This window comes from Microbulbifer mixtoriginis (SeqCode) (genome assembly GCF_052468275.1).
Window position 1 is genome coordinate 2,130,343 of the sequence record NZ_CP174341.1, and the last position, 56,854, is coordinate 2,187,196.

The 56,854-nt window shown below is 52.9% G+C and carries 57 protein-coding genes (2 of these 57 running past the window's edge); 41 read left to right on the forward strand and 16 right to left on the reverse strand.

Annotated elements, in window-relative coordinates:
- Both ACJJIC_RS09320 and ACJJIC_RS09325 read right to left on the reverse strand, forming a co-directional pair.
- Positions 1-602: the 5' portion of a TIGR04219 family outer membrane beta-barrel protein gene (locus ACJJIC_RS09320; RefSeq protein WP_444885614.1), read on the reverse strand. 136 nt of this gene lie to the left of the window's left edge; the window shows 602 of its 738 coding nt (coding positions 1-602); its start codon is at positions 600-602; the stop codon falls past the left edge of the window.
- A 210-nt stretch (positions 603-812) separates the two neighbouring features.
- Positions 813-1,685, reverse strand: a complete 873-nt coding sequence (locus ACJJIC_RS09325) for a LysR family transcriptional regulator (protein WP_252085156.1) — start codon at positions 1,683-1,685, stop codon at positions 813-815.
- Positions 1,686-1,839: 154 nt separating this feature from the next.
- Here ACJJIC_RS09325 and leuC point away from each other — a divergent pair, with 154 nt between their 5' ends.
- The 21 genes from leuC (at position 1,840) to ACJJIC_RS09430 (ending at position 27,717) form a co-directional block, all read left to right on the forward strand.
- Positions 1,840-3,288, forward strand: a complete 1,449-nt coding sequence (gene leuC, locus ACJJIC_RS09330) for a 3-isopropylmalate dehydratase large subunit (RefSeq protein WP_444885613.1) — start codon at positions 1,840-1,842, stop codon at positions 3,286-3,288.
- The gene (gene leuD, locus ACJJIC_RS09335; RefSeq protein WP_445356807.1) at positions 3,288-3,935 is read left to right on the forward strand and encodes a 3-isopropylmalate dehydratase small subunit; all 648 of its coding nucleotides are present in this window, start codon (positions 3,288-3,290) and stop codon (positions 3,933-3,935) included. The genes leuC and leuD overlap by 1 nt, the downstream gene beginning before the upstream one ends.
- A 30-nt stretch (positions 3,936-3,965) precedes the next feature.
- Entirely contained in the window at positions 3,966-5,024 is a 1,059-nt protein-coding gene (gene leuB, locus ACJJIC_RS09340; protein WP_444888918.1) for a 3-isopropylmalate dehydrogenase, read from the forward strand.
- Between the two features lie 87 nt (positions 5,025-5,111).
- Positions 5,112-6,227, forward strand: coding sequence for an aspartate-semialdehyde dehydrogenase (asd, locus tag ACJJIC_RS09345; protein ID WP_445356808.1), 1,116 nt, complete (start codon positions 5,112-5,114; stop codon positions 6,225-6,227).
- 190 nt (positions 6,228-6,417) lie between these two features.
- Positions 6,418-7,413, forward strand: coding sequence for an Asd/ArgC dimerization domain-containing protein (locus ACJJIC_RS09350; RefSeq protein ID WP_444910151.1), 996 nt, complete (start codon positions 6,418-6,420; stop codon positions 7,411-7,413).
- Between the two features lie 197 nt (positions 7,414-7,610).
- Positions 7,611-11,039 carry a motility hub landmark protein FimV gene (locus tag ACJJIC_RS09355; RefSeq protein ID WP_445356809.1) on the forward strand — a complete coding sequence of 1,143 codons (3,429 nt, stop codon included), beginning with the start codon at positions 7,611-7,613 and terminating at the stop codon, positions 11,037-11,039.
- Between the two features lie 163 nt (positions 11,040-11,202).
- Positions 11,203-12,096 carry a tRNA pseudouridine(38-40) synthase TruA gene (gene truA, locus ACJJIC_RS09360; RefSeq protein WP_444910149.1) on the forward strand — a complete coding sequence of 298 codons (894 nt, stop codon included), beginning with the start codon at positions 11,203-11,205 and terminating at the stop codon, positions 12,094-12,096.
- Positions 12,097-12,234: 138 nt separating this feature from the next.
- The gene (locus tag ACJJIC_RS09365; RefSeq protein ID WP_445356810.1) at positions 12,235-12,846 is read left to right on the forward strand and encodes a phosphoribosylanthranilate isomerase; all 612 of its coding nucleotides are present in this window, start codon (positions 12,235-12,237) and stop codon (positions 12,844-12,846) included.
- Between the two features lie 322 nt (positions 12,847-13,168).
- Positions 13,169-14,392, forward strand: a complete 1,224-nt coding sequence (gene trpB / locus ACJJIC_RS09370) for a tryptophan synthase subunit beta (protein WP_252085165.1) — start codon at positions 13,169-13,171, stop codon at positions 14,390-14,392.
- 92 nt (positions 14,393-14,484) lie between these two features.
- Positions 14,485-15,294, forward strand: a complete 810-nt coding sequence (gene trpA / locus ACJJIC_RS09375; protein ID WP_445356811.1) for a tryptophan synthase subunit alpha — start codon at positions 14,485-14,487, stop codon at positions 15,292-15,294.
- Positions 15,295-15,454: 160 nt separating this feature from the next.
- Positions 15,455-16,309 (forward strand): acetyl-CoA carboxylase, carboxyltransferase subunit beta, encoded by an 855-nt coding sequence (accD, locus tag ACJJIC_RS09380; protein ID WP_252085167.1) that lies wholly within the window; start codon positions 15,455-15,457, stop codon positions 16,307-16,309.
- Between the two features lie 83 nt (positions 16,310-16,392).
- Complete coding sequence (gene folC / locus ACJJIC_RS09385; protein ID WP_445356812.1) at positions 16,393-17,664, forward strand: bifunctional tetrahydrofolate synthase/dihydrofolate synthase; 1,272 nt, start codon at positions 16,393-16,395, stop codon at positions 17,662-17,664.
- On the forward strand, positions 17,645-18,304 hold the full coding sequence (locus ACJJIC_RS09390; protein ID WP_444910145.1) for an SPOR domain-containing protein: 660 nt from the start codon (positions 17,645-17,647) through the stop codon (positions 18,302-18,304). Before folC ends, ACJJIC_RS09390 begins: the two co-directional genes overlap by 20 nt.
- 373 nt (positions 18,305-18,677) lie before the next feature.
- A complete protein-coding gene (locus ACJJIC_RS09395) occupies positions 18,678-19,172 on the forward strand; it encodes a CvpA family protein (RefSeq protein ID WP_252085170.1) in 495 nt (164 codons plus the stop codon).
- A 42-nt stretch (positions 19,173-19,214) separates the two neighbouring features.
- On the forward strand, positions 19,215-20,702 hold the full coding sequence (purF, locus tag ACJJIC_RS09400; RefSeq protein ID WP_444885603.1) for an amidophosphoribosyltransferase: 1,488 nt from the start codon (positions 19,215-19,217) through the stop codon (positions 20,700-20,702).
- 102 nt (positions 20,703-20,804) lie between these two features.
- Positions 20,805-21,986, forward strand: a complete 1,182-nt coding sequence (locus tag ACJJIC_RS09405; protein WP_444885602.1) for an O-succinylhomoserine sulfhydrylase — start codon at positions 20,805-20,807, stop codon at positions 21,984-21,986.
- 178 nt (positions 21,987-22,164) lie between these two features.
- Positions 22,165-23,076, forward strand: a complete 912-nt coding sequence (locus ACJJIC_RS09410; protein WP_252085979.1) for an AAA family ATPase — start codon at positions 22,165-22,167, stop codon at positions 23,074-23,076.
- A gap of 4 nt (positions 23,077-23,080) precedes the next feature.
- The gene (locus tag ACJJIC_RS09415) at positions 23,081-24,082 is read left to right on the forward strand and encodes a DUF58 domain-containing protein (RefSeq protein ID WP_444910144.1); all 1,002 of its coding nucleotides are present in this window, start codon (positions 23,081-23,083) and stop codon (positions 24,080-24,082) included.
- The gene (locus tag ACJJIC_RS09420; RefSeq protein WP_444910143.1) at positions 24,082-26,106 is read left to right on the forward strand and encodes a transglutaminase TgpA family protein; all 2,025 of its coding nucleotides are present in this window, start codon (positions 24,082-24,084) and stop codon (positions 26,104-26,106) included. Before ACJJIC_RS09415 ends, ACJJIC_RS09420 begins: the two co-directional genes overlap by 1 nt.
- 24 nt (positions 26,107-26,130) lie before the next feature.
- The gene (locus tag ACJJIC_RS09425) at positions 26,131-27,351 is read left to right on the forward strand and encodes an MFS transporter (protein WP_445356813.1); all 1,221 of its coding nucleotides are present in this window, start codon (positions 26,131-26,133) and stop codon (positions 27,349-27,351) included.
- A gap of 72 nt (positions 27,352-27,423) precedes the next feature.
- Positions 27,424-27,717 carry a DUF3175 domain-containing protein gene (locus ACJJIC_RS09430; RefSeq protein WP_444910141.1) on the forward strand — a complete coding sequence of 98 codons (294 nt, stop codon included), beginning with the start codon at positions 27,424-27,426 and terminating at the stop codon, positions 27,715-27,717.
- Between the two features lie 35 nt (positions 27,718-27,752).
- Here ACJJIC_RS09430 and sppA read toward each other — a convergent pair whose 3' ends face one another.
- From sppA to arsC, 4 genes are all read right to left on the reverse strand, one after another.
- Positions 27,753-29,621, reverse strand: coding sequence for a signal peptide peptidase SppA (gene sppA / locus ACJJIC_RS09435; RefSeq protein ID WP_444910140.1), 1,869 nt, complete (start codon positions 29,619-29,621; stop codon positions 27,753-27,755).
- 83 nt (positions 29,622-29,704) lie between these two features.
- Entirely contained in the window at positions 29,705-30,052 is a 348-nt protein-coding gene (locus tag ACJJIC_RS09440) for a DUF2069 domain-containing protein (protein WP_445356814.1), read from the reverse strand.
- Between the two features lie 10 nt (positions 30,053-30,062).
- Positions 30,063-30,677 carry an NAD(P)H:quinone oxidoreductase gene (wrbA, locus tag ACJJIC_RS09445; RefSeq protein WP_444888452.1) on the reverse strand — a complete coding sequence of 205 codons (615 nt, stop codon included), beginning with the start codon at positions 30,675-30,677 and terminating at the stop codon, positions 30,063-30,065.
- Positions 30,678-31,022, reverse strand: a complete 345-nt coding sequence (gene arsC, locus ACJJIC_RS09450) for an arsenate reductase (glutaredoxin) (RefSeq protein ID WP_252085180.1) — start codon at positions 31,020-31,022, stop codon at positions 30,678-30,680.
- 108 nt (positions 31,023-31,130) lie between these two features.
- Here arsC and ACJJIC_RS09455 point away from each other — a divergent pair, with 108 nt between their 5' ends.
- The 12 genes from ACJJIC_RS09455 to ACJJIC_RS09510 all read left to right on the forward strand — a co-directional run bounded on the left by ACJJIC_RS09455 (position 31,131) and on the right by ACJJIC_RS09510 (position 39,910).
- Complete coding sequence (locus ACJJIC_RS09455; protein ID WP_444910139.1) at positions 31,131-32,522, forward strand: YihY family inner membrane protein; 1,392 nt, start codon at positions 31,131-31,133, stop codon at positions 32,520-32,522.
- Positions 32,523-32,544: 22 nt separating this feature from the next.
- Positions 32,545-32,898, forward strand: a complete 354-nt coding sequence (locus ACJJIC_RS09460; RefSeq protein WP_444885594.1) for a TlpA family protein disulfide reductase — start codon at positions 32,545-32,547, stop codon at positions 32,896-32,898.
- A 145-nt stretch (positions 32,899-33,043) separates the two neighbouring features.
- A complete protein-coding gene (locus tag ACJJIC_RS09465; RefSeq protein WP_444885593.1) occupies positions 33,044-34,408 on the forward strand; it encodes an L-cystine transporter in 1,365 nt (454 codons plus the stop codon).
- Between the two features lie 132 nt (positions 34,409-34,540).
- Entirely contained in the window at positions 34,541-34,987 is a 447-nt protein-coding gene (locus tag ACJJIC_RS09470; protein WP_444910137.1) for a hypothetical protein, read from the forward strand.
- Positions 34,988-35,107: 120 nt separating this feature from the next.
- Positions 35,108-35,647: an RNA polymerase sigma factor gene (locus tag ACJJIC_RS09475; RefSeq protein WP_252085185.1), complete on the forward strand. Its 540-nt coding sequence runs from the start codon at positions 35,108-35,110 to the stop codon at positions 35,645-35,647.
- Positions 35,644-36,009 (forward strand): hypothetical protein, encoded by a 366-nt coding sequence (locus tag ACJJIC_RS09480; protein ID WP_444885591.1) that lies wholly within the window; start codon positions 35,644-35,646, stop codon positions 36,007-36,009. Before ACJJIC_RS09475 ends, ACJJIC_RS09480 begins: the two co-directional genes overlap by 4 nt.
- Complete coding sequence (locus tag ACJJIC_RS09485) at positions 35,993-36,277, forward strand: hypothetical protein (RefSeq protein ID WP_444910135.1); 285 nt, start codon at positions 35,993-35,995, stop codon at positions 36,275-36,277. Before ACJJIC_RS09480 ends, ACJJIC_RS09485 begins: the two co-directional genes overlap by 17 nt.
- Positions 36,270-36,788 carry a DUF3106 domain-containing protein gene (locus ACJJIC_RS09490; RefSeq protein ID WP_444910134.1) on the forward strand — a complete coding sequence of 173 codons (519 nt, stop codon included), beginning with the start codon at positions 36,270-36,272 and terminating at the stop codon, positions 36,786-36,788. The genes ACJJIC_RS09485 and ACJJIC_RS09490 overlap by 8 nt, the downstream gene beginning before the upstream one ends.
- A gap of 89 nt (positions 36,789-36,877) precedes the next feature.
- A complete protein-coding gene (locus tag ACJJIC_RS09495) occupies positions 36,878-37,450 on the forward strand; it encodes a glycine zipper 2TM domain-containing protein (RefSeq protein ID WP_444888455.1) in 573 nt (190 codons plus the stop codon).
- Between the two features lie 63 nt (positions 37,451-37,513).
- Positions 37,514-37,831 (forward strand): PepSY domain-containing protein, encoded by a 318-nt coding sequence (locus ACJJIC_RS09500; protein ID WP_252085190.1) that lies wholly within the window; start codon positions 37,514-37,516, stop codon positions 37,829-37,831.
- Positions 37,832-37,870: 39 nt separating this feature from the next.
- The gene (locus ACJJIC_RS09505) at positions 37,871-38,545 is read left to right on the forward strand and encodes a response regulator transcription factor (protein ID WP_252085191.1); all 675 of its coding nucleotides are present in this window, start codon (positions 37,871-37,873) and stop codon (positions 38,543-38,545) included.
- Positions 38,546-38,557: 12 nt separating this feature from the next.
- On the forward strand, positions 38,558-39,910 hold the full coding sequence (locus ACJJIC_RS09510) for an ATP-binding protein (protein ID WP_444910133.1): 1,353 nt from the start codon (positions 38,558-38,560) through the stop codon (positions 39,908-39,910).
- 31 nt (positions 39,911-39,941) lie between these two features.
- Here the strand turns inward: ACJJIC_RS09510 and ACJJIC_RS09515 are convergent, their stop codons facing one another.
- The 6 genes from ACJJIC_RS09515 to ACJJIC_RS09540 all read right to left on the reverse strand — a co-directional run bounded on the left by ACJJIC_RS09515 (position 39,942) and on the right by ACJJIC_RS09540 (position 45,686).
- A complete protein-coding gene (locus ACJJIC_RS09515; RefSeq protein WP_444924560.1) occupies positions 39,942-41,744 on the reverse strand; it encodes an acyl-CoA dehydrogenase in 1,803 nt (600 codons plus the stop codon).
- Positions 41,745-42,043: 299 nt separating this feature from the next.
- Complete coding sequence (locus ACJJIC_RS09520) at positions 42,044-43,117, reverse strand: MJ1255/VC2487 family glycosyltransferase (protein ID WP_444910131.1); 1,074 nt, start codon at positions 43,115-43,117, stop codon at positions 42,044-42,046.
- The gene (locus ACJJIC_RS09525; RefSeq protein ID WP_444888459.1) at positions 43,114-43,620 is read right to left on the reverse strand and encodes a phosphatase PAP2 family protein; all 507 of its coding nucleotides are present in this window, start codon (positions 43,618-43,620) and stop codon (positions 43,114-43,116) included. Before ACJJIC_RS09525 ends, ACJJIC_RS09520 begins: the two co-directional genes overlap by 4 nt.
- Positions 43,621-43,873: 253 nt before the next feature.
- Positions 43,874-44,941 (reverse strand): saccharopine dehydrogenase family protein, encoded by a 1,068-nt coding sequence (locus ACJJIC_RS09530; protein ID WP_445356815.1) that lies wholly within the window; start codon positions 44,939-44,941, stop codon positions 43,874-43,876.
- A gap of 161 nt (positions 44,942-45,102) precedes the next feature.
- Positions 45,103-45,351, reverse strand: a complete 249-nt coding sequence (locus tag ACJJIC_RS09535; RefSeq protein WP_252085197.1) for a DUF1653 domain-containing protein — start codon at positions 45,349-45,351, stop codon at positions 45,103-45,105.
- A 14-nt stretch (positions 45,352-45,365) separates the two neighbouring features.
- Positions 45,366-45,686 carry a DUF3301 domain-containing protein gene (locus tag ACJJIC_RS09540; RefSeq protein ID WP_444910129.1) on the reverse strand — a complete coding sequence of 107 codons (321 nt, stop codon included), beginning with the start codon at positions 45,684-45,686 and terminating at the stop codon, positions 45,366-45,368.
- Positions 45,687-45,740: 54 nt separating this feature from the next.
- On the opposite strand from ACJJIC_RS09540, the gene ACJJIC_RS09545 reads away from it, so the two are divergent.
- From ACJJIC_RS09545 to tmpT, 3 genes are all read left to right on the forward strand, one after another.
- The gene (locus tag ACJJIC_RS09545; RefSeq protein WP_252085199.1) at positions 45,741-46,436 is read left to right on the forward strand and encodes an SDR family oxidoreductase; all 696 of its coding nucleotides are present in this window, start codon (positions 45,741-45,743) and stop codon (positions 46,434-46,436) included.
- 290 nt (positions 46,437-46,726) lie between these two features.
- The gene (locus ACJJIC_RS09550) at positions 46,727-47,254 is read left to right on the forward strand and encodes a DUF1097 domain-containing protein (RefSeq protein WP_444910127.1); all 528 of its coding nucleotides are present in this window, start codon (positions 46,727-46,729) and stop codon (positions 47,252-47,254) included.
- 274 nt (positions 47,255-47,528) lie between these two features.
- On the forward strand, positions 47,529-48,167 hold the full coding sequence (gene tmpT / locus ACJJIC_RS09555; RefSeq protein WP_444910126.1) for a thiopurine S-methyltransferase: 639 nt from the start codon (positions 47,529-47,531) through the stop codon (positions 48,165-48,167).
- Positions 48,168-48,198: 31 nt separating this feature from the next.
- Here tmpT and ACJJIC_RS09560 read toward each other — a convergent pair whose 3' ends face one another.
- Together ACJJIC_RS09560 and ACJJIC_RS09565 are read right to left on the reverse strand one after the other, a co-directional pair.
- The gene (locus tag ACJJIC_RS09560) at positions 48,199-48,477 is read right to left on the reverse strand and encodes a GIY-YIG nuclease family protein (protein ID WP_444885578.1); all 279 of its coding nucleotides are present in this window, start codon (positions 48,475-48,477) and stop codon (positions 48,199-48,201) included.
- A 60-nt stretch (positions 48,478-48,537) separates the two neighbouring features.
- Positions 48,538-49,626, reverse strand: a complete 1,089-nt coding sequence (locus ACJJIC_RS09565) for a PA0069 family radical SAM protein (protein WP_445356816.1) — start codon at positions 49,624-49,626, stop codon at positions 48,538-48,540.
- Between the two features lie 128 nt (positions 49,627-49,754).
- Here ACJJIC_RS09565 and ACJJIC_RS09570 point away from each other — a divergent pair, with 128 nt between their 5' ends.
- Positions 49,755-50,903 carry an epoxide hydrolase family protein gene (locus tag ACJJIC_RS09570; protein WP_445356817.1) on the forward strand — a complete coding sequence of 383 codons (1,149 nt, stop codon included), beginning with the start codon at positions 49,755-49,757 and terminating at the stop codon, positions 50,901-50,903.
- Positions 50,904-51,161: 258 nt separating this feature from the next.
- On the opposite strand, the gene ACJJIC_RS09575 is transcribed toward ACJJIC_RS09570, so the two are convergent.
- Positions 51,162-51,623, reverse strand: a complete 462-nt coding sequence (locus ACJJIC_RS09575) for a hypothetical protein (RefSeq protein WP_444898689.1) — start codon at positions 51,621-51,623, stop codon at positions 51,162-51,164.
- Positions 51,624-51,669: 46 nt separating this feature from the next.
- Entirely contained in the window at positions 51,670-52,140 is a 471-nt protein-coding gene (locus ACJJIC_RS09580) for a DUF6841 family protein (protein ID WP_444910123.1), read from the reverse strand.
- 134 nt (positions 52,141-52,274) lie between these two features.
- Here ACJJIC_RS09580 and ACJJIC_RS09585 point away from each other — a divergent pair, with 134 nt between their 5' ends.
- From ACJJIC_RS09585 to ACJJIC_RS09600, 4 genes are all read left to right on the forward strand, one after another.
- On the forward strand, positions 52,275-52,874 hold the full coding sequence (locus ACJJIC_RS09585) for a LysE family translocator (protein WP_444910122.1): 600 nt from the start codon (positions 52,275-52,277) through the stop codon (positions 52,872-52,874).
- A 215-nt stretch (positions 52,875-53,089) separates the two neighbouring features.
- Positions 53,090-54,388: a condensation domain-containing protein gene (locus ACJJIC_RS09590; RefSeq protein ID WP_445356818.1), complete on the forward strand. Its 1,299-nt coding sequence runs from the start codon at positions 53,090-53,092 to the stop codon at positions 54,386-54,388.
- A gap of 346 nt (positions 54,389-54,734) precedes the next feature.
- Entirely contained in the window at positions 54,735-56,018 is a 1,284-nt protein-coding gene (locus ACJJIC_RS09595; RefSeq protein ID WP_444910120.1) for a hypothetical protein, read from the forward strand.
- Positions 56,019-56,607: 589 nt separating this feature from the next.
- Positions 56,608-56,854, forward strand: partial view of a cation:proton antiporter gene (locus ACJJIC_RS09600; protein ID WP_444910119.1) — the 5' portion only. The gene runs 998 nt beyond the window's last position; only the first 247 of its 1,245 coding nucleotides appear in the window; its start codon is at positions 56,608-56,610; the stop codon falls past the right edge of the window.

The following is a 56,854-nucleotide window of genomic DNA, read 5'->3' on the forward strand; positions in this document are numbered from 1 at the left end:
CAGCGAACTTTTGCAGTGAAATCTGTGAGAGTATCGCCGCGATAAGCTGTGCCATTGCCCTGAGCAATAATGGACCAGCCGCTAAATGGCAAGTCAAACCGGGCCATTCCGTAAGCCATTGGCAGGTAGCCAGTTAGCTGGATATTTTCGGCGCGGTCTTCACTAATGGCGGTAAACTCACCGTCATACTTACGCGCGGTAATTCCCAAGTCCAGATTTACCCAGTTATCCAGAATTTCGTAGTAGAAGGTGGCGTCGGTATGGGTGAGGTCGAGATCGGTGTTGATGGTTGCGCCGATCTGGAAGGTTTCATCGTCGAAAGTCACAGTGCTTTGCAGTTCAGCGCTGCCATCGGTATCAATATTGCTGTGTGCAAGCATGATATTGGGTACTAAGGGGATCGGGTGCTCCAGTGCGGCCTGGATAAAGGTGATGTGGTCCTCGCTGAGGGAAAGCTCATCTACATTGAAATCATCTTTACCAATATCCCCGTTGTAATTTGGCAGCCAGGCACCGATGCTGGCATCAAAACCGAGAACTGTATCCGCGTTGGCGGTAGCGCTGCCGAGAAGGGCGCACAGTGCAATAGCAGATTTCTTCATGAGCTTCTCTCCGTGATAAATTTGTCGCGGAGTGTACAGGGTTATTTTTTTTCTGTTGCTGTAAGTTGCACATTTTTACAAATTTGTCGGCCAATAGAGCGAACTGACGTTTATAAGATGTTTCTGTTTCCTTGAAAAAGTGTGAAGTCATGTCAGAAAAGTGGCATGAATTTAGAAGGAATCTCGATCAACCAATTGCCAAATAGAAATTCACGGGTTTGCTTCAAAAAGCATCTGCTGCAGTGCGCTGGCAGCATTGCTGAGCGTGCGGCCACGATGGCTGATTACGCCGAGGTTACGCAGGACCTGCAATTTTTTTACCGGTAATACCGCCAAACTCTCATCCACCAAGGTTTGGGGTAAAACGCTCCAGCCCAGTCCGACACAGGCCATCATTTTGATCGTCTCCAAAAAATTGGTGGCGAGCTTGGCGGTGAGCTTTAAGCCCAAGGCGTCGAACTCCCGCTTGATCAGCCGCCCGGTATAGGTGTTGAGATCCGGCAAGATCGCGGGGTAGTTGGCTAGGTCAGCCAGTTCCAGCTCAGGGATTCTGGTGAGTGGGTGGCCGGGTGCAGCCACTACCACACAAGGGTCTGGCCAGATGACTTGTGCGTTTAGGTGGGGGTAATCCTTGAGGGCCAGGGTAACTACGGCCAGTTCGTACTTGGCGGCCATTAGGGCTTCGTAGGCCTGCTCAGAATCTACAAAGTCGATATCCAGGGCAACCTGTGGGTAGCGATTGCTGAATTCCTTCAGCACTGGCGGCAGATGGTGCAGGCCCACATGGTGGCTGGTGGCGATACGCAGGCTGCCGCTGACATTATTGCCAAGGGCGCGCAACTCCTGCTCGGTATCGCTGATTTCGTTGAGGATATGGCGAGCGCGGGGCAGTAGGGCGCGCCCGGCATCGGTTAGTTGCAGGCGCCGGCCGATGCGGTCAAACAGCGGGGCCTGCAACTGCTGCTCCAGGGCTGCGAGGCGCTTACTAGCCGCGGGCTGGGTCAGGTGCAGCTGTTCTGCAGCCCCGGATACCGAGCCCTGCTCGGCAATTGCCAGAAATGCCCTCAACCACTGAATTTCCAATGGGTATACCTCCTAATAAGGGAACTCTGGCCACGGAAGCGCCTCAGAGTAAAGTTCAAATTCCATAAAGGAATAGATTGAATAATAAATATAAATTGGTGTTATTTTCCAGGCCTAGTTAGACTCGGGGTCACAATTATTGAGAGGAACGGCTGTGGCAGGGCAAACACTCTACGACAAACTCTGGCAGGACCACCTGATCAAGACCCGTGACGATGGCTCCGCACTGATATATATCGACCGTCATCTGATTCATGAGGTGACTTCCCCCCAGGCCTTTGAAGGGCTGCGTCTGGCTGGCCGCAAACCCTGGCGCAGGGACTCCCTGGTCGCTACTCCTGATCACAATGTGCCATCCGAAAGCGCTGAACGCGCCGCCGGTGTCAGTGGTATCCGCGATGATATCTCCCGTATTCAGGTGCAGACCCTGGATGAGAACTGCCGGGATTTCGACGTGGTGCAGTTCGGTATTAACGAGCCGGGGCAGGGTATTGTGCATGTGATTGGCCCGGAAACCGGCGCCACTCTACCGGGAATGACGGTTGTATGCGGTGATTCCCACACCTCCACCCATGGTGCTCTGGGGGCTTTGGCCCACGGTATTGGCACCTCAGAGGTGGAGCATGTAATGGCCACCCAGTGCCTGATCCAGCGCAAGATGAAGAATATGCTGGTGCGTGTGGATGGGACTCTGCTTCCCGGTGTTACTGCCAAAGATGTGGTACTGGCAATTATCGGCAAGATCGGTACTGCCGGTGGTACCGGCTATGCCATTGAGTTCGGTGGCGAAGTCATCCGCAAGATGTCCATGGAAGGTCGCATGACCGTGTGCAATATGGCTATCGAAGCCGGTGCCCGCGCGGGCATGGTGGCGGTAGACCAGATCACCCTCGATTACGTGAAAGGCAAGCCCTACGCGCCAAAAGGCGAACAGTGGAATCGGGCAGTTGAGGCCTGGCGTCATCTGCACTCCGATGACGATGCGGATTTTGATCAGGTTGTAGTACTACAAGGTGAGGAAATTGAGCCCCAGGTGAGCTGGGGGACTTCGCCGGAAATGGTTGTGCCCATCAGCGCCAGTGTGCCGGACCCCGCCGCCGAAACCGATGCCACCAAGAGTACCGGCATGCTGAGAGCTTTAGAGTATATGGGGCTGAGTGCCGGGCAGAAGATCAGTGATATTCGCCTCGACCGCGTCTTTATCGGCTCCTGTACCAATTCCCGTATTGAAGACCTGCGCGCAGCAGCCGCTGTAGCCAAGGGCCGCAGCAAGGCCGACAGTGTTAAGCAGGTATTGATTGTACCGGGCTCCCAGGCGGTCAAGGCCCAGGCGGAGCGCGAGGGGCTGCACGAAATTTTTGTCGAAGCCGGTTTCGAGTGGCGCGAGCCCTCCTGTTCTATGTGTCTGGCAATGAATGCGGACAAATTAGGAGCTGGAGAGCACTGCGCCTCCACTTCCAACCGCAACTTTGAAGGGCGTCAGGGTTACGGCGGTCGCACGCATCTGGTTAGCCCAGCGATGGCAGCTGCGGCGGCGATTGCCGGACACTTTGTTGATGTGCGTGAGATGGCACCAGTGCAAGCGCAAGAGGAGATGGCCTGATGAGAGCATTTACCCAGCACCAGGGCATCGTGGTGCCTATGGATCGCGCCAATGTCGATACAGATCTGATTATTCCCAAGCAGTTTCTGAAGTCCATCAAGCGCACTGGCTTTGGCCCCAATCTGTTTGATGAATTGCGCTATCTGGATGAAGGTTTTCCCGGCCAGGACTGCTCGAACCGCCCGATCAACCCGGATTTCCCCCTGAACTTCCCCCGTTATGAGGGTGGCTCGGTGCTGCTGGCGCGGGAAAATTTTGGCTGCGGCTCCAGCCGTGAGCACGCCCCCTGGGCGCTGGAAGACCACGGTTTTCGTGCAATCATTGCACCCAGTTTTGCCGATATTTTCTTTAACAACTGCTTTAAAAATGGGTTGCTGCCAATCGTTTTGCCAGAAGAAGTCGTGCACCGCCTGTTCGAGGAAACTCACGCGCAGGAAGGTTACACGCTTACGGTCGATCTTGAGCAGCAGCATATACATAAGCCCTGTGGTGAGGCGATTGCCTTTGAGGTAGATGCCTTCCACAAGCACTGCCTGATCAATGGCCTCGATCATATCGGCCTGACCCTGGAGCACGCTGATGATATCCGCTCTTATGAGTCGGCCCGACGTGAAAAAGCCCCGTGGCTTTTCGATGCGGTTCAATAATTAAAGGAAACTCCTGTGACAAAGAAAGTGATGATTTTGCCGGGTGACGGCATTGGCCCGGAAATTGTTGAACAGGCCATGGCAGTGCTGGAGGTCGTATCCGGTAAATACCATTTGGGCCTTAGTTTTGAGCAGGGTCTGATTGGTGGTGCCTCCATCGATGCGCATGGCGAGCCCCTAACCGACGAAACGCTCAAGGCCGCAGGCGAATGTGATGCGGTATTGCTCGGCGCTGTCGGTGGGCCCCAGTGGGATACCCTGGCGCGTGAAATTCGTCCGGAAAAGGGGTTGCTGAAAATTCGCAGCGGGCTCGGCCTCTATGCCAATCTGCGCCCGGCCATTCTCTATCCGCAACTGGCCGACGCCTCTTCGCTCAAGCCCGAAGTGGTGGCTGGGCTGGATATTCTGATTGTGCGCGAACTCACCGGTGGAATTTATTTTGGTGAACCCCGCGGAATTCGCACCCTGGAAAATGGTGAGCGCCAGGGTTACAACACCTACGTGTACAGCGAATCGGAAATCGAGCGTATCGCGCGCTCCGCATTTGAAGCGGCGCAAAAGCGCAATGGCAAGCTCTGCTCCGTCGATAAAGCGAATGTATTGGAAGTCACCGTGCTCTGGCGCGAAGTGCTGGACCGCCTGGCGCCGGAGTATCCGGATGTGGAGCTGTCGCATATGTACGTTGACAACGCCGCGATGCAGTTGGTGCGTGCTCCCAAGCAGTTCGATGTGATGGTAACCGGCAATATGTTCGGCGATATCCTCTCCGATGCCGCTGCCATGCTCACCGGTTCTATCGGGATGCTGCCGTCTGCCTCTCTGAACGAAAATGGTTTTGGTCTGTATGAGCCCTGTCATGGCTCCGCCCCGGATATTGCCGGGCAGGGCATTGCCAACCCCCTGGCCACTATCCTGTCTGCGGCGATGATGTTGCGTTATTCCCTGAATATGGGGGAGGCGGCGGATGCCATTGAGGCTGCGGTAAGTGAGGTACTGGAACAGGGGCTGCGCACTGCTGATATTTACACAGAAGGTTGCCGTAATGTTTCCACGGCGGAGATGGGTGCCGCTGTTGTCGCCGCGCTGTAAGCGCGTGGCGTCACACATTTACCTTTTTTACTATCGCGCCGCTTTCTCGGTGGCGCACGCTGATCACATCACTAACAGGACAAAGCAATGCAGAAAATAGGTTTTATCGGCTGGCGTGGAATGGTCGGCTCGGCATTACTGGAACGCATGAGCGCCGAGGACGACTTTGCGCATATCGCTGAACCGATTTTCTTCTCCACCTCTAATGCTGGCGGCAAGGCGCCGGATATTGGCCGCGATCTGCCGCCACTTGGAGATGCCTACGATATTGATGCGCTGGCAGGGCTGGATGCCATTGTCAGTTGCCAGGGCGGTGATTACACCAAAGAGGTTTTCCCTCGCCTGCGCGAGGCCGGCTGGCAGGGCTATTGGATCGATGCGGCATCCAGCTTGCGTATGCAGGAAGACGCGGTAATCGTACTGGACCCGGTCAACCGCGATGTGATCGACCGCGCAATTGCTGTCGGGCAGAAGAATTTTATCGGCGGCAACTGCACTGTCAGTCTGATGCTGATGGCTCTGGGCGGACTGTTCAAGGCCGGTCTGGTGGAGTGGGTGAGTGCCATGACCTACCAGGCCGCCAGCGGTGCCGGCGCCAAGAATATGCGTGAGCTGATTACACAGATGGGTGCGATCCGCGACGGCGTGGCAGCAGAGCTGGAAAACCCTGCCAGCGCCATTTTGGATATCGATCGCAAGGTGGTTGCGGACATGCGTTCGGCAGATTTCCCCACTGCGCAATTTGGCGCGCCTCTGGCCGGCAGCCTGTTGCCCTGGATTGATACTCAGTTGGAGAATGGCCAGAGCCGTGAGGAGTGGAAGGCCCAGGTGGAAGCCAACAAGATTCTGCAAACCCAGAGCCCAATTCCAGTAGATGGCACCTGTGTGCGTATCGGCGCAATGCGCTGCCATAGCCAGGCCTTTACCGTGAAGCTGAAAAAGGATTTGCCGCTGGTAGAAATCGAGCAGTTGCTGGACAGTGCTAACGATTGGGTCAATGTAGTACCCAATGAGCGTGAAGCCACTTTGCAACAACTGACGCCTACGGCGGTTACCGGCAAGCTGGATATTCCGGTGGGGCGCCTGCGCAAGTTAAGCATGGGCCCAGAGTACCTGAATGCCTTTACTGTGGGCGATCAATTACTCTGGGGGGCGGCAGAACCGCTGCGCCGTATATTGCTGATTTTGCTGGGTAAGCTGTAACTGGTACAGTTTGGTATAAGTTATCTGGAGGCGCTTATTGCAGCACTTGTTAATAGAGGACATTTTGCCAAGCTGTGAACCCCATCAAGTAAAAAGCCGCTACTGGTTGTCATAGCGGCTTTTTCGATTTTTCCCCACGGGTATAATCGCCCCCTCATTTTTCCTTTCCAACTCAACGAAGTGAATAGCCATGTCCGAAGCCGCCCGCGAATTGGTCATCGTCGGTGTTGATAACGCCGCCTTTGCCCCTCTGCTTGAAATCCTGGAGGAGCGGGAAATTATTACCGCCGAGCAGCTGTGTTTGCTGGAGAGCGAGGAGCGCGAAGTGGACCCGCAGGTGTTCGCCAATCGCAGTATCTCTGTACAAGCCCTGGAAAAATTCGCTTTTGCCGAGGGGCAGGTGGTGATTTTGCTGGACTCCAGCGATGCCATTAACGCGGCGATGACCAGCGCTGAAAACAGTGGCGCCTGGGTGGTGGATGCGGCCAACAATACCCGCGGCGATGAGAGCGTTGCCCTGATCCATCCGGCATTCAATGCGGCGGAACTGGCTAACGCAGAGCGCCGTCTGGTGGCATTGCCCAGCGCCGGTGCGGCCATGGTAGCCGAAGCGCTATTTCCACTGGCAGAACAATTGCAGGGTGTACAGGTGCAACTCAATCAGCCTGTTTCCGCACTGGGTAAAGCCGCCATCGATGCCACAGCGGCGCAGACAGCGCGTATGTTCAGTGGTCAGGAAGCGGAAGTCGACTCGGCCATTGGGCACCGCCTCGCGTTTAATCAGCTCAGTGCCAGTGAAGCCCTGCTCGCCAGTGGCCACACGCTCGGCGAACTGACGTTGATACACGATTTGCGCCGTTTGCTCGGCGATAACGTCGCGGTGGATGCCAGCATTAACACCGTTTCTGTGTTTCACGGACAACTGGCCAATTTGGGTATCGTTTTACGCGAAGACGTGGACCTGGAAAAAATACGCGCATTGTTAGCCAATGGTGTGCGCCTTCAGTTGGCAGAGCAACCCTCGGCGGAAAACGCTGTGGGCAGTGACGTGACAATCATCGGTCGCCTGCGCCAAAGCCTTTTGGGCAAGCGTCAGATAAATCTTTGTGCGGTGTCGGATAATCTGCGCAAAGACGTTGCAATGAACTGTGCACAAATTGCTCACTTGTTGCTAAAAAACTACTGATACTTAATACTTAGCCGCCATAGTGAAGGTGTTATCTTAACTTTGGTCCGGCTGCAAATGGCGAAATAATCGCCAAGGTTGGTGGCCGCCTGCACGGCGGTCAAATAGTCGAACGATTACTGTTCAGTAATGGGGATTTTCTGAAGGCGCGCTTTTCAGATGCCCTGGGAAGATTCTAACAATAAAGGGAATCGGATATGCGTGTGCGTAAGTTGGCACTTGCAGTTGGTCTAGTCGGTGCACTGGGAAGCAATGCGGCTCTGGCGCTCGGACTGGGGGAGATCAAACTCAACTCCACCCTTAATCAGCCACTCGATGCGGAAATTGGCCTGTTGCAAATCCGCGGCCTGGACGATGCTGAGATCAAAGTGCGCCTCGCGGGGCCGGATGAATTTGACCGCGCAGGTGTGGAACGCTCTTACCTACTCACTTCACTGCGTTTTGATGTGGATTACTCTGGTGGCAAGCCGGTGGTCCGTATTACCAGCCGCGAGCCAATCCGCGAGCCTTTCCTGAATTTCCTGGTGGAAACCCGCTGGCCCAGTGGCCGCTTATTGCGTGAATACACCCTTTTAATGGACCTGCCGGCGTTTTCACCAAACAGCGCCCAACAGCCGGTGCGCGCCGCTGAGCGCGAGCGCCAGCAGGTACGCCGCGACACCCAGGTGCAGAGGCCCGCGCCGCGCCCGGTACAGCCTGCCCAGCAACCGGTTGCCCAGCCTGAAGTGGAGCAGCCCGCAGAAACACCAGCGGCGCAACAGCCCGAGCCTGTGCGCCGTCAGCCGCAGCGCGCTGCCACAGATAGCAGCGACAGCAGCCAAGTTTACGGTCCGGTTTCCTCTGCCGATACCCTGTGGGAGATCGCCCTGGAAAATCGTGTGAGTCGTGATTTTTCCGTTCAGCAAACTATGTTGGCGATTCAGCGCCTGAACCCGGAAGCTTTTATCAACGGCAATATTAACCTGTTGAAAAAAGGTGCTGTGCTGCGTCTGCCAAACAGTGATGATTTGCGCAGCCTGAGCCTCACCGAGGCAATCTCAGAGGTCGCCCAACAGAATGACTCCTGGCGCCAACGCAGCAGTGTTGAGGAAGTCGCCACGGGTGCGCCGCTGGATGCGCGCCCGGTGGAGGAAGAACGCATTGTCAGCAATGAGGTTGAGGGGCGTGTCAGCCTGACTGCGCCCGGCGACAATGAGTCTGTAATTTCGGGTTCCGGAAGCGGTGCAGAAGACAGCGAGGCGCTGGAAGGCAATCTGACCGTGGCCGAGGAAGAGCTGGATAAATCGCAGCTGGAAAATACCGAGCTGCGCGAGCGTATCGCCGAACTCGATGAGCAGATCGATACCATGGAGGCCTTGGTAGAGGTTTCCAATGAGGAGATGCTTGCGGTGCAAGCCGCAGCCGAATTGTCTGATCCGCTCCTTGATACCAGTGATATTGACAGTACTGAGCTGGCAGATAATACGCTGGAAAGTGACGAGACGCAGCTGGATGAGTCCCTCGCCGCTGAGTCTCTGGATGACGCAACAGAACAGAATGATACGCAAGTCGCTGAAACTGAACCGCAGTCGCGCAATCGCGTAGTGTCTGTTCAGACCCAGCCCGAGCCCAGCCTGATGGAGAAGCTTGGCGACAATGCGCAATTGATTGGCATCGGTGCCGCGGGTTTGCTGGTGGGCCTGTTTGGCTTCTTTACTTGGCGTCGTCGCCAGGCTGAGCAGGAAGCAGAGCAGCAACTGGAGCAGCAGTTGGCCGCAGAGGAATCTCTGCAGGTGATGCCGGAAGAGACCGCTGAAGCTGATGAGACATTGGCTGCCGTAGAAAGCATGGAAGCCGATAACGCTTTTGACCTCGGTGATCTAGGTGATGTGGGCACCGATGACCCCATCTCCGAGGCCGAGATTCACCTGTCCCTTGGGCAGTACGAAGAGGCAGAAAGTAAATTGCTGCTGGGCCTGGAAAAAGATCCCCAGGTGGTAGATGCACGCCTGATGCTGATGGAAGTTTACGCCCACAATCAGGACGTTGAGAAGTTCGACGATCACTACATCCAATTGCTAGCTATCAGCGATGGCCCTGCGGCCGACCGCGCCGCGCGCCTGCGTGAAACTATTGCAGATGCTCCAGACTTTGAAGCCCCGGCGATGGATTTTTCCAGCGAGTCTCTGGAAGCGGCGCAACTGGATGATATCGGTGCTGCACTGGATCAGGATTTCTCCGCAGCAGAACCGGCTCAGTCCTCTATAGACGATTTTAATGGCGACAATTCACTGCTTGACGACCTCACCTTGGATCTCTCCTTGGACGGTGAGAAGCTGGATAGTGAGAAAGCAGATGGCGAATTAGCCTCTGAAGAACTGTCTCTCGATTTGGAGGATAGTTTTACAGAACCTGCGCTGGAGGCGGGTGAATCCCTCGATCTGGACAATGAGTTCAACCTTGATGACTTGGATCTCGATGGTGCTTTTGACAGCGAGCAGGATGGTTCCCAGCTGGCGTCCAACAATAATGAAGAACTAAACCTCGACGACCTCGATCTTGGTGAGTTGGATCTCGGCGATCTGAATACAGGTGAAACTTCGGAATTGGCATTGCAAGACTCGCCAGTAGAGGAAGTTGCCGCCGAGAATGCGTCAGACTTGGCGCCAATTGATTTCGATACCTCAGAATTAGATCTTGATTCCCTGGCGCTGGATAGCGCTGAGAGCCATGAGGTGGGTGCCGACGAGCTGGTAGCGGAGCCTGAAGAGGCTGCAGTGGCGGCTGACAAGGCGAAGTCCGGTGGTTCCATTGGTGGTCTGGACTTCGAGTTGGATCTCTCCATGATGGAAGAGGCCGCGCAAGAGCCCCAAGCCGATGAGGCCCTGGCAATTGAGGAGAGCCTTGAGACCCAGGAGCTGGACTCTCTGGAGGCTGATCTCGATATTACGTCCAGCGCGGGTAGCGAAGATGAGCTCTCACTGGAGACTTTCTCCGAGAGTGACCTGGATATGATTGGTTCAGAGCTCGATGGGGAACTGGACCTCGATAGTATTAATCTCGATGATATTGCCGGGGACCTTGCCTCTACTGAGTCTCTGCAGAGTGAAGATGGCGCCGCTGTAGCGGATACGACTGTGCCCAATAGCCTGCCCCAGGAAGAGGATCTCGATTTTGATATGGCCTCTCTGGAAGCGACTGGAGAGGAGCTGTCTCTCGATGAGGCTTCAGTGGAAGAAGAGTTTTCTCTCGAGGAGGAGCTGGCCCTGATTGACGAGTCCACCGATGGGGATCTGTCTTCCGGTCTGGACCTCGAAAGTGACTTGGGGTTGGAGGCTATGGCAGACCAAGCGCAGGGACTCCCTGAGCAAGAGTCCCAGCAGCAAGCGGATGAGGCTGTTGCCACTCAGCAGCAGGAGACCGAGTCTGAATTTGCCGGCTTGGATTTCAATTTGGAGAATGATCTCAACTCCGAACTGAGCCTACTCGAAGGCGGCGATGAGATGGGCACCAAGCTGGAGTTGGCCCAGGCCTATATGGATATGGGTGACAAAGAGGGCGCCAAGGATATTCTCAAAGAAGTGGCCCAAGATGGCGGCGGCGAGCATAAGAGTCGCGCTGAGGAGTTGTTGGAGCGCATGGTTTAAGCGCTTCGCAACTCCGTCTGAAAAAACCTCGCACTGGATGCGAGGTTTTTTTATTTTGTCAGAGAATTCCCGGTTTCCCCCGGTTTGTATCCAGATAGTTGGATTTTGCTTTTTTACGCTCTCCTCGACTTTGAGGTGGCATCAATAGAGTAATTTTGCCGTTATGACGCAGGCAATTGAACGCGAATATATTTACAAGGCCAATGGCGAAGTTCCCCCTGGTGAGCAACTGCCCGAGGGGTTGCGTCGTATTGCGCTGGGAGTTGAGTACTGCGGTGCGCGGTTACACGGTTTTCAAAAGCAGAAGTCAGCGGCGGAAACTGTGCAGGCCCACCTGGAGCGTGCCCTGTCAAATATAGCGGCAGAGCCGGTCACCCTGGTCTGTGCTGGGCGCACTGATGCCGGCGTGCATGCCACCAATCAGGTGATTCATTTCGATACCCATGCCCAGCGCCCGGAGCGCGCCTGGGTTCAAGGGGTGAATACCAAGTTACCGGATTCTGTGCGTGTGCGCTGGGCTCGTGAGATGCCGGCGCAATTTCATGCGCGTTTTTCCGCCCATGCGCGGACTTATCGCTATCTGATTCACAGCGCCCCGACCCGCTCGGCGCACAGCTCGTCAGAGGTGACCTGGACCCAGCATCCACTGGATCTGGATGCCATGCGCGAGGGGGCGAAGCACTTGATTGGCCGCCAGGATTTCACCAGTTTCCGCGCTTCCCAGTGTCAGGCTAAAAGCCCTGTGCGGGAAATTACCCGCTTGGATATTGCCCGTGTTGGCCAGCTGATCGTGCTGGAAGTGAGCGCCAATGCGTTCTTGCATCATATGGTGCGCAATATTACCGGTGTGCTGATGGCGGTGGGCCGGGGTGAGCGCAGCTCGAGTTGGGTGGGAGAAGTGCTGGAGAAGCGCGACCGCTCCGCGGGTGGAGTTACCGCGCCGCCATTTGGTTTGTATCTGGTAGATGTGCAATACCCGAAGGAGTTTCAGTTGCCTAGCTGTGATCCGGGTCCTCTGCTGGTGCCTCTGCCTCTCGGCTCACTTGCACAGCCTTAACAGCTAGCTTTTGCTTCCCATGCAGCCGTGAGGCTGCTACGCCACTTGAATAGCACGCGTTTCGCCCCCGGTGTCAATCTGCTAGTATCCAGCGTTCCCTCATTTTTGTTGGCCGCTCGGCTGGCTCCAGGTTAAGCGATGCAAGTGAAAATTTGCGGCATCACCCGTGTAGAAGATGCCCTGATGGCGATTGATGCCGGTGCGGATGCACTGGGATTGGTTTTCTACAAGGCGAGTCCCCGCTATATCGATCCGCAGGTTGCGGCAGTGATTGCCGAGGCGGTTCCTCCCTTTGTTACCCTGACCGGCCTGTTTGTGGATGCTGCCCAGAGTGAAGTGGACCTGACTTTGGGGTTGGTTCCTCTTAATTTATTGCAATTTCACGGTGAGGAAGCTGCCCGTTACTGCGAACAGTTTCGCCGGCCCTATATCAAGGCCCTGCGTATGAAGGAGGGCTTGGATGTTGTCGCAGCAATGCAGGAGCACCCCAAAGCGCGCGGGTTTTTACTGGATGCCTATCGCCCTGGTGTTCCCGGTGGTACCGGTGAGACTTTTGACTGGGATAGGGTTCCTCAGGAAAGCGGCCGGTCCATAGTGCTTGCCGGTGGACTGACAGCGGATAATGTTGCTGCAGCAATATCGGCAGCGCGGCCTCTGGGCGTGGATGTCAGCGGCGGCGTAGAGCAGGCGCCGGGTATCAAGGATCGGCAAAAAGTGAGTGCTTTTATTCGTGCAGCCAAGAACAACTAGCTGGCGAGACAGAATATTTTAGCGCCACAAGAATGTGTCGCTGCCGGCAATATCGGCGCGAGCCAGTAAATACCAGCAGATCCACGCATCTGCACCAGTATTTTCTGGCGATGCTTGAATAGTTCAGGAGGAACTATCGCTACATAGGATGAAAGCGGCACAGGGAAGTGCCGCCGCCGGCATTGCCGGCGCGAGCCAGTAAGTACCAGCAGATTCACGCATCTGCGGCAGTATTTTCTGGCGATGCTTGAATAGTTCAGGAGGAACTATTCAAGCATTAATAAATAGGCAAATAGTTTAAAAACCACGTGACCCACGGAGTATGAGTGTGAGTAAGCCAGGTGCTATCGATTTTTCCACCTTCCCGGATGCGAGCGGACATTTTGGTCCCTACGGCGGTCGCTTTGTATCGGAGACGCTGATCAGCGCACTGGATGAGCTTCAGGCCATGTATAGCCGCCTGAAAGATGATCCGGATTTTGTCGCTGCCTTTGATCACGATCTGGCGCACTACGTAGGCAGGCCATCGCCGCTGTATCTTGCTGAGCGACTGACTGAGCAGGCGGGCGGTGCGCGAATCTGGCTTAAGCGCGAAGATCTTAATCACACCGGTGCACACAAAGTAAATAACACCGTGGGCCAGGCGTTGCTGGCAAAGCACAGTGGTAAGAGTCGTGTTATTGCCGAAACCGGCGCAGGCCAGCACGGTGTGGCCACGGCTACTGTGGCCGCGCGTTTGGGATTGCAGTGCACCGTTTATATGGGCGCTGAAGATGTCAAACGCCAGTCCCCCAATGTCTACCGCATGAAGTTGTTGGGTGCCGAAGTCGTACCGGTGGAGTCCGGCTCCAAGACCCTCAAAGACGCCATGAATGAGGCCATGCGTGACTGGGTAACGAATGTCGATAATACTTTTTACATTATTGGTACAGTGGCTGGCCCTCATCCCTATCCGCAATTGGTGCGGGATTTCAATTCTATTATCGGTCGCGAAGCGCGCCGTCAGAGTCTGGAGCGCTTTGGTCAGTTGCCCGACGCCCTGGTGGCCTGTGTCGGCGGTGGTTCCAATGCTATTGGTCTGTTCCACCCATTCCTCAATGATTCAGAGGTGAAGATGTTTGGCGTTGAAGCTGGCGGTGAAGGCCTGGCCTCCGGTAAGCACGCGGCGCCACTCAACGATGGTATTCCCGGTGTTCTGCACGGCAACCGCACTTACCTGATGGAAGATGAGGACGGCCAGATTATCGAAACCCACTCCGTTTCTGCGGGCCTCGATTACCCCGGTGTTGGCCCTGAGCACGCCTGGCTCAAAGATATCGGCCGTGTAGAGTATGTCACCGCCGATGATAAAGAAGCGCTCGATGCCTTCCGTCGCCTAACCCGCACCGAGGGTATTCTGCCGGCGTTGGAGTCTAGCCACGCGGTTGCTTATGCGATGAAGCTCGCAGCTGAAATGGCGCCTGAGCAAAATATCGTGGTGAACCTCTCCGGCCGGGGGGACAAAGATATTTTCACCGTTGCCGCTATCGATGGCATTGAGGTTTAGCGGCGTTCTGCCCACCTGCCCGGGTGGGCGTATCGAAATAATCGTGACCAAGTGAGCTGGCACTAGGCCAGAAGTAGCTCAGGGAATACACAGTGACAGAACAAAATAGAATTGATCGCCGCTTTGCGAGACTGCGCGGTGAGGGCCGTAAGGCCCTGGTAACTTATATCGTCGCCGGCGATGGCGGCCTCGATAATACCGTGCCGTTGATGCACCAGCTGGTGGCCAATGGGGCGGATATTATTGAGTTGGGTGTGCCTTTCTCCGATCCCATGGCTGAGGGGCCGGTAATCCAAAAGGGGCATGAACGCGCCCTGGCCAATGGCGCCTCGCTGCGCAAGTGCTTGGCGTTGGTGAAAGAGTTCCGCCAGGTGGATGCGGAAACCCCGGTTATCCTGATGGGATATGCCAATCCGATCCAGCGTATGGGCGAGCGCGAGTTTGCCGATGCGGCGCTAGAGGCCGGTGTTGATGGTGCCCTTACGGTGGATTTACCTGCGGAAGAGTCGGGTCCGCTCAACAAGCTCTTGGCGGAGCGCAACCTGCGCAATATCTTCCTGCTGACGCCCACCACCACCGAAGAGCGTATTCGCGAGATTACCGGCCTGGCCAGCGGTTTTGTGTATTACGTCTCCCTGAAAGGGGTCACCGGTGCTGGCCATTTGGACCTGGATTCTGTGCGCGATAACCTCGAACATATTCGCCGTTTCACCGATCTGCCCTTGTGTGTGGGTTTCGGTATCAAAGATGGCAGCTCGGCGCGCTCAGTCAGTGCCCATGGCGATGGGGCGGTAGTGGGCAGTGTACTGGTGTCCGCGGTGGATGAAGCTGCGGACCTAGTCGCAGCCAAGGCGAGGCTGGGGGAAATCGTCAGCGAGATGCGCCAGGCACTGGACCGTTAGGCTTTCACCCAAGTTTAAGCGAAAAACTGGCCAGATCACCAAAAATAGCGGCTGATCTGGCTCGGTTTGATGTTCAGCTTAGTGTTTTAATTCGTAGCCTGAAACTCACCGGTCGGTAAAATGCACCGGCCTACAGAAAGCATCCGGATTTGGAAACGAGATGAGCTGGTTAGAAAAAATTGTTCCCGCGGTAATTCGCACCGAGCGACGTGCCGGCAGCAGCAAGGTCCCAGAGGGGGTATGGAAGAAGTGTGTCAAATGTGACGCCATGCTTTACCGCCCGGAGCTGGAGCGCAACCTGGATGTGTGCCCCAAGTGCGACCACCATTTGCGCATCGGCGCCCGCCGTCGCCTGGATATATTCCTCGATGAAGATGGACGCGAAGAGCTGGCTACCGATGTGTTGCCAGTGGACCGCCTGAAGTTTAAAGACGTCAAAAAGTACAAAGACCGTCTTTTGCAAGCACAAAAATCCACTGGCGAAAAAGATGCACTGATCGCCATGCAAGGCACCCTGAATGGAGAGCCCTTGGTAGCGGTGGCCTTCGAATTTGCCTTCCACGGCGGCTCCATGGGCTATGTGGTGGGTGAACGCTTTACCCGCGCGGCCCAACGCGCTTTGGAACAGCGTATTCCGCTGGTGTGCTTTTCTGCCACCGGTGGGGCGCGTATGCAGGAGGCCCTGATCTCTTTGATGCAGATGGCCAAGACCTCGGCGGTGTTGGAAAAAATGAAGATGGCGGGAGTACCCTATATCTCCATTATGACCGACCCTGTGTACGGCGGCGTTTCAGCCTCTTTGGCCCTGCTGGGCGATATCAATGCGGCCGAGCCAGGTGCGCGTGCCGGATTTGCCGGCCCCAATATTATCGAGCAGACCATCCGCCAGAAGTTGCCCAAGGGCTTCCAGCGCAGTGAATTTCTACTGGAACATGGCGCCATCGATATGATTATTCCACGCAAGGATATGCGTACCACCGTCTCGCGCTTATTGGGTAAACTGAGCGGTAATTAACTATTCCCCAATTCCCCGGAGGTCCTTAAGAGCAGTCGGTAAGAACATCTGGCTGCTGCCTCCCACCAGCGATCTATCCAATTATGTCCTCACTACAAGATTGGCTCACCCGCCTGGAGCGGTTGCACCCCTCTGAAATCGAACTCGGTCTTGAGCGTGTCTCTTCGGTTGCAGCTGCCCTGGGGGTAAAAAACCCCGCCCCTACGATGATTACCGTGGCTGGAACCAATGGCAAGGGCTCCTGCGTAGCGACTATGGAGGCACTCTTGTGCCGCGCCGGCTACTCCGTCGGCGCTTATAGTTCTCCACACCTATTGCGTTTTAATGAGCGGATACGCATCAATGGCGAGGAGGTATCCGATCAGCAGTTGGTGGAGTCCTTTGTCGCGGTGGAGGCTGCTCGCGGGGCGACCAGCCTTACCTATTTTGAGTTCACTACCCTGGCTGCACTGTGGTTATACCAGCGCGCGGGGGTGCAATATGCTTTGCTAGAAGTCGGTCTCGGTGGTCGGTTGGATGCAGTCAACTTGGTGGATGCCGACTTGGCGGTTATTACCAGCGTGGCAGTAGATCACGAGGATTGGCTTGGTAGCGATCGGGAAGTCATCGGCCGCGAGAAAGCGGGCATTCTGCGTCCCGGGGCTCCTTTTGTCTGTGCAGATAGCTCTCCACCCCAATCTGTGCTGTCTGCGTCAGAAAAGCAGGCCAGTTCCAGTTATTTTATCGGCCAGGATTTCAGTATCACTTCGAGTGGTGAGAGTGAGATTTATCACTTTGGCGATTTGGTTCTGTCAATACCGGATATCACTTTGCCGCGCCCCAGTATTGCTGCTGCGCTTACCGCGCTGACGCTTCTGGATGCGCTACCCCAGGAGGGAATAGAGGTAGCCTTGGCCCAAATAGCCCTGCCTGGGCGCTGCCAGCAAGTCTACTGGCGTGAGCGAAATCTGCTGTTGGATGTGGGGCATAATCCGGCGGCGGCTGAACACTTGGCTACTTGGTTGAAGGCCAATCCGGTGGAGGGGAAGACCCACGCCTTGGTTGCGGCGATGGAAGATAAAGATCTCGTCGGTCTATTCGCTCCTCTGCGCAAGTTGGTAGATCGCTGGCACCCGGCCTTGCTGCCGGAAAATGGTCGTGCCGCAGAGGGTGAGGCACTCTGCACCGGCCTCCTGGAAGCTGGGGTAGATGAGACGAATGTGGATCGTCGCTGTCCAACAGTGGCTGAAGGGTTGCGGCAACTGCTGCCAACCCTCAATCCACAGGATAGGTTGCTTGTATATGGATCCTTCTTTACTGTGGCGGAAGTTCTGCAGCAGATGCGAGACGAGGGTAATGGAGAATTGCGAGGATAAGGCCTCCCGCAGAGGGCGGCTGAACGACGGCTTTAAACAGCGTATTGTCGGTGCGCTGGTGCTGATTGCGCTCGCCGTGATTTTCCTGCCAAGTCTACTGGACCGGGAGTCAAAGGGGCATATCAGCGAGGTAAGCCAGATCCCGGCAGAGCCGGATATCAGCCCTATTGAGATTGCTCAGCCGGAGCCTGTTGCCGGTGTGGCGCCAGCACCGGCGGCCGGGGAAATTTTTCAGCCGGAAGTACCCGAGAAGTTCTCTAACCCCGCAGAGGGTGCGGCAAAATTTGCTGTCTCCGATACACAGCCGGGGAAGGGAAAAGATACAAATGATTCGACTTCATCAGTGGAAGTTGATACTGCCAAACAGGCGGCATCGCCATTGGTTGATGATCAGGGGCAACCGATGGCCTGGGTGGTTCAGGTGGCCTCCTACAAAGATGATTCCCGTGCACAGCAGCTGCGCATGCGCTTGATGGATGAGGGGTATCGCGCGTACACCCGTGCTGTGGAAACCGATAAGGGGCGCTTTGTGCGGGTCTTTGTAGGGCCGAAAGTGAATAAAGCCGACGCACAGACTATTAAGCGGGAGCTGGACGCACTACTGCAGGCGCAAACCCTGGTGCTTCGCTTCAAAGCTTGAGGTTTCTGTGGCTTGCGGCGGGCTGGCACTTCGGTAAAGAGGGTGGGCCGGTCTGGTCACCAAAGTAGCGGCAACCTATCCAGCTTGTGCCAGTATTTCGCGGATGGCTGGGATATTGGCCGGGCTTCTTTCACTTCTTGCTCTGGTATATCGCCTGTTTGCCCTGTGGCTATCCTCACGCAGAGGTACGCCTAAAGGGCAATTCATCTGCGCTTTTTTCGGCATAAATCCACTGCCGTAAGGTGATTAATCTACGGAGTTTTGCAGTTTGGAAAGGAAATTCCAATCGATTCGTCTACGGCTTCACGCGCTTAGCCCCTTAAGTTAGAATGCGCGCTCTTCGCGGCAGCAGCCGCCACGCAGGTAGGGTTGAATGAATTGGGCTGACTGGACCATTCTGGCTATTGTGGGTATCTCCACACTTATCGGCCTTAGTCGAGGTTTCGTGCGCGAAACCCTGTCACTGCTCACCTGGATTGCCGCTTTTGTGGTCGCGATGATGTTTCGCGAACAGCTGGCGCCACTGCTTTCAAACCTTGTCGACACCCCATCCCTCCAGGCGATTGCCGCCTTCGCCATTCTGTTCTTCGGAACGCTCCTGGCTGGGGCGCTTTTGAATATGATGCTCTCCGCTTTTGTTGAGGCCACTGGCTTATCGGGTACCGACAGGGTACTGGGTATGGTGTTTGGTCTGGCGCGTGGGGCCATTGTGGTGATGGCACTGCTGATTCTGGCCCCGGCACTGGTGCCGGTGGAGCAGGATAGTTGGTGGAGTGAGTCGGTGTTAATCCCCCATTTCCTCGAATTTGAGGGCAGTGCGCGGGAGCTGGCCAAGTCTGTGAAGGACTATTTCGTAGAGTTATTTTAATCGGGCGCTAGCGCCGCTTTTTCGATCAATAGGGTCAAATATATGTGTGGTATCGTCGGTATCGTCGGTAAGAGTGATGTCAATCTGCAGCTCTATGATGGGCTCACTCTGTTGCAGCACAGGGGGCAGGATGCTGCGGGCATCGTGACCTGTGACGATGATCGCCTGAACCAGCAAAAAGCCAACGGTCTGGTGCGCGATGTGTTCCGCGCGCGCCATATGGAGCGCCTGAAAGGTAACTTTGGTATCGGCCATGTGCGCTACCCCACTGCGGGCAGTTCCGGTCCCGCCCTGGCGCAGCCTTTCTATGTGAACTCTCCCTATGGCATTGCCATGGCACACAATGGCAATCTCACCAATGTGCGGGATGTGGTTGAAGAGATCTTCCAGCAGGATCTGCGCCACATTAATACGGATTCCGACTCCGAAGTACTGCTCAATGTATTCGCCCATGAGCTGCATAAGTTACATAAGCTGCAGCCTAAGGCTGAAGATATCTTTACCGCCATGCGCGGTGTGCACAAACGTGTGCGCGGCGCCTATGCCTGTGTGGCCCTGATTGTGGGTTACGGTATCGTCGCCTTCCGCGATCCCAACGGTATTCGCCCGCTGGTTTACGGTAAGCGTGAGACCGAGAAAGGCACCGAGTATATGGTGGCCTCTGAGTCTGTCGCCCTGGATGTACTGGGTTACACCCTGGTGCGCGATGTGGCCCCCGGTGAAGCGCTGTATATCGAGCTGGACGGTACTGTGCACTCTGAGCAGTGCGCGGAAAACCCGACCCTGACACCCTGCATTTTTGAGCATGTGTACTTCGCCCGCCCGGATTCCATTATGGATGGCGTTTCCGTACACAAGGCGCGTTTGCGTCAGGGTGAGCACCTGGCAGACAAGATTCTGCGCTTACGCCCCGACCACGATATCGATGTAGTGATTCCCATTCCCGATTCCGCCCGCACCGCCGGCCAGACTGTGGCACACCGGCTGGGGGTGAAATTCCGTGAGGGGATGGTGAAGAACCGCTATATCGGCCGTACCTTTATCATGCCTGGGCAGAAACAGCGTAAGAAATCAGTGCGCCAAAAGCTGAATGCCATCGAGCTGGAATTCCGCGGTAAGAATGTGCTGTTAGTGGATGACTCCATTGTGCGCGGTACCACTTGTAAGCAGATCATTCAGATGGCTCGCGATGCGGGTGCCGCGAAAGTCTATTTCGCCAGTGCGGCGCCAGCTGTGAAGTACCCCAATGTGTATGGTATTGATATGCCGTCTGCCAGTGAGCTGGTGGCGCATGACCGCACGACTGAAGAGATCTGTGAAGAAATCGGTGCAGACTGGTTGATTTACCAAGACTTGGAAGACTTGGTCGTAAGTTCCAGCGGAGGTAAGCAGAAAATCGATCAGTTCGACTGCTCCGTTTTCGACGGTAACTATATTACCGGCGATGTTGACGAAGATTACCTCGATAGCCTTCACGCGGCGCGCAACGATGAGGCCAAGCACAAGAAGGCCGATACTAGCACCCTGTAAGTTATCTCCGGCGGCGCTCTGTTCACGGCAGAAGAGGGCGCCATGCACGACCGTTTCGGTTAATATGACCGCTTCCAAAAAATACTGACTAGGAAGCGGTATATGTTTGAAGACGACGGTTACGCTCTGGAAACTCTGGCCGTTCGCGCCGGGCAGGTCCGCTCGGAAGAGGGCGAGCACTCCGAAGCCCTCTATCTCACCTCCAGTTACGTATTCCCCTCTGCTGCAGAAGCCGCTGCGCGCTTTACCGGCGAGAGTGTCGGCAACGTTTACTCTCGCTACACCAACCCCACCGTTCGTATGTTCGAGCAGCGCATCGCCGCGCTCGAAGGTGGCGAGGCTGCGGTAGCCACGGCCAGTGGTATGGCCGCGATCCTCAGTATTTGTATGGCGCTGCTGAAAAGTGGCGACCGGGTGATTTGCTCTCGCAGTGTGTTTGGTACCACCACCGCGCTGTTTGGCCGCTATATGGAAAAATTCGGCGTGCGTGTGAGCTATGTGGATCTCACCGATATGGATGCCTGGAAGCAGGCGGTGGATGGCTCCACCAAGCTGCTGTTTATGGAAACCCCGTCCAACCCCCTGTGTGAAGTGGCGGATATCCGCGCGCTGGCGGAGGTGGCCCACAGCGCCGGCGCTCTATTGGTGGTGGATAACTGTTTCTGTACTCCGGCCCTGCAGCGCCCACTGGCGCTTGGCGCCGATATCGTGGTGCACTCCGCAACCAAATTCCTCGATGGCCAGGGGCGCGCCCTGGGCGGTGTCGCCGTGGGGCGCAAAGAGGTTATGGATGAGCTGGTGGTGTTCCTGCGTACTGCCGGCCCCAGTATGAGCCCGTTTAACGCCTGGGTTTTCCTTAAAGGCTTGGAAACGCTCAAGCTGCGTATGCAGGCCCACTGCACCAACGCCCTGGACCTGGCCTGGTGGCTTGATGAACAGGAGATGGTGGAAAAGGTCAACTACACCGGCCTGCCCAAACACCCCCAGCACCGCTTGGCCCGCGAACAACAGGATGCCTTTGGTGCGGTGTTGAGCTTTTCCGTGCGCGGTGGTCGCGAGGAAGCCTGGAAGGTGATCGACAACTGTAAAATCCTGTCTTGCACCGCCAACCTCGGCGATGCCAAGAGCACTATCGTACACCCGGCTACTACCACCCACGGGCGTCTCAGTGATGAGGACAAAGCCCGCGCGGGCATCACCGAAAACCTGATTCGTATTTCCGTCGGATTGGAGAATGCAGAAGACCTGAAGCGCGATCTGATGCGGGGGCTGTCTTTGTTGTAGGCGCTTTGCAGGGCCTTTGCTTAAACCAGGGCACTCCCTGTCTTCCTATGATTAATAGCGGGTGCCAAATTCGATTTTTGCGAGTTTGGCACCATAGCACCCGCCCCACAGCGTTGGCGGGTGCTTACACCGGGCCGCTCCTTGGCCTGAGAAAAAAATGAGCAGTAATGGATTTGCCGTGCAAAAAATAGTTTCCGCCATCGTTTCCGATATTGGCAGTGTTTTGCTGGGAAAAGAGCGTCAGGTGAAGTTGGCCTTGGCCTGCCTTTTGTCAAAAGGTCACCTGTTGATTGAAGACCTGCCAGGTATGGGCAAGACCACACTGGCCCATGCTCTGGCGCAGGTGTTCGGTCTCTCCTATAAACGCGTGCAATTTACCAGCGATATGCTGCCGGCGGATATTCTCGGTGTATCAATTTTTGAGCGGGAATCCGGGCAGTTTCATTTTCATGAGGGGCCGGTTTTCAGCCAGCTACTGCTGGCCGATGAGATCAATCGTTCCTCTCCCAAAACTCAGAGTGCTTTGCTTGAGGCAATGGAGGAGCGCCAGGTCAGTGTCGACGGCGAAACCCGCGCGTTGCCACAGCCTTTCTTTGTGATTGCCACCCAGAACCCATTGCAGCAGTCCGGTACTTTTGCCCTGCCGGAGTCACAACTGGACCGATTCCTGATGCGCATCAGCCTCGGTTACCCCAACCGCGAAGCTGAGCGGGCCCTGTATTTAGGCGCTGATCCCCGCCAACAGCTGGCCAAGCTAAAGCCGCGTATCGACCTCGCTACTCTGAAAAAAATGCAAAGTCTGGTGGGGCAGGTGAAGGCTTCTGACAGTCTGCTCGATTATTTAGAGCGTTTGGTGCTGCATACCCGCCAGAGCTCAGATTGTGCGGTGGGTTTATCGCCCCGAGGGGCATTGGCGCTGCTGCGTGCTGCCAAGGCCTGGGCGCTGATTCATAATCGCGGCCATGTCCTGCCGGAAGATATCCAGGCGGTGCTGCCCTCGGTGGCTGGGCACCGTTTGCAGAGTGATGGCGGCAATGGCGATCAGCTGGTAGAGCGCCTTATGCGCCAGGTGGATATTATCGCGGCCTAAACAGATGAGTGTGATCCGCGACCTTCCCCGACAGGCTTCCAGTACAAGCTCGCGCAATTTTTTTCGCAGGCTGGGTGAGCGCTGGCTCAGCCGACGAGCGCCTCGCTCACGGGACATCACCCTAAATCACAGCCGCCTATTTATCCTGCCCACCCGCGCGGGGCTTGGTTATTTATTGATAACCGCTTTGCTTTGGCTGCTGGCCACCAATTACGAGAACAATCTGGTTTTTGCCCTGACCTTTTTGCTGATCAGTGTCTTCGTTATCTTGCCTGTGCATACCTTCGCCAATTTGAGTGGACTGCGCCTGCAATTGCTGGGCACTGAAGCGGCCTTTGCCGGCGATTTCGCCGAGGCACAAATTAATCTGAGCCGAGCGGACAAACGCCAACGGGAGTGGATACAAATTTGTTGGCCACCGGAAGAGGGCGCATATGTGGATCTCTGTGAGGAGCCCTCGGCGGACTTCCGTATTGCGCTGCCAGCCCTGCAGCGGGGGCGAATTCAGGCGCCGCGCTTAAAAGTTGAGAGCCGCTTTCCACTGGGGCTATTTCGCTGCTGGAGCCGCATCGACCTGGATGTTGAATTCCTGGTGTATCCGCGACCACTCGCCGCTGGCCCCCTGCCGTTGGGAGAGGCCCAGGCAGAGGGTACATCCGGCCAGGTACGTCGCGGCGGGGATGATTATGCCTCTCTCAAACCCTACCAGCCCGGTGATTCCTTGCGCCATTTGGCTTGGAAGCAATATGCCGCCGGTCGCGATCTCTATAGCAAGGAGTATGAGAGCCGCACCGATACCCGTCTCTGGCTCGACTGGGAGTTGTTGGATGGGCGCGATGTAGAGACCCGCCTGAGCAACCTGTGTGATTGGGTCTTGCAGGCGGAGAAGCAGGGAATTGCCTATGGCCTGCGCATCCCCGGCACTACTTTGCCGCCCTCTCTCGGCACCGAGCACCAGCAGCGAGTGTTGTCAGCGCTGGCCCTGTTTCCCAAGTGGGGTGGCTGATGGCGAGCAACCGGGATCTATTGCCGCGCGAAAGCCTACTGTGGATTTTCGCTGCGCAGTTTGTCGCCCTGCTACCACAGCTGAGCCAGTTGCCACTGTGGATTGGTTTTGCCTGGGCGTTTGCGGTCTATTGGCGCTTGGAGGTCTTTCGCGGGCGCCGTGATCTGCCGGGGCGCGCCCTTAAACTATTGGTGATTGCGCTTACAGTGGCGGGTTTGGCGCAAACCTACCAGCGTTGGTTTGCACTGGAGCCGATGGTGGCGCTGCTGGCTCTGTCCTTTACCCTGAAAAACCTGGAATTAGTCAGCCGCCGCGATGCCTTTGTCAGTTTGTTGCTGGCCTATTTTGTTGCCGCGACCCTGTTTGTGCGTGAGCAATCGATTCCCTATGCCCTCTACGGATTGATCGCGACCCTGGTGATTACCGCTGCATTGGCAGCACAGCTGGGAAGCTTCAGTGCGCGGCCGCGTCGGGCCTTGGGGCTCTCCTTGAGATTGTTGGCGCAGGCTACGCCCTTGATGCTGCTGCTGTTTGTGGTTATGCCGCGCCTGGGCCCTCTGTGGAATGTGCCCCAGGATACTTCTGCCGGCCGCACTGGTGTGAGTGACTCTATGGCACCGGGTGATTTCACCCGTTTATCCAAATCCGCCAAGCCGGCACTGCGTATCTCTTTCGATGGACCCATACCGCCGCCGGAGCAACGTTATTGGCGAGGGCTGGTGTACTCCGAATTCGATGGGCGTACCTGGCGGCAGGGTTTTGGTGTGGACCCGCGCAATGGTGGCCGGGTGTACTGGAATAGTGGCGAGCGTCCACTGCCACAAGTCGGTCCACGCTACCGCTACCAGGTGATCCAGGAGGCGAGCCGCAGCCCTTGGTTGTTCGCCCTGGCAAGACCCGCCTCGGACAGTGCGGGAGTGGGAGAAACCACGGACGACCGGTTGGTAAAACGTTCCCCGGTATATAGTCGCTTTGCCTATGAGGTACGTTCCTGGCCCCGAGACTCCCAGGTTATTCAGTCCACACTCAGCGGTGCCGAGCGCCGTCGCAATCTGCAGCTACCGGCAGATGGAAACTTGCGCATCCGAGACTGGGTGGAGCGCCTGCGCCGCCGGGGGTTGAGCGGTGAGGAGATCTCGTCACAGTTACTGACCCTCTACAATCGCGAATTCACTTATACCTTGAGCCCACCGGCACTCGGCAGAGACAGTGTGGATGAATTCCTGTTTGACAGCCAAAAGGGATTCTGTGAGCACTTTGCCGGCAGCTATGTTTTTGCCATGCGCGCCGCCGGAGTGCCGGCACGGGTGGTAGCGGGTTACCAGGGTGGCGAGTGGGTGAGTGGTGAGGAGTACCTGCTGGTGCGCGAGTACGACGCCCATGCGTGGGCCGAGATCTGGCTCGATGGACGCGGCTGGCAGAGGGTGGACCCCACTGCTGCGGTTGCCCCGGAGCGGGTCCGGGATGGTCTGGAGAGCGCTGCAGGGGAGGAGTTTATGCGGGATTCGCTACTGCCGGTGCACCGCTTCGATATTCTGGTGAAGCTGCGCCTGCAGTGGGACATGATCAATTACCGCTGGTATCAGACCGTGATTAGTTTTGATAGTGAGAAGCAGCGGGACACCTTGCAGCGCCTGGTGGGAGAGCTTTCCCCCCTGCGGATGGCCCTTTTTTTTGCCACACCGGTGGCGGTTGTACTATTTGGCATTCTTCTGTGGACCCGTTTTACTGGGCGTGGACGAAAACAGCCTGTGGTAGAGCGCCTCTATGCGGTTTTCTGTAAGCGCATGGCTCGGGCAGGTATCACACGGCGACCCGGCGAGGCACCGCGGGACTTCGCCGAACGTATCGCACTGGAGAGTCCCCCATTGGCAGAGTTTTCCGGGCGTGCGACAGACGCCTTTGAGCGTGCCGCTTATGGCGGGGATAAAGAAGCATTGAATGAGCTGCGCCGACTACTACGCTGGCGCTTGGGGCTCTCTTTTAGGGTGTCGGCACGTAAAAACCGGCTGATGGGTCATTAACTCTTGGAAAGTCTATCGCGTAAGATGCCTCATAGGCTGCAAAAATTTCTGCTGGGCTACAGCGGCACTTCCCTGGCTACCGGGCTGCAGGTGATTCTCCTGCCCTGGATTGCGCTCACCGTGGTGGATTTGCCGGCTCTGCAACTGGGCTGGGTGCAGGCTTCGGTGCTTTTGCCCAATCTGGTGTTCCTGCTGTTCGGCGGTGCTCTGGCCGACCGCCGTGATCCGGCCACTGTCTCCGCACTGGCTTGCATTGGTCTGGTCCTCTGCCACACAACTCTGCTGCTGGTTTACCTCCTGTCCATGATCTCCCTGCTGATATTGATGCTCTACGGTATTTGCCTTGGGATTTGTAGCGCTTTCCTGCAACCGGCGCGGGACAATCTGGTACAGCGCAGTGCACGCCAAGGCGGTGGGCAAACCTCCGAGCGACGGGTGCAGAAAACTGTGACCTGGATGATGTTGGCCCAATACGGTGGTCAGGCTGTGGGGATGTTGCTGGCGAGCCGCTTCGAACACTGGGGGCTGCAAGCCCTGCTGTTAGTACAGATAGGGGTATTGCTGTTGGCGGCCACAGCCTTGATTAGTCTGCGCGCGAGTGGGGCCAGCCGCATGACTAAGGAAAAAATCACCCACAGCCTGATTCTCGATGGCTTATCCCAGGCCTGGCGGCACCCAGTATTGCGTGAGTTGACCGCGTTGATGGCCTTTAATGGGTTTGTGCATATCGGTGTTTTTCTGGTGGTACTGCCGCTGCTGGCGGAGGATTACGGTCGCGGCGCCGGTTATTACGCCACGCTGCAACTGGCCTTCGTAGCTGGTACCGTAATTGCTACGGTGACTATGTTGCGCCGTGGCCAGGGGGCTGAACCTGGGCGCGGTATTCTTATGTGCCTGCTCTATAGCGCAGCGCTGTTGATTGCCATCAGCCTCGGTCCTACGAAGTTTGGCCTAATCCTGCTTTGTCTGTGTTGGGGGGCGGTGGCGGCGGCTTCCGCTGGCCTCGGTCGCGGCATCGTACAGTTGCTCGCCCCAGCGGAATACCGCAGCCGCATCATCTCCATTTATCAGTTTGCGCTGTTTGGCTCCGCCGCTCTTGGGGCACTGGCCGCTGGAGTCTTGAGTGAATACGCTGCCCCCCTGACCACCTTGCTGTGGGCGGGGATTTTAAGTCTGTTCGCCTTTGCCCTGGTGGCTTTAAGTGGTGCCCTGCGCCGGGTCAAAATCACTGACAGCGAGGTCTGAGTTGCTTCGTGCGACCAACATAGACGCCGCCACCATATAGTTAGGTGGGTCAGCCAATGAGTGGAGGTGTTGGTGAGTCCCGCCAAAAAGGCCAATTGGTCGGAAGAGGTCACGCGCCACAGCCATGCCCTGGATTTGAGTGAGGGCCTCTTTAGCCTGGAGGACCCTAAAGCGATCGCACAGGGATTGAAAGCGGCTGCGGAATCCAGCCAGCGGCGCAAGTCTGACCCCTATCGCTCCGCTATGTCTATGCTGACGTTCTATATCAACCGGGCGGGACAGAGGCTGCCGGCGAAAAGGCGGCGGCTACTGGAAAAGGCCAAGGAAGAATTGCGCGGGCTTTACGGGCGTCCGCGCCGGCATTGAGCCGGCGGCGGAATGTGGTGTTGAGATGAAAAACTTTAGGGCGCTTGGCAGGGCAGGCAGCGCACATAGAGGGCGCGCGGGTCGCGATAGCTCTGCAGCTCGGCGATTGGCGCCAATACCGGCTGCACGCTGTTTAGCCAGGCGCCGAGTGGCAGATTGGCTTCAAGGCTCGCGGCAATTTTCGCGTCTACATTGTCGCTCAAAGCGCGCAGGAATTTTTCGCCGGGGCTCAGTTCACGCTGGATCTCTACTACGTCGTATTCTTCGATTTCAGCAAGCTGCGCGGCGTCGGCGATGGCGTCGCTGAGATTGCCGAGATCGTCTACCAATCCTAATTTCTTGGCGGCGCGACCGGTCCATACCTGCCCCTGGGCAATCTTGTGCACCTCTTTGGGAGTGCTGCCGCGGGCTTCGGCGACAATACGCAGGAAGCGTGCATAGGTGTTATCCACCCCTTGCTGCAGAATGCTGGCTGCTGCTGGCGACAGGGCGCGATCCAGGCGCATACTGCCGGCCAGGTCCGAGGTACCTACGCCATCGGTGTAAACACCGATATGCTCGAGGGAGTTCTCAAACGTTGGGAAGGCGCCAAATACACCGATAGAGCCAGTGAGCGTGGCCGGGGAGGCCCAGATGCGATCGCCGCCAGTGGCGATCCAGTAGCCACCGGAAGCAGCGAGACTGCCCATGGAAATCACCACTGGAATTTTTGCTGCACGGGTAGCCAGCAACTCCTGGCGAATGGCCTCGGAAGCAAAGGCGGAGCCGCCGCCGCTATCGATACGCAGTACCAGGGCATCCACTTCTTTTTCTCGGGCGCGTTGGATTAATTTGCCGAGACTTTCACTGCCGATGCGACCGGCAGGTGCCTGGCCGTCGACAATAGAACCACTGGCGGTGATCAGACCAATTTTCTTGGACTCCCGGATAGGTTTGGCCGCCTCGGCAAGTTTATGGCTGCGCAAGTAGGCGAGGGCGTCAATAAACTTGTACTCGCGCTTTTTACTATCATCTTCGCCGATGGTCTTTTTCAGCTCCTCCATTGCCTCAATGCGGCTGGCGAGCTGGTCCACGAGTTTATTGGCCAGTGCGGCTTCGGCCCAACTGCCCTGATGCTGTTGCAGTTTTTGCGGCAATTCATTGATAAACAGGTCGATGCTCTCGGCGGGCAGGTTGCGCAGGCCGGTTACCTGCTCGCTGTATTCTCCCCAGAGTTCATTCAGCCAGCGCTGGTTGTTTTCACGCGAGGCGGGGGACATATCGTCACGGGTGTAGGGCTCGATAAAGTCTTTGTAATCGCCCACGCGGAACACATGGAAGTTGACTTTGAGTTTCTCCAGGGCGCTCTTGTAATAGTTGCGATAAACACCGAAGCCGGTGAGCATCACTGAGCCCATAGGATTGAGGTACACCTTATCTGCGTGGCTGGCGAGGAAGTACTGAGGTTGGGTGAAGTTGTCACCCACAGCGTAAATAGGTTTGTCCGCAGCTTTAAAGCGTTGTAGAGCCGCGCCTATTTCATCGAGCTTGCTGAGACTGCCACCTACCATGTGGTCTAGCTCTAGCACCAGTGAGGAGATACGTTTATCCGTGGCGGCATTGTCGATAGCGTCTACCAGATCTTTGACGCGCACCTCTGCGGGGCCGCGGTTGCCGCCCAGGAAAATCGGTAAAGTGGCGGGCTGGGCCAGTTCATCCACAAGAAAGCCATGGGGCGCTACGCGCAGGGCCGCGCCCTGTGGAACCACTAAACGCTCGTCCTTGCTGAAAATGGCGATACCTAGAAACAGCAAAATCAGCAGGAAGACGATATTGGTGAATACTCGTCGTAACCAAGTGATGGAGCCGCCAATCGCAGCTAAAAAGCCTCGGGCAAACCCTTTTTTCTGGGGTGAATCAGTCAAACCTCAAAACTCCTCAGTGCGTGGAAAGCGCATGTTTCCACGCCTTTGTGTCTGGAACCATTGGCGGAAATTCCGTCATGGGGTTACTGCATGCGATGCCAGCGACTGCTCATCATTGCAGAAAAGAATAGGATAAGGCTCAAAACCATCATTACGCCATCCTCCCAGCCTCGTGTAGGCATCATTACGTCGACAATGCTGGTGGTAATGTACAAAAGCAGAATAAAACAGAGCCAGAGATAACTGCGATAACGTTGCTTTATCAGGCCCGGCAGCACCAGCAGTAACGGTACCGTCTGAATCAGCCAAAGGGAGAGAGAGCCCCCCTCGATAAACAGGTTCCGCACCACAAACAGCACCAACAGGCCGATATAGCAAAACCAATTGATACGGAGCGCAATGTGTAGTTTGCGCTGAATAGTGTCGTTCACGTTGAATCCTTTATTTGGCAGCTGGAACCGCTAGGGTCTGGGCCAGTTGGCCGACACGTGTACCGAGCGCCCTGCACAGGGTGATTTCATCTTCGCTCAGGTCGCTGGTATGCCCTTTATTCCAGTGAGAAGCGCCGTAGGGCGTACCGCCGGTACTGGTCCGCATGAGGGCCGCTTCGGAGTAGGGGATGCCAGCAATCAACATGCCGTGATGCAGAAGTGGCAGCATCATTGAGGTAAGTGTGGTCTCTTGCCCACCGTGTAGGCTGCCGGTGGCGGTAAAGACCGCAGCCGGTTTGCCAGTGAGGCTGCCATCCAGCCAAATGTCGCTGGTCTGGTCGAGAAAATAGCGCAGCGGTGATGCCATATTGCCAAAGCGGGTGGGGCTGCCCATCAACAGGCCTGCACACTGACGCAGGTCGTCGAGGGTGCAGTAGGGCGCGCCCTCACTTGGCACAGGGGCCAGACTGGCCTCGGAGTCGGGAGACACTGCGGGTACGGTGCGCAGTCGCGCGGCGATACCGCTGGCTTCCACCCCCCGTGCTAGCTCAGCAGCCATGCGCGCAGTGGCGCCGCTGCGGCTGTAATAGAGAATCAGCACATAGGCTTCGCTTTCGGGCGACATTTAGAGCAGCTCCAGCGCATTTTCTGGTGGGCGGCCGATCGTGGCTTTGTCGTCTCTTACTACGATCGGGCGCTGGATCAGGATGGGATTTTCTACCATGGCCTTGATTAGCTGAGCTTCGTCAAGGTCCCCGTCTTTCAGGTTGAGTTGCTTATACGGCTCCTCTCCGGTGCGCAACAGGTCGCGTGCAGGGATGCCGAGTTTTTGCAGTACCTGGTTTAGCTCTTCAGCAGAAGGAGGGTTTTGCAGGTAGAGAATCACTTCCGGTTCCACACCGTTGTCCTGCAGCAATTGCAGGGTTTGACGGGATTTTGAGCAGCGCGGGTTGTGGTAGATCGTCCACATTATGTCGGTATCCTGTTACTGTTTGGCGTATTCTAACCGAATACCGTAGCGGAATTCTAAGGCGCAAGTCGAGTACTCGCTGCATTTGGCGGAGGTCGCACACAGGGAATGAAATTGAAATCAAGCGTGAAAGACTGGCTCGTTCAATGGCGGCGCTTTGCGACCTCTTTGTGGTCTTTATTTGTGGAGAAAAACTGCCAAAAAAGTGCGGCGGCTCTCACTTATATGACTCTGTTCGCCATAGTGCCGCTAGTGACAGTGAGTTTTGCGATGTTGTCGCTGTTCCCGGACTTTGCCGGCCTGCAAACTCGCTTGCAGGAACAGCTTTTTTCCCACTTTGTGCCGCAAAGTGGGCGTGAGGTTCAGGAATATATCAGCAGTTTTTCTGCCCAGGCGCAGCGGCTTACCGGGCTGGGTATTGCCATGCTGGTGGTAACTTCGGGACTTACACTGCGCAGCATTGAGGGCACCTTTAATTCTATCTGGGATGTATCCCGTGGGCGCAGTGGGGTTTCGAGCTTTCTATTGTACTGGGCCATTCTCAGTCTTGGGCCCATCTTATTAGGGGCAGGGCTTGCTGCCAGTACTTTCTTGCTCTCACAGAAGCTGTTTTTAGGCGGGGAAGAGGGTATCGGCATGATGGCTGTGGTGCTGCGGGTGCTGCCTTTTATTTTCACCACGATTGTTTTCACCCTGCTTTTTGTCGCTGTGCCTAACTGCTATGTGTCCCTGCGCCATGGTATTGAGGGAGGGGTGGTCACTTCAATTGCCTTTGAAATCATGAAATACCTGTTTGGTGCCATCGTTGCGCGCAGTTCTGTACAGGCTATTTATGGGGCCTTTGCCTTTGTGCCTTTGTTCCTGTTGTGGATTTATATGATGTGGATGTTGGTGCTGGCAGGCTGTGTACTGGTGCGAACCCTTTCTGTGTATCGCGCTGCAACCCAAGGCCGTCAGCATTCAGACCTGGTCGCCACTTTGATTGTCCTCTGGCAAATGTTTAAAGGTGGGTGGCATGGCAAACCTTTGCGCGAGCGTGATATTTCTTTGTTGGGAATTAAATTTGGCCAGTGGCGTCGCTTGCGGGACGTCTTACAAGCACATCGGGTGATTGCCCAGACCGATGGGAGTGATTATGTCCTACTGCGCGATCTTAATGCAGTATCGCTCATGGAGCTTTCCGGTTGGTTGAATCCTCAGTGGATTCCCAGTGGTAATCCAAGCGATTTACAAGGGTTCGAGTGGTATAGCGAAGTGGAGAGTCGTTTTGCCAAGGCGCGCGGGACTGCCGGGGAACAGCTGGGAATCACAATTGGATCTCTTTTTACCGCAGCCTTGGAAAAGGAGCAGGCCGAAGCCAGTGAAACGGAAATACCAAAACACTTAGAAAATGAAATTATGGAAGCGGAGGGTCAGGATGATGTTGCTGATAATAAAAAAAATGAAGAAAACTCTGGTAGTAACCTCTCTATTCTTGGTAAGCGTAATCGGCGCTTGTGAGAGTGACAGGCGTTTGCACTCCGTGAGTGGTGCGCCGGTTGTTACCGAGGGGAAAATAGTCCTGGTCAACTATTGGGCGGAGTGGTGCAAACCCTGTCGGGAAGAAGTGCCGGTACTTAATGAGTTGGCGCAAACCAATAGTGATGTGGTAGTGGTGGGGGTTAATTTTGATGGTTTGCCCACACCTGCAGCAATTGAGCAGGCGCAGAAACTGGGCATAGAATTTCCGCTGTTGGCCCAAGAGCCAGATGGCCGCTGGGGGCAACCCTGGCCTGAAGTACTGCCTACAACTTTAGTGATTGGTGAAGATGGTCGCTGGATAAAAACACTGGTTGGCCCTCAGACTGCTGAGGACTTAAAGGTGGCTCTCCAGTAAAGTTGTCTCTCTAAGATAATTAAAAAAAATTAATCAATATAACTATAACCAAAGTATCTATAACCAAGGTAACTATAGGGCATTGGCATATCGCTGATAGCATGCCGCCACTTTTTTAGTTTGCCCAGGGTGGGATTCTCATACCATGCACATCGGCGCTTTTGTTCTGCTTCTCGGTTTTGTGGTTTTAATGTTTGGCTTGTACCGCTGGCAGCGTGGCAGGGACACCCTTGCCCCTGGTGTGTTTGCTGGGCTGTTACTGGGTGTGGCTTTTGGGGCGCTTCTACAGCTATCGCGTAACTGGGGTGTTGCTCCGGGTGAGGTTCTGCCCTGGATTGAGATGTTGGGCGATAGCTATGTAAACCTATTGTATATGTTGGTTATGCCACTCGTACTCACTTCTATTCTGGTGGCAGTGGTAAAAGTGAGTCACACCCAGGCGCTGGGTAAAATTAGTGTGTCGGTGCTGGGGGTTTTACTCGGCACTACTGCAATTGCCGCCCTGATAGGTGTGGCCATGGCCGATTTGTTTGGGCTCTCTGCTGCGGGTCTTGTCGAAGGAACCCGTGAGGCGGCAAGGGTTGAAGTGCTCAATGAGCGAATTGGGCGGGTCAGCGATCTCTCGATTCCCGAAATTATCACCTCTTTTATTCCGCGCAATATTTTCCTGGATTTGACCGGGGCCCGCTCCACCTCTGTAATTTCAGTGGTTATTTTTGCTGTGCTATTGGGGCTTGCGGCCCTGGCTGTACGCCGTGAGTTTCCGCAGGAAGGTGCCGCTATCGAGCGCTTTGTGCATGTCGCACAAGTCTGGATTATGAAGTTGGTGCGTTTGGTTATGGCATTCACGCCCTACGGAGTTATGGCGCTGGTTGCTGGACTGATTGCCAAATCCAGCTGGGCGGATATTGCCAATCTGTTTGGTTTTGTCGTGGCTTCTTTCTGTGCGATAGGCCTAATGTTTTTGGTGCATGGTTTATTGCTGTTGGTAAATGGAGTGAATCCACTGCACTACTTCACCAAGGTCTGGCCGGTGCTGGTGTTTGCCTTTAGCTCCCGTTCCAGTGCCGCCACCATTCCCCTGAATGTGGAAACCCAGGTAGATGAACTGCGCAATTCACCGGCTATTGCCAACTTCTCTGCATCCTTCGGTGCCACTATTGGTCAAAATGGTTGCGCGGGAATTTATCCTGCGATGCTTGCCACCATGGTGGCGGTGCCGATGGGTATTAACGTGTGGGACCCAATGTGGTTGGGCACCCTGTTGGTAGTGGTGGTCATCAGCTCCTTCGGTATTGCCGGAGTGGGTGGTGGGGCAACTTTTGCCGCACTGGTGGTGCTGCCGGCAATGGGTTTGCCAGTTACCATCGCGGCGCTATTGATTTCTGTGGAGCCGCTGATTGATATGGCGCGAACTGCTCTCAACGTGAATGGCGCTATGACGGCGGGTACCTTGACCCAGCGCTGGCTTGGGGATGAGGTGCCCGGTCCAGAGGTCGTAGAAGGATAAGTAAGAGTCGCAGGCCTATGGAATAAGCACCTGAAAAAATAAAATTTCTTGTCAACCTCTGGTCCAGTAGAGCGTTCTAATCATTGCAGTTTAAACCTTATTGGTTTTCCTCAAATGGAAATGGAGTGATTTATGAAAAAACTGATTGGACTCTCGCTGTTGACTATTGGCCTGGCTTTTCCTTACTCCCTTTATGCACAGAGTGATGAGAGCGAACCGCATGACCACGGTGACCATGTTGAAGATCGTCTCGATCAAAAAGGCGATCGCATAGAGGCGAGATTGGATCAAAAGGGAGATCACATTGAAGAGCGCCTCGATAACAAGGGTGATCGCATCAATGAACGCTTGGATCAAAGAGCTGAGCAGGCTGCTGCTAATGGCAATGATAAATTGGCTGAGCGACTGGACCGCAAAGGGGATCGTATCGACAACCGGCTTGACCAGAAAGGCGAGCGAATTAACGAACGCTTGGATAACAAGGGTGCAAAAATCAATAACCGGCTAGACAAAAAAGGAGAACGCACAGATCGCCGTATGGATCGACGTGCCAAGGCTCGCAAGCGTGAAGAGGGATGATCTCGAGAACTGGGGTGGCATAAATAAAAAAGTGCGGGCGAAGTCTTTGTATGACGACTTCAAAATCAATAAAAAGAATCTGGAAGAGTATTCTTTGCGCAAGGACTTCAGCCGGTTTCTATGAATCAGTTCCTCGCCCAGGTGGAGAAACGGGCATTCACCATGGCGAATTACGCTGTTGGCAATCGGGATGATGCACTGGATATCGTGCAGGATTCCATGTTGGCGTTGGTGAGGAAATATAGTGGCCGCGATCGGGCCGAGTGGCGGCCGTTGTTTTTCACTATTCTCAATAACCGGATTACCGATTGGCACCGGCGTAACAATAAGCTATCCCGCTGGCAACTATTTCGGGAAAAGCTACCGGCAAACAGCGATGAGCTAGATCCAGCGCCGCTGGAATGGGTCGATAGCCATAATCCCACCCCGGATAAGGTCCTTGCTGGCGAACGCCTATTGGAAGCCATCGATAGTGCTGTGGCCAAGTTGCCCCTGCGCCAACAGCAGGCCTTCCTGCTGCGCTGTGTCGAGGAATTCGATGTTGCCGAAACTGCGCGGGCAATGTCCTGCAGTCAGGGGAGTGTTAAGACCCATTTATCAAGAGCTATGCGCAGTTTGCGCAACCATCTAGAGGCATTCCAACTAGAGGCAACGCAATGAATAGTCGGCAAGAAAATCCAGTCGTGCAGAGTGATTCATTAAAGAAAGCTGCGCAGCATGCAGTTGTCCGGCGGGAGCGTGATATTGATACAGAGACTCTGTCGCGGCTTGCTGCAGCCAGACAACGCGCAGTGGCAGCAAAGAAATCGTATTATCGTGACTCTCCCGGCTGGCTAGTTTTCACTGGCGCTTGTGCATCATTGTTGTTATTGCTGTTTTGGCCTGTATCCAGCGAGCAGGCCGCTACCGAATTGCTGAGTGCCACTGACTGGTATTTATATGAGGAAATGGATGTCGAAATGGTTGAGGATATGGAGTTCTACCAGTGGTTGGCGGAAGAGTTGAATGGGCAATCCTCCTAGTGATGAAAAAGTCCTTTTTCCTAAGAAAAGTATCGCTAAAGGCCTTTTCTATACGGTGCTCTTTTTTGCAGCCCCGCTACCGGCGCAGGATCTGCAGCCACTGGATGAGGACTTCCTGATGTTTGTCGGGGAGTGGGCCGATGAGCAGGGAGATATACAAGCGCCGGAAGCGCTGGAGATGTTGTTACCCAAGCCGGAAAAACCAGCCATAACAGGCAGACCAAATACCGGGGGAGGGGAGACCCACGAGGAGCTGAGCGATGAGTGAGCGAAGAACCATATTGATTGGTTGGCTGGCCGCCGTGTATTTATCGCTCTTTGTGAATGTTTCTCAGGCACAGGATTGGCAGAGTCTCAGTGACAGTGAGCGCCGACTTTTACAGAATTTTGAGACGCGCTGGTCACAATTGAGTCAAGATCGACGGGAACAATTGTTACGCGGGGCCAGGCGTTGGAGTGAAATGAACCCCGAGCAGCGCCAAGAAGCGCGTCAACAGTATAAGCGCTGGCAGGATATACCCAGGGAGCGGCGCACCCAGTTGCGGGACTCTTATCGCCGCTTTATGGACCTACCAGAGGAGGAGCGTCAGCGTATTCGCGAGGCGCGCAAGCGCTTCCGTCAGATGCCTCCCCAGCAGCGTAAACAGTTGCGGGAACAATGGGAGAAGGATAAACGCGGCCGTGCGGAGAATCGGGAAAGGCGGAACCAGCGGGAACGGCGCCGCAGGGAGAGACAGGAGCGGCGGCAGCAGAGGCGAGAGGAAACGGAGAGAACCTGATATTTCTTACCACCTCAGGTGTAATTCAGCGTCTATTCAGATGAATTTGACTACTCTGGCTCCCGTTGATGAATAACGGGAGATCGATTGTGCAACTCTTCAAGCAGTTTATCGCTGGCGCGGCAGTCGCCGCGCTGGTGGCCTTGAGTGCTACCGCCAAAGCGGGCCCCAATGGTTATACAGACCCCTACGGTGCGGATAGCTACGACTTTGCCCGCGTCACCGAGGTTACTCCCGTTTACACCGATATTCAGGTCCGTAACCCGCGCACTTACTGCCGGGATGAGCAGGTGGCCTACCGGGAGCCCGCTTCTCCGGCGGGTACTGTGGTTGGCGGGCTGATCGGTGCCGCTGTTGGCAACAGCTTGGGACGTGGCGGTCATCACGGTCGCTATCACCACCATCACGGCCAACGGGCTGGTGCCACTGTTGCGGGCGCACTAGTGGGAGCGCTGGTGGGTAACCAGATCAGTCGGGCCAACGCCCCAACTTATTACGCCACGGAATCTCGTTGCCAGGTTGTCGACGAGTTCAGTACACAGCGGGAATTAGTCGGATACGATGTGCGCTATCGGTATAATGGTCAGGTTTATCTGACTCGTACAGATTACCACCCGGGCGAGAGAATCCGGGTTCGTGTCGCAGTCTCGCCGGCGCCTTGAGCCGGCGGAAGGCGGTCGAAATAGTAAAAGGTGGAAAACCAGGACATCCACAGGAGCCGCACAGTGAAATCGAGCCGCACTTTTATTCGGCATTTTCTTTTCCTTATCGTTTTGTTTCCCGGTCTATGTGCTGCCTCCTGGCAGGGTGGGCCGGCTCCGCAGAGGGAAAACTTCCGGCATGAGTTCCGCTGGGTACAGGACGGGGGTGTTTCCCGGGAAAAGGCCGCTTCGATTGTGAAACGGCGTTTTGGCGGCAAAATATTATCGGTCTCTGAAACCCGCAAACAGGGCCAGGTGGTCTACCGGGTAAAGGGGCTGTCCGATAAGAGTCAGGTCTATGTAGTTTTTGTGGACAAGAAGAGCGGCAGGATCTCCCGTTAATCACCCGCTACCACAGACTCGCAGTACAAGGGAAAGAATATGCGCGCACTATTAGTCGAAGATGAAGTTTTACTGCGCCAGCAGCTGGCAGAATCACTGCGCGGCGCTGGCTATACCGTAGATGAGGCGCCGGATGGAGAAGAGGCGCTCTACCTGGGGCGTGAATATCCTTACGATGTCGCGGTTATGGATCTGGGGCTGCCAAAAATGGATGGCATTCAGGTTATTCAGACACTGCGTGGCGAAGACAAGCATTTCCCTATCCTGATTCTCACCGCTCGCGGCCACTGGCAGGAGCGTGTGGCCGGCTTGGAAGCTGGTGGTGACGACTATCTGGTAAAGCCCTTCCACACCGAGGAGTTACTGGCGAGATTGAATGCGCTGGTTCGGCGCTCCGCCGGGTTTTCTTCACCCACGATCAAAGCGGGCCCGATATTGCTGGATACCAGCTCTCAGCGGGTCACAGTCAACGACACCGAGCTGGAGTTGACCTCTTTCGAATACAAGGTGCTCGAATACCTGATGCTGCACCCGGATGAAGTAGTCTCCAAGACCACCCTCACCGAACATATCTATGAACAGGACTGCGACCGGGATAGCAATGTGATCGAAGTGTTTATCGGGCGCCTGCGCAAGAAATTTGATGCGGCGGCACAGCTTAAGCCCATCGAAACCCTGCGTGGCCGCGGATACCGCTTTATGGCTCCCAGTTGACCCTGATTTGTAATGCGACTGTTTTCCTTTTGGCTGAATTCCCTAAAAGGCCGCCTGGCACTGGTTACCAGCCTGGTGCTGGTGGCATTTGTGCTGTTGATTTCCGGGGTGCTGGAGCACGCTTATCGCACCTCTTTGAATGAGGCCAAACAGCGCGAGCTGCAGCTTTATATCTACACCCTGCTGGCACTGGCGGAACCTGAAGGCGAGAGTCTGGTGCTGCCGCCCGAACTGCCCGAACAGCGCTTCAACCAGCCAGATTCCGGCCTGATTGGCGCAGTTTTGGATGGGCAAGGGCGGGTAATTTGGCGTTCTGAATCGGCCCTGGCAATGCCAGAGGTGGAATTTTCCCCGCTGCCGCAAGGGCAGCAGTCTTTTATGCGTATTTCCCTGCCAGGTGGCGATGCCAATTACAGCAGCTTCCGCCAGGGAGTGGCTTGGGGTCTGGAAAATGAGCACCCTTTTACCTTTGTGGTGCTGGAGGATGCGGCGCCGCTACAGGCACAGGTCGGGCAGTTCCGTTCGACCATCTGGCAGTGGCTGGGGGTGGCGGCGCTGTTGCTGGTCTTGGCTCAATGGCTGGTATTGCGCTGGGGATTTGCGCCGTTAAGCGCACTGGCGCAGGCCCTGCGCGATATGCAGCAGGGTGGCAGCGATCGCCTGGAGGGAAACTTCCCGCTGGAGTTGCGCCCGCTTACCGACAACCTGAACCTGTTGATTGAAAATGAGCGGCGTCAGCGTGAGAAGACCCGCCATACCTTGGCGGACCTGGCCCACAGTCTGAAAACGCCACTGGCGGTACTCAAAGGGTTGAGCCTGGAAAAGGACCCCGATGCCGCCGGAAAAACCCTTGCGGATCAAGTACAGCGTATGGACAGTATTATTAGCTACCAACTTCAGCGCGCGGTTGCCAGCTCTCCCAAGTCTATCCTGCGCGGTATTGCCGTGGCGCCACTTCTGGAAAAGATCCTGGATGCCCTGGAAAAAGTCTATCGCAGCAGGCCCTGTGAAGTGCGAAGGGAGTGTACTGAGAACGCTCTGTTCTATGGGGATGAGGGCGATTTGATGGAGCTGCTTGGCAACCTGCTCGATAATGCTTACAAGTACGGTGCCGGCCAGGTTCGAGTTGTTATTGAGAACCCCGAGGAGGGGCGTAAGCTCTCTATCCAGGTCGCTGATAATGGGCCCGGCCTAGATAGCGATAAATGGCGCGAAGTAACCCAGCGCGGAGTACGTGCCGACCAGCAGCAGCCTGGCCAGGGTATTGGCCTGGCTGTTGTGGTGGACATTGTTGAGAGTTACCAGGGGCAAATCAGCGCTGAATCTCTTCCCGAGGGGGGCACGGAAATTACTGTACTGCTGTAGTTGCTACGTGGCCCCTCCTGATCGTCACTCGCTAAAACCAATCGACTCGCATATCGAACGGCAGGTTATTGCCACTTTGCAGCAGGCTTATTTGCGGCTGGATATTGGGTAGTTCCCATTCAAAATAAAAGAGGGCGGTGTGCAACTTGCCACGGTAAAAATTGCCATCTTCCTCGCTGGTAGTTCCTTCCAGGGCATTCGCGGCGATAACCGCCTGTCGCAGCCAGATCCAGGCCACCATAATGCAGCCGAAAACATCCAGATAGAGAGTGGCATTACTGAGCCCGCGATCCACATCCTCCTGTAATTGCGTAAACAGGGCCATGCCCGTTTCGTCGAGCTTTTGCAGGGATTCCTCCAGGGTATCGGCCATGCTAATCAAGCTCTCTTTCTGCCGTGCTTCCAATACCGTTTTACGGATTTCTGTTTGTAACAGCTGGTAGGCCTGGAAATTTTTGCTGGGCACTTTGCGCGCGAGTAGATCGAGGGCGTGGATACCTTCAGTGCCCTCGTGAATGGCGTTCAGGCGATTGTCCCGATAAAGCTGTTCCAGGGGGAATTCCCGAATATAACCGGCGCCGCCGAGTACCTGGATGGCCAGTTCATTGGCTTTCAGGCAGTATTTGGAGGGCCAGGATTTCACTACCGGAGTAATTAGGTCTAACAGAGTGGCTGCCAGCTGGCTCTCTTCTTCCGTGGGTGCGCTGTGCTGGTCTTCATAAAGAGAAGTGGCGTACATACTTAAGCCCAGGCCACCCTCGGCATAGGCCTTTTGCATCAGCAGCATACGGCGAATGTCTGCATGTTGAATAATGGGTACTTGCTTGGCGCTGGGGTCCTGGTTGGAAGGCAGGCGTCCCTGGGGGCGGTCCTTGGCATACTGCAAGGAGTAGGCATAGCCCTGATAACCCAGAATAGAGGCCCCTGCGCCGACACTGATCCGAGCCTCATTCATCATCTGGAACATATATTTGAGCCCCTGATGAGGCTCACCGATCAGGTAGCCCACTGCGCCCTGATCCTCACCAAAACTCAATACTGTAGAGGTCGTGTTGCGAAAGCCCATTTTATGCAGTAATCCCGCCAGTTTTACATCGTTGGGCTGGGCTACCTGGCCGTTTTCATCAAGGAGCATTTTAGGTACTAAAAATAGGGATATTCCCTTAACGCCGGCGGGAGCACCCTTGATTTTTGCCAATACCAGATGAACGATATTTTCTGTCAGAGACTGGTCGCCGCCGGAGATATACATCTTTTGTCCGCGAATACGGTAGCTGCCATCTTCAGCCTGTTCGGCACTGGTGCGGATATCGGCCAGAGCTGAGCCCTGATCGGGCTCTGTGAGGGCCATAGTGCCGGCGAAGCGGCCATCGAGCATCTGCGGCAAAAACTGTGCCTTTAGGCTATCACTGGCAAAAGAGCGCAGTAGGTTGGCGGCGGCAATAGTCAGGAAGGGGTAGCAAGCGCTGGCAATATTTGCGGCACTAACATAGCCAAGGGCCGTGCTGATTATCGCTTTGGGCAGCTGCATACCGCCTTCATCAAAATTACAGTGCCCCGCGAGAAAACCGGCCTCCGAGAAGGCATCCCAAGATTGCTTGGTCTCTGCGATCATCTGTATTTTTTCGCCGTCAAAGTTGGGCTCATTGGCATCGCCCTTGGCATTGTGATTGGCGAAAAATTTTTCGGCAATAGTGCGTGCGGTTTTCAGTGTTGCATCGAAAACTTCCCTGGAATGCTCCTTGTAACGTGGTCGCTGTAGCAGCGCTTCGGTATCGAGAAATTCATAGAGTAGAAATTCGGTATCACGGTCGTTGAGCAATGAATTAGTCATGCTTACCTCATTATTTTTTTTATGGAGCAAATGTACATATTAGTCCGACTACAAAAATTTCAAATCCACTGCACTATTGCTGGAGATAGACTCTCGTGCCGTGCTGATCAAATATTTTTTTTGAGTGCTGGATAAATAAATGTCTAGTTGGCCACTGAATGGCAGATAAGTAAACGCTGAGGCTCAAAATTGGGCAATGACTTTTTGTGTGAATGCGCTTGGCGATATGGTGGTAGAAGGTCGTGGGCCATAGACTGGCAATGGTCTTTACAACTGCGGATAGCGCAAAAAAAGAAGGGTTAGTCGGTAGCGTTCTGGTAGGTGGGTGCAGACCCTTCGGTGGGGCGGGGGGTCACTTGTCGCCATAAACTGCGGGCGAGATCTGCGGGGTCTCGCTTGCAGCCCTGTGCTATCCAGGCAGCAATAGCTTGTGCGACATCTGGCCATTGGATACGTACAGATTTTGGCCCCTCCTGCAACCAGGTGTGAATACTATTGGCATCTATGGAGCGTACGATTTTCGCCAGCTTTAGTTGTTCCAGTGCTTGGGCATTGGCTTCCTGTTCAAATTGATAGGCCAGTGGTCGGCTTAGGATGGGTTTGCCTTGAGCCAGGGTCTCTGCCAGTAATTCAAAACCACTGTTACAGATTACTGCACGGGCATTGACCAAGTCCTGTTGGAATCCTAGTGTGGAAGGCGACTTTATCTGGATATTGTTTGCCGTGGGCAGATTTTCTGGCACACCGTAAACAATAAATTGCCGTTCTACTTTGGCCAGTTCCTCCAGCATGGGTATTGGGTGTTCAAAGGGCAGGTAGACCAGAATGTAATCTTCTGTGTCACTCACGGGTTTGGGTTGAGGGGGGACTATGGGCGGTAATATGGGGTTGCCAAAGTGATGCCAGTGCAAACCCAGGCTTTTTTTTGTGGGAGCAAAGATACGTAAAACGGTATGAAAAGGCCAGTTATACCTGGGCATGGGAATCGAGTGTAAAAAAGCGTATTGGTGACCGATACCCACACTGGGCTTTTTGCGCATTTTCGCCGCCCAGGCGGTGACAGGTTCATAGTCACTGATGATTAGGTCGTATTCGCTAACTGGCAGTTTGCGGACATCCTGGATTAATTGGCGCAATTTAGCCTGGGCAACCGTGGCCAAGCTTCTGAGGCGCCCCTCACTGTGGACAATGGTCATTCCCTCCCGCCACCAATAATCGCCAAACAATTCCATGCCAAACAGGTTTTCCTTTGGTCGACCTGAAAACAGCCATTGGATTTCAAGTTCTGGATATTGTTGCAATGCCTTTGCCAATGTGCGTGAACGGGCAATATGTCCATTGCCGGTGGCCTGTACGCCATAGAGTATTTTCATAAAAGAACGGCGCCAGTGGCTAATGCGACACATGAACCGAGAAGGGCACCGGCGAAAATATCAGAAGGGAAATGTACCCCCAGGCCTACACGGGCGGCGCCTACCCCGGTCGCCCAGATATAACCTAGTCCCCACATTGGGCTGACTTGTTGAGTCATAAATGTAATAAAAAGAAAGGCTGCAGAGGTATGTCCCGAGGGCAGGCTGAAACGGTCATGGGCGATAATAATCGGGCGCATACCGGGGATAGCCTGAGGTGGACGCCTGCGGCGGGTCGTATTTTTGATTGTCCAATAGAGAGAGCGCTCTACCGCCAAGCCAGAGCATGCGGCAATAAAAAGCTGAGTGGCGGCGTTGGAAATAATATAACTGAGGAGTACGGCGACGGTGAGCCAGCCATCTCCAGATTTGGATAGCCAAAGGTACCGTCTGCGTGAAGTGGGACGTGACGCCCGTTCCGTGAGATACAGAACCAGGGACACATCAATACTCTTCAAATTCATGGATAAGTCTCGCATGCCGCAAACTTAAAAATTGATTATTGCACGGAGTTGACCAAATGATGTCGTAATAGTGAAATCTCAAAATAGATGTTATTTACGCCTACATACCGCTTTTAAAAGCGTGGCAGAAAATTGATCCAGGATAGGTGAACAAGGCGCTAAGAAAGGAATGGCTGGAAAGAGAGTCGGAGCAGCTGTCCGCGGCTCCATGATTTGCCCTTAGAAAAAAGCAGAAAGGTTTTGAGAACAGTGGCTAGGCCGATTTGATTTCGATCGTTCCAGAGCCGTGTAGATTCTCCACCAGCTTATGGCCGCAGAGTTTTGATGGCGTGAAATAGCCCCCTTCGCTCTGATAGTCGAGAAGATATTGCATGATTGCCAGGGAACCAGAGACGGTAACATCGTAGCCGTTGGCGGTGGTGAGTCGGCCAACTTTACGCTCACCGCGACGGTCATTGCGCACTTCTCCCCAAACCCAGGTTTTCTGGCCGGCACGACGCTCTTCACTGGGGCCTCGAACAGACTTGCTCACTTTTGCTTTCAGCCAGTTTTGTAGCCACTGGGTACGAAGCAGCCAACGAAATCCATTCAGGCGCTTTAGCTTCTTTGCCCTTGCAGGGCTCATGGGGATGTAGGCCTCAATGTTTTGAATACCGGTTGAGTGGAAGGCAGTGGAGATATCGCCCCAGGGAATTGCGACAGCAAACTTTTCACCTCGGCCAAAATCGATGGTGCGGGTAAGCTGCCCATGGCCAATGGTTTCGATTTTGCCATTGCGCCGAATGGCGCCTCCCATTCCGAGGCTTTCGATAGAGGTCTTGGCTGTACCGGGGCTTAAACTCGACTCCGAGTCGAAGCCAAGCGCCAGGTGCGTGGCTGACGGCAGAGCCTTGTGTAATGCGGCAGCGAGGCAATCAGTAGGAATGACATCGAATCCCGCACCGGGGCAAAGTACGACTCCCTTGGCTTTGGCTTCATCATCAAGACGGTGTGCGGTCTCATAAACGGAAATTTCACCAGTGATATCCTGGTAGTGGGTACGGGTGTTGAGGCAGGCCCTCATCATGGATTCAGCGGTAGCAGAAAATGGACCGGCGCAGTGGATAACCAGATAAACGTCCCGCAAGCTGCGTTCCAAGACTTCCGTATTAGCCAAGTCGATGGCCATGGCCGGGAGAGTAAGGGCTTCTGCCAGAGGCTGTAATTTTTGAGCATTGCGACCAGCTAGAATGGGGCGATAACCCAGCGCTACAGCTTGGCGGGCAATCAGCTCACCAGTGTAACCATAGGCGCCATAGATCATAATATTCTTGTTGTTCACCGGTTTTCCTTGTGGGTTCGAGAGCGGGTTGTCCGAGAGGATCAAGCTTGTTTGTCGGGCGCCAAATTTTATCGATTAATATTGGCTTCTGTCTGACACGAGAGGTTATCCCTCTGGCATTAAATGGCGCAAGACAGGGATTGGAGACTGATTGGATTTATTTATTCTGGCGCTTTTTTTACGTGGGTGTTATCCATCATTTCGAAGGCTTTTTCGAGTTTAAAGCGGGGGAATGTTTTTCCATCCTCTGAGACTGTGTCGCTAAACATAGCGTAGGGCCTAGCCGAAACAATATAGTTTCCGTAGAGCGCGCGATAGATCACCAGGAGCTCTTCTGTTTCGCTATGGATAGCTGTGTGTAGGACTTCGTAAAGATTTCCTTTGTAGTGGCGATAAAGGCCGGGTTTCATCAACAAATACCAAGTTAACTCAAATGGTGTGGAGACAGCTGTAGCTGCTCAATTCGGCGGCCGTGGAGAATTGCCACACCGGAATAGCGGTGCTCTCCAGTGGAAGTAAATTCAAACTCATAACTGCGTTGCAGGCTGATCTGGCCTCGACGGTCACGTTTTAAGCGGATGCGTACCAGCACAACCGTATCGTCGAGAAGTTGCACTCCCAGTTGTTTGCAGTGATTGGCCGCAGCGCGCCTGACATGTTCTTTTGCTGCCATATTGGCCCAGATATACCAAGCCACGGAAGCTAATAGTAATAACCAAAGTAGATTGTCGGGTGAGTAGTACATTGTTCTACAGTTGCTATGATCGCGATCCGCAAGAATAACACTGAAGGAGAGGCGATGTCTGGCACCATAATGATCACCGGCTGTAATAGAGGCATAGGCCTGGAGTTGACTGCCCAGTTTGCCAAGGATGGATGGCGTGTATTCGCCTGTTGTAGAGATCTGAAAAAGGCCGATGAACTCAACGCCTTACAGGCTAAATACCCACTGATAGAGCCCATCCAGTTGGATGTAACCGACTATGAGCAAATGATTGCTCTCGGTAAGGCCTTGAAAGGGGAGCCTATCGATATCTTGCTCAATAATGCGGGATATTACGGCCCAAAAGGCACTGGTTTTGGCAAAGTGGACCGGGAAGAATGGCGCCGCGTATTGGAGTCCAACACCATTGCGCCATATATGATGGCGGAAACTTTTTGCGATAACGTAGCGGCCAGCGACTACAAGCTGATAGCCATGATGAGCAGCAAGGTGGGCAGTATCGCCGATAACCGCTCTGGGGGTGGTTATATTTATCGAAGCTCCAAAACAGCACTCAACCAGATCGTTAAAAGCTTGTCGATTGATCTCCATGATCGCGGAATCACAGTTATGGCCCTGCACCCGGGCTGGGTGAAAACTGCGATGGGAGGTCCCGGTGCCCTGATTTCAACGGCACAAAGTGTGGCTGCACTGAAGAAACTGCTTACGCAAGCGGGTCAGGGTAAGAGTGGACGATTTTATAATTATGATGGCAGTGAAATCCCCTGGTAATCCCCATATCTCCTCAATTGGCCTCTGTTGATCACCTACTAAGAAAACGCCCTTTGGGTAGGTAGAACCACTCCTTGAATTTGCCGCATGTTTGTACCGATTGCAAGATTGGGCAAGGATGCGGAAGAAGTCTGCTACCCGCAAATTCAAAAGACGCGAGAAAATACACTTAATGGAGGGATGACTATAGCTCCTCCACTTATTGTTATCAGTAGTCAGCGTGGCGTAGAAAGCATTTAGGCAAGGAATTACCAGTCATTAATGCGTGCAGTGGAGATTGAGAGGAAGTAATGAATAGCGTAACTGAAAGTCTCGAACATAGTAACGGGCAATCTCAGGAACGTCTTTTTACTGGGTTGCTGATTTTTCTGAGTGCCTCTTTGGCGATTGTGGCAGCCCAGCTTGTTGGTGTGCCCAGCTGGGTGTCGGCCCTGGGTGCTGTTACCTATTTTGCCAGAGGCGGCAGTTTGCGTTCCGGTGGCTATAACCTGGCCTGTGCAGTTACAGGGCTTGGGCTAGGATTGGCCGCAATTGTGGGAACTGCAGGGTGGCAACTGGAACAACCATGGTTAGCTTTACCTATGGCCTTATTATTATCGGCCATTGGGGCCTGGGCAATGGGTTTGGTTACTGGGGTTGGCAATATTATTAGTTATGGGATTGGTATCTTGATCGCTTTCACAGCTCAGCAACCGATCTCTTTAGATGGTTATTTCCTGCTTATTACTGCTGCTGTACTTGGCGCGATAGTCGCGGGGTTGGTTGATTTTATTTGGCCGGGAAAACTCTTTATCTCTGGATCGACGAAAAGCAAATAACTTGTGGCTGTTGAAGAAAGAGAGAGTACTCCGGACTCCCACTAAATCTGTGAAAGAATTGTTCTGAGGTATCGGTAATGTTGAAGAGCATCCTATTTACAGGAGCCTTTGTTTTTTTAACTGCACTGGCTTTCACTGAGCCCGAGGATTCCGGTCCTGAAGTAGAGTCTGAACTGGAATACCTTTTATATTAGGTTTAGTGAGTGTGAAGGATCTCTGAATTATCCGTCAGAGTTATCAGAAATAACCGTTAGAATGCACATGGGGGTGCAACATGGAAGCGACATATTGGCATGAGAAGTGGAAGAAAAATAATATAGCTTTCCACGAAGCCTCTGGTAATTCCTTACTGTCGGAGTTCTTTTCACAGCTTTCTCTCTCCAAAGGCGATAGAGTATTTGTTCCACTATGTGGCAAAACCCGTGATATCGCCTGGTTGCTTTCTGGAGGTTATCGAGTCGTTGGTGCCGAGCTGAGTGAAATGGCGGTAGAGCAACTATTTCAAGAGATGGATAAAACCCCAGAAGTCGAGCAAATTGCCAACCTTAAGCGCTATAAGGCCAGTAATATTGATATTTATGTAGGGGATATTTTCGACCTGGATAAGGAAATACTACAGGAAGTTGATGGTATCTATGATCGTGCCGCCTTGGTGGCGTTGCCACAAGACATTCGCCCAGGGTATGCCCAGCACCTGATGGCGATGACAAAAGTGGCCCCTCAATTACTGATATCTTTTGAGTATGAGCAGTCTGAGTTAGCGGGTCCCCCCTTCTCCATCAGCTCTCAGGAGATTTTTGAGCGTTACAATGCGGATTACCACCTGAAGATGCTGGCCTCCAGGGATGTGCCAGGTGGCTTAAAAGGGCTGGTACCAGCGAGGGAAGTGGCTTGGCTGCTTACCAGGCGCTAGTCGCTTAGGGCTCACGAGGGCACAATGATGGTTAGCTGGGTAAATCAGGCAATGCCATTGTGCCGGCAATAAGCGCTTCTTTTTTATGCTTGGGCCACCTCTTGATGGCGATTTCCAATTTCAGTGCAGAAGATTTATCCTGAGTTTTTACCTGATATTCAAGTGTGAGAGGCCCTTTACCGCGAAGGGCCTTGGCCGCTTTGGCCCCGCCACCACAGTGCTCGGCAAAGCGTCGTTGAATATCTTTAGTTATCCCCGTATAGAGGGTACCGCTGGAAGTGCGGATTAAATACAAAAACCAGGCATCCATTAAAATCTTGTCCGCAAGGGATTTTTCTCAGTTTCTTGTAGGTTAAAACGCATAGCTCAGTTAAAAAAGAGACTGCTGCTCGCCGGCTAGGGGTGGTGCATTAAATTGGCTGCTATCCAGGGATAGGCGCCGGTGATTTAACCCCAATTTCCTAATGGCGACAATAAACCGCTGCCGCAGTAACTGAGCGAAAACCCCTGTACCGGTTCTGCGTTGGGAAAAGTCACTTTGATAGTCCCGCCCACCGCGGCTCTGTTGTATCAGACTCATTACATGGTCGGCCCTTTGTGGGTAATGTAGTGATAGCCACTCACGGAAAAGTGGCGCCACCTCATGGGGTAGCCGCAGGAGGATATAGGCCGCCCTCTCGGCACCTGAATCCCGCCCGGCCTTCAAAATAGCTTCCAGCTCACAGTCATTAAGTGCGGGGATCATTGGAGCTGCAAGTACGGCCGTGGGTATCCCAGCCTTGCTCAATTGTTCGATAGTACACAGGCGGGCAGAAGGCCCCGCTGTGCGAGGTTCCAATTTCCTTTTTAAATCCCTCTCCAGAGTAGTCACACTAATTGCCACCTGAGCAAGGTTGTCCTGTGCCATCTCAGCCAAGATGGGAAGATCCCGTAAAATCAGCTGGCTCTTGGTGACAATGGTGACCGGTTGTCGAAACTCCTGCATTACTGTAAGCAATGCCTGGGTTATGCCTTTCTCTTTCTCTAGAGGCTGATATGGGTCTGTATTCGCGCCTAGTGCTATGGGACTACAGGTGTAGCTTGGTTTGCGCAGCGTCTGCTCCAACAATACGGGCGCGTTAGCCTTAAAAAAGATCTTGCTTTCGAAGTCGAGCCCTGGGGAAAGATCCATATAGGCATGAGCTGGTCTCGCGTAGCAATAGACACAACCATGCTCACAGCCACGGTAAGGATTGATAGACTGAGTAAAGGGGATGTCGGGCGATTGATTGGTGGCGATAATCGACTTGGCCTTCTCTTCAATGGCGGTAGTCAGTAGTCGCTCCAGAGGCTCAGCCTCGGTTTGCCAACCATCGCTTTCCCGTGTACTGATGTGCTCGGCAAAACGACCATTGATATTACTGGCGGCTCCGCGCCCTTTATGTAAGGGCTGAGGATTGTTTGATTCTATCTTTTTCATCGGAACTAGGGTGCTGTATGTTTGTACAGTTTACGGTTTTGGTTCAGTACAAAGCAATGGCCAATCAATCTTTGTAATTGTCTATCCGCGGCTACTTAGTCAGCTCACTCAGGAGATGGAATCTACGAATGGCTCAGGTCCAACCTTTCAGGATTGATATACAAGAATCTCAGCTGGCTGATATGCACCGAAGGATACGGGAGGCACGTTGGCCTGAGGCAGAAACCGTAGATGGATGGGCGCAGGGAATCCCTTTGAATTATCTTAAGGATTTCTGTGATTATTGGCTAAATGACTATGACTGGTATGCCACTCAGCAGAGGCTGAATCAATATGACCAGTTCATAACAACCATTCACGACCTGGAAATTCATCTAATTCATGTCAAAAGCAGTCATAGAAGCGCCACGCCAATCGTAATAACCCATGGTTGGCCCAGTTCTTTTGTGGAATTTCTCAAAGTGATAGGGCCCCTGACTGAGCCGACTCAATATGGGGGGAGTGCTGAGGAGGCTTTCCATGTGGTATGCCCATCGCTCCCTGGTTTCGCTTTTTCGGGTAAGCCTGTAACGACGGGGTGGGGTATCCCAAGAATTGCCGCTGCCTGGGATACCCTAATGCATCGCCTGGGGTATCAATCGTACTTGGCTCAAGGGGGAGATTGGGGCCGGTCGGTGACCACTGAAATTGGCATACAGAATCTGGGCGCGTGCAGGGCTATTCATATCAATAATCCCAAGGAAGAGCCAGCCGCTGAAGCCTTGCAGTGGCCCAGCGAGGAAGAGAAAGAGGCCCTGGCCGGAATACGATTCTTCAATTGTTGGGATTCCGGTTTTGCCAAGGAACAGAGTACCCGCCCTCAAACACTGGGGTATAGTCTTGCGGATTCTCCCATAGGACAGGCTGCCTGGATATTAGAGAAGTTTCATTTATGGAGCAATTGCCAGGGAACTTTGGAGAGTATTTTTACCAGGAATGAATTACTAGACAATATCATGCTTTATTGGCTGACAAATACAGCGGCCTCTTCTGCGCGACTATTTTGGGAAAGCTTCGATGCCCCCTATGGCCCCGATCAGGAAAAGGTAGTGCAATTGCCCACTGGAGTCAGTATTTATCCTGGAGAGATGGTAAGAATACCCCGCTCTTGGGCTGAGGGGCGTTATAAGAACATTTGTTATTGGAATCATTTGAAACGAGGAGGGCACTTTTCGGCTTTTGAACAGCCCGAATTATATGTCGAGGAAATAAGGGCCTGGAAGAGAAGCTTGCAGTAGAAGCTGGTAACTTCTCCCCATTAAGATAGCCCTCACCCTTCAAGGCGAGAGCCGGCCCCCCATAAAGTTCTCATCCATTGATAAGAGCCTCAGTGTTACGCAGACAGAAACTGGCATAACCTGGCCATATCAGAAATTGTTAGAATTTCTCTACTAATTGGCTATAGATTATTTGTTCCGTCTCCAATGCGTAAGGGTTTTATTGAGCTTAATGAATCTTATTTCCGAGATATCAATTATTCTGGGGCCAATTTGGGATTACGAGACACTTTCGGTCTCGGGGTTATATTTAGGTGGCATGGTTAGTCCGGGCCGCTCATCATCCCAAATCATATTGACTATTTTCCATGAATGCCCATCGTGATAAAGCTGAATGCTGTTTATCCCCCGCTTGATAAACTGGGTTTTATCACTATCTCTCCAGGCTTCGTAACTACTGAATGCGTGAGCGATATTGCCGAAAGACTCAATAATATTGTGAATTTCTACCTCATAAAAAGCGGCATCTCCAACCACCCTCTGAAAATTTTCAGGGTAATCCTGGATATTCATGACCAGCGCCTGGGGATTACCTTCACCATCTAAAGAGGTTCGAATGACTTTAGCGTAAGGTGTGAATAGCGATAATTGTTTTTTCCAGTCGCGCTTGAATCCTTCTGGGCCAGAAATCACTTGATACAATTCTGTAAGAAGCACTCTGATTTCACTATGAGATCTCATTTCTAAATCCCTCTAGGTTTTTTAGGGGCTACTACTGTTTTATTGTTTAACTTTTACCTGTAAAACATTTTGTATTACTTTCTGGCTCGGAAGGGAGCCAGGATAAGATTTTCCACCCTTCTTCAGTCTTGGCCAATGTATAAGTGCTGCATTGATGATCCAGAACCTGTCTTTCTGAGCTGTAGCGTTTAAGCAGTATTGTTGTAACTGACATATTCTCATTCTGAAAGAAAGACTTAAACTCAAGGATCTCAGAATTTTTATAACCTCGCTTGGCTAGACCATCACGTATTTTAGATAGTACTTCTTCTACTTGTGCTGAATCTTGTGGGGTTAAAATGTGTGGGCCAAAGATAAAGTGAGGTGATTCTGTGAAGAAGTGAGATGCGGAGCCTTTTATGTTGTTCGAAGAAAATTCATTAATGAAGCCTGTGATATGTTCTTCGACTGTGGGCTCTGCGAGTGATTGAAAGCTGGTACACATGAGCAAGATTGCTAGGAGAATAATTCTTTTCAACTTGATTTCCTTTAGTTAAGTTGGGGTAACTCTCTTAGGGTTCGCCATTCTCAGTAGCGCTTATTTATCTTGATTGCGTCCCAATAACAATCATTCTTTTAAGATGATAAATTAAATAATATTCGAGTGTAAATATGTCCTTGTTCTTAGCGATGTTTGGGTTTTCGCTCACTATGTCGATTACGCCAGGGCCTGTAAACATGGTAATCGTCTCATCTGGAGTGCAGTATGGTTTTGCTCGTACCATTCCATTTGTATCTGGGGCGACAATAGGATTTACCTTACTGCTTGCCATGATCGGCTTTGGACTTTACCAGGTACTGGAGCGTTATCCACAGGTGTTGCAGTATCTTGCTATCGCTGGATCACTCTATGTCATCTATCTAGGGTACAAGGTTGCCAGCGGGCCCACGGAAGAGATAGCTGTTGCTGAACGTACCCTGCCGCGCTTCCATGAGGGGTTTCTTCTGCAATGGTTAAATCCAAAGGCATGGATTGCCTGTGTATCTGGTGTTGCCTTGTTTTCAAGCCCTCAGAGTAACAGTTTATTTTATTTTGTGGGGATTTATTTTTTTGTCTGTTATTTGTCGTTAACCGCCTGGGCTCTTATGGGGGATAGAATCAGGCTGGTGTTAGGGACTGAAGTGAGAATTAAAATATTTAATAGAGTGATGGGGGCATTGTTAGCAACTTCCGCAATCTATCTACTATACAGTCAATTTCTTGAAAAATAGCGCCTTACAGCTAAGGTGCTTGGCTTGACTGGTGAGCCGGATCTCTTGCGACCATATCGTTACATATATTCATTGATTGTGGTTTCTAACCCTGTGAGATTGATGCTCGCAATGACATAGGGAAGCCGGGATGGGATATTGATTTATGATTAAGCCTTATATTATTTCTTTTCTATACTAATTGGCAGTAACCTCCCTTTAGGGGCGAGACTGCTATGAAAAAAACAAAACCTTTTCGTAAGCTTGGGGCTCAAGAATCACTTTTCATGGAGTTGGCCGAAAAGTCTAATGGTGCGGTACAGCTGCTTGTCTTCTTTAGGGCTTGTAAGCCCTTAGGCGTTGAAAGGCTATTAAAGGGGATGAAGTACTTACATAACCTGCACCCTATGCTGCGTTCTCGTATAGAAAAAATGGCTTATGCGCATTGGTTTTGTGATGTGGATTTTGAAGATATTCCTATTGAGATTCATAAAAATACACCCTCTATATGTTATCAAGTAGAGTTTAAGCGCTTGGCAATAAAAAAAATTGAATTAGATAAGTATAGCTATCGTTTGAACGTTTACCTTGACAAAAATGATAATGTAATTTGGGTTGCTTTCATTGTAAGTCATGCAGCTATTGATGGGCGTTCAGTATTGATCTTGATTCGTGATCTGGATAGGTACTTGAGAGGGCATGAAAGAAATAAAACTTCTGCTTCCATAATGGACAAATCAGTGGTGGAATATGTTTACTCAAGGAAAAATATTAAAAGATCACAGCTGACTGAAAGAATTAATGATTGCGCGCCCCTAAAATGGCCAGTAGAGAAAGCAGTAGCGGCCACATATCGAAGAGGATGTTCTGTTTATCAAGTTCTTCCCAAAAAAAATTATGACCGCTTGCATCTACTTTTTCGGCAGAAAAACATTCAGGCTACATCGATCTATAGTGCTGTTGCTATTCTGGCTGCACGCTCACTTCCAAGCTTCCAGCCCAAGGTGGAATTGATGTTACCTATAAACGCTCAACAATTATGTAAACCTCTTATAGATAAAGAGGTTGTGGGTGAGTGTACAACTACGATAACTTTATCTTTATCCCCAGAGGATACCAGCCTTGATCTGCTTAGCCTTGCGCGCTTGATTCAAAAAAAAGTCTTTTTTCAATTAAAAAGTGGAATTTTTTATGAGTCGCCAATAGAGCCTAATTTCATCCCCAGTGAAATCGAAAACCTGGCCAAAAGTGCTGCCTCCCCAAAAAATCACTTCTCTTCAGGAATTTGTGTTTCTAATATGGGGGATGTGCATGAGATCACAGGTCCACTGAAGTTCTTCGATTTTGGCCTAGTTATGACGGTTCAGAATCATGGAGCACATCCCATAATGCTGGTTACCTATACACTAAATGAGCAGGAGTTTTTTGTTTTTGGCTATTGCGAGCCGCTTGTTAGTAGTGGTAGTGCCCTTAAATATGTGAAAACTTACATGGAATTAATTACCGATTTTTCCAATGGTTATGCTGTTGAATAAAGCTGCTTTAAAAGTATAGCAGTTCTTCCTAAGTTTATAGTTAATAGATGCATTCCTGAATCCCCCAGTTTTTCACTCTCATTTGAGTTGTTTCCAGAGTATAAGGTTTCTCAAGTTTGCGGTGATTGCCGACAGTAGAGGTTAGATAGGCTATTGATTGTAGATGAATAGATTTAAGGGTTTACAGGTATATTGACTGCACCTTGGATATCGGTCTCTTTTTGTTTAAAGAATTTTAAATGAAAATACGTTTTGGTGTGTCGATATTAAGTAATCTATTTACTTTTTCTATACTAATTGAATAGTCATCTTAACTTGTGATTTACATCTGTGCAGGATTGAAGCTATGCAATCAGAGCCATATTCACGAGAGTTAGGTGCGGTCGAGGCCTTGATGGTCGAGTTTGCCAGGGAGTGTCATGGGGGGACTCAAATTGTCTCCTTTATTAAGGTACTTCAACCATTAAATGTGAAGACTTTGCAAGACGGGCTGGCCTGGGTGCACCATTTGCATCCTATGTTGAGAGCAAGGGTTAAATTGGGGGCGAATTTCGAATGGCATTGTAATGTGGACTTTAGCTCAATCCCTTTAGAAATTTATGTTCTTGATCATGGTTTCAATTTTGAGTTGGAGTATGTGAGGCAGTCTAAAAAAATTATAGATATAGAAAAGTATACTTATATGATTACACTTTACATTGGTAATAACCAGTGTGTGGAATGGATTTCCTTAGTTGCAAATCATGCGGCTATTGACGGTAGATCAATAATGGTCTTGTTCTTTTATCTAGATTTATATTTGAATAAAGGTGGAAACCTAGAGCTAGAGCCGCTGCCATTATATAAGCCTATAGAGGAATATCTCAAGGAAGCGGGGTACAGTGGTGGTGATCATCTGCTTCTACCAGGTAAGGACTATCTTGCATGGCCGGTCGAGCAAACCGCAGACTTGGCCAGGCGTCAAAGTAGAGCAATCCTGCGTACTTTATGTTTCGATGATGTAGAAAAATTAGCCTTAATAATCAAAGAGAAAAAAATAAGTTTTACTGCGCTGTTCAGTGCTTTGGCAGTTGTTTCATCTCAGCAGTTGGCCAATCATCGTCCATGGACAGAGATCGTATTGCCAATGGATGTACGTGGTCTGTGTAAACCAAAGATAGGTTTAAATGTTATTGGGGCCTTTACCGCGATAACAACTGTGGAAGTTTCACCGCACAATTCTGGTGTGGGAGTTTTGGACTTGGCCATAGAAATACAAAATAATTTGAATGAAAGATTTAACCCCAGCGAGTTGAAAGGCTTGATTTTTGAGTCTAGTTGCAGGCTAAAAGATATCATGCAAGCTGCAAATGAATACTCCCATAAAAGAGAGTCATTTCCAGCGGGCATTTGTGTTTCCAATTTAGGCAGTATGAGAGGATTGTGTGGTGAATTGAAATATTTTGATATAGCTGCTGGTATGCTTGTTCAAAATCATGGTCACTACCCTATGATGGTGATTGCCTATACTACCAATCAAAATGGGGTATTTGTTTTTGGGTATTGTGAGCCACTTATTAGTAAAAATAGTGCGAAAGCTATGGCTGATCAGTATATGGAGTTATTGCAAGAGCTTGTTTGTTCCTCATGAGGTCTGAACTGATGAACCCTTGTTTGTTCAATTTTTAAATTGATATATTGCCGTTCATTTCCCCCCTTTCTCCTATACTGAATACTGATTGTGTAGCCTTTCTATACGACAACTTCCACCAATGTAGGGCTCAAACATGCACTTAGAGCCATTTTTTCTCGAGCGGCATTCCCAAGATACTAACTCTAAGAGGGTGACTGTCGGGTCGGATTTTGGGGGCCAAATTTCACTTTCTAAGCGGGGGAGCATCAAACCTCTGAGCAGTACTAGTGCTGACTTTCTATTGAGTAATATTGTCCGACAGGGTGAGAGATCCTTGTGATGTGGTTCGGTTGGATGAATATTAGTCATGAACTTTATCGGCATTTTTGATGAGTTATCGACCCTAATAAATTGTGATTGCTAGGAATTTTTACAAATTGATCAAAGTCATCAAATCATATGTAGCTAAGGCCTTGTGGTTATTTAGGAGTTTATTAATTAGCTGGCGGGAAAGAGTTAATTTCATAGTGCTTTATACAGATGATGGCACAAGGTTGTATCCTTCTGAAGAGATGGGTGATAGTACATTCCACTGGAGAGTAAACTTGTGAATGATGTGGTTGTCATTGTAGGGCAAGGGCTCTATTTGGCTGTGGCAGCAATCATTGGTTTGGGTATTTCCCGGATATTAAGAATTGATAATACACTAGGATGCTTATTGGCTGGTGTATTGGCTGCTTTTCTGTTACCGGTAATCGATTATGATACAGGGTTGAGGGCAACCAGCTTAAGGGAATTGGTTTTTTTTGTGATTTTGCCCGTTCTAATTTTTGAGTCTGCTTGGCAGCTTGAGC

Bases quoted from the DNA above. Each gene is read 5' to 3' on its own strand.
- leuD (WP_445356807.1), top strand. From the start codon at position 3,288: ATGAGAGCATTTACCCAGCACCAGGGCATCGTGGTGCCTATGGATCGC.
- leuB (WP_444888918.1), top strand. From the start codon at position 3,966: ATGATTTTGCCGGGTGACGGCATTGGCCCGGAAATTGTTGAACAGGCC.
- asd (WP_445356808.1), top strand. From the start codon at position 5,112: ATGCAGAAAATAGGTTTTATCGGCTGGCGTGGAATGGTCGGCTCGGCA.
- ACJJIC_RS09350 (WP_444910151.1), top strand. From the start codon at position 6,418: ATGTCCGAAGCCGCCCGCGAATTGGTCATCGTCGGTGTTGATAACGCC.
- ACJJIC_RS09355 (WP_445356809.1), top strand. From the start codon at position 7,611: ATGCGTGTGCGTAAGTTGGCACTTGCAGTTGGTCTAGTCGGTGCACTG.
- truA (WP_444910149.1), top strand. From the start codon at position 11,203: ATGACGCAGGCAATTGAACGCGAATATATTTACAAGGCCAATGGCGAA.
- ACJJIC_RS09365 (WP_445356810.1), top strand. From the start codon at position 12,235: ATGCAAGTGAAAATTTGCGGCATCACCCGTGTAGAAGATGCCCTGATG.
- trpB (WP_252085165.1), top strand. From the start codon at position 13,169: ATGAGTGTGAGTAAGCCAGGTGCTATCGATTTTTCCACCTTCCCGGAT.
- accD (WP_252085167.1), top strand. From the start codon at position 15,455: ATGAGCTGGTTAGAAAAAATTGTTCCCGCGGTAATTCGCACCGAGCGA.
- folC (WP_445356812.1), top strand. From the start codon at position 16,393: ATGTCCTCACTACAAGATTGGCTCACCCGCCTGGAGCGGTTGCACCCC.
- ACJJIC_RS09390 (WP_444910145.1), top strand. From the start codon at position 17,645: ATGGAGAATTGCGAGGATAAGGCCTCCCGCAGAGGGCGGCTGAACGAC.
- ACJJIC_RS09395 (WP_252085170.1), top strand. From the start codon at position 18,678: ATGAATTGGGCTGACTGGACCATTCTGGCTATTGTGGGTATCTCCACA.
- purF (WP_444885603.1), top strand. From the start codon at position 19,215: ATGTGTGGTATCGTCGGTATCGTCGGTAAGAGTGATGTCAATCTGCAG.
- ACJJIC_RS09405 (WP_444885602.1), top strand. From the start codon at position 20,805: ATGTTTGAAGACGACGGTTACGCTCTGGAAACTCTGGCCGTTCGCGCC.
- ACJJIC_RS09415 (WP_444910144.1), top strand. From the start codon at position 23,081: ATGAGTGTGATCCGCGACCTTCCCCGACAGGCTTCCAGTACAAGCTCG.
- ACJJIC_RS09420 (WP_444910143.1), top strand. From the start codon at position 24,082: ATGGCGAGCAACCGGGATCTATTGCCGCGCGAAAGCCTACTGTGGATT.
- ACJJIC_RS09425 (WP_445356813.1), top strand. From the start codon at position 26,131: ATGCCTCATAGGCTGCAAAAATTTCTGCTGGGCTACAGCGGCACTTCC.
- wrbA (WP_444888452.1), bottom strand. From the start codon at position 30,677: ATGTCGCCCGAAAGCGAAGCCTATGTGCTGATTCTCTATTACAGCCGC.
- arsC (WP_252085180.1), bottom strand. From the start codon at position 31,022: ATGTGGACGATCTACCACAACCCGCGCTGCTCAAAATCCCGTCAAACC.
- ACJJIC_RS09455 (WP_444910139.1), top strand. From the start codon at position 31,131: ATGAAATTGAAATCAAGCGTGAAAGACTGGCTCGTTCAATGGCGGCGC.
- ACJJIC_RS09465 (WP_444885593.1), top strand. From the start codon at position 33,044: ATGCACATCGGCGCTTTTGTTCTGCTTCTCGGTTTTGTGGTTTTAATG.
- ACJJIC_RS09470 (WP_444910137.1), top strand. From the start codon at position 34,541: ATGAAAAAACTGATTGGACTCTCGCTGTTGACTATTGGCCTGGCTTTT.
- ACJJIC_RS09475 (WP_252085185.1), top strand. From the start codon at position 35,108: ATGAATCAGTTCCTCGCCCAGGTGGAGAAACGGGCATTCACCATGGCG.
- ACJJIC_RS09480 (WP_444885591.1), top strand. From the start codon at position 35,644: ATGAATAGTCGGCAAGAAAATCCAGTCGTGCAGAGTGATTCATTAAAG.
- ACJJIC_RS09485 (WP_444910135.1), top strand. From the start codon at position 35,993: ATGGGCAATCCTCCTAGTGATGAAAAAGTCCTTTTTCCTAAGAAAAGT.
- ACJJIC_RS09490 (WP_444910134.1), top strand. From the start codon at position 36,270: ATGAGTGAGCGAAGAACCATATTGATTGGTTGGCTGGCCGCCGTGTAT.
- ACJJIC_RS09505 (WP_252085191.1), top strand. From the start codon at position 37,871: ATGCGCGCACTATTAGTCGAAGATGAAGTTTTACTGCGCCAGCAGCTG.
- ACJJIC_RS09510 (WP_444910133.1), top strand. From the start codon at position 38,558: ATGCGACTGTTTTCCTTTTGGCTGAATTCCCTAAAAGGCCGCCTGGCA.
- ACJJIC_RS09515 (WP_444924560.1), bottom strand. From the start codon at position 41,744: ATGACTAATTCATTGCTCAACGACCGTGATACCGAATTTCTACTCTAT.
- ACJJIC_RS09520 (WP_444910131.1), bottom strand. From the start codon at position 43,117: ATGAAAATACTCTATGGCGTACAGGCCACCGGCAATGGACATATTGCC.
- ACJJIC_RS09525 (WP_444888459.1), bottom strand. From the start codon at position 43,620: ATGAATTTGAAGAGTATTGATGTGTCCCTGGTTCTGTATCTCACGGAA.
- ACJJIC_RS09535 (WP_252085197.1), bottom strand. From the start codon at position 45,351: ATGAAACCCGGCCTTTATCGCCACTACAAAGGAAATCTTTACGAAGTC.
- ACJJIC_RS09540 (WP_444910129.1), bottom strand. From the start codon at position 45,686: ATGTACTACTCACCCGACAATCTACTTTGGTTATTACTATTAGCTTCC.
- ACJJIC_RS09545 (WP_252085199.1), top strand. From the start codon at position 45,741: ATGTCTGGCACCATAATGATCACCGGCTGTAATAGAGGCATAGGCCTG.
- ACJJIC_RS09550 (WP_444910127.1), top strand. From the start codon at position 46,727: ATGAATAGCGTAACTGAAAGTCTCGAACATAGTAACGGGCAATCTCAG.
- tmpT (WP_444910126.1), top strand. From the start codon at position 47,529: ATGGAAGCGACATATTGGCATGAGAAGTGGAAGAAAAATAATATAGCT.
- ACJJIC_RS09560 (WP_444885578.1), bottom strand. From the start codon at position 48,477: ATGGATGCCTGGTTTTTGTATTTAATCCGCACTTCCAGCGGTACCCTC.
- ACJJIC_RS09565 (WP_445356816.1), bottom strand. From the start codon at position 49,626: ATGAAAAAGATAGAATCAAACAATCCTCAGCCCTTACATAAAGGGCGC.
- ACJJIC_RS09570 (WP_445356817.1), top strand. From the start codon at position 49,755: ATGGCTCAGGTCCAACCTTTCAGGATTGATATACAAGAATCTCAGCTG.
- ACJJIC_RS09575 (WP_444898689.1), bottom strand. From the start codon at position 51,623: ATGAGATCTCATAGTGAAATCAGAGTGCTTCTTACAGAATTGTATCAA.
- ACJJIC_RS09585 (WP_444910122.1), top strand. From the start codon at position 52,275: ATGTCCTTGTTCTTAGCGATGTTTGGGTTTTCGCTCACTATGTCGATT.
- ACJJIC_RS09590 (WP_445356818.1), top strand. From the start codon at position 53,090: ATGAAAAAAACAAAACCTTTTCGTAAGCTTGGGGCTCAAGAATCACTT.
- ACJJIC_RS09595 (WP_444910120.1), top strand. From the start codon at position 54,735: ATGCAATCAGAGCCATATTCACGAGAGTTAGGTGCGGTCGAGGCCTTG.